The organism is Maribacter caenipelagi, from assembly GCF_004364175.1.
In the GTDB taxonomy this organism is placed as follows: Bacteria; Bacteroidota; Bacteroidia; order Flavobacteriales; family Flavobacteriaceae; genus Maribacter; species Maribacter caenipelagi.
Genome location: NZ_SNZW01000011.1, coordinates 807400 through 865070 on the forward strand (window position 1 = coordinate 807400; position 57671 = coordinate 865070).

At 35.6% G+C, this 57671-nt stretch carries 46 protein-coding genes and 1 tRNA gene (2 of these 47 only partly in view); 41 read left to right on the forward strand and 6 right to left on the reverse strand.

Annotated elements, in window-relative coordinates; genetic code table 11:
* Nucleotides 1–794: the 5' portion of a glycosyltransferase family 117 protein gene (locus DFQ03_RS04305; RefSeq protein ID WP_133671764.1), read on the reverse strand. 2530 nt of this gene lie to the left of the window's left edge; 794 of the gene's 3324 nt are visible here — the first part of the coding sequence; it begins with the start codon at nt 792–794; its stop codon lies beyond the left edge, outside the window.
* 168 nt (nt 795–962) lie between these two features.
* Here DFQ03_RS04305 and DFQ03_RS04310 point away from each other — a divergent pair.
* Together DFQ03_RS04310 and DFQ03_RS04315 are read left to right on the forward strand one after the other, a co-directional pair.
* A tRNA-Gln gene (locus tag DFQ03_RS04310) sits at nt 963–1033 on the forward strand.
* Between the two features lie 253 nt (nt 1034–1286).
* Complete coding sequence (locus DFQ03_RS04315; RefSeq protein WP_133671765.1) at nt 1287–1619, forward strand: hypothetical protein; 333 nt, start codon at nt 1287–1289, stop codon at nt 1617–1619.
* 45 nt (nt 1620–1664) lie between these two features.
* Here DFQ03_RS04315 and DFQ03_RS04320 read toward each other — a convergent pair whose 3' ends face one another.
* Nucleotides 1665–2990: a cation:proton antiporter domain-containing protein gene (locus DFQ03_RS04320; RefSeq protein ID WP_133671766.1), complete on the reverse strand. Its 1326-nt coding sequence runs from the start codon at nt 2988–2990 to the stop codon at nt 1665–1667.
* 221 nt (nt 2991–3211) lie between these two features.
* Here DFQ03_RS04320 and rimP point away from each other — a divergent pair, with 221 nt between their 5' ends.
* The 3 genes from rimP to infB are packed head-to-tail and all read left to right on the forward strand — an operon-like array spanning nt 3212 to nt 7804.
* Complete coding sequence (gene rimP, locus DFQ03_RS04325; protein WP_133671767.1) at nt 3212–3673, forward strand: ribosome assembly cofactor RimP; 462 nt, start codon at nt 3212–3214, stop codon at nt 3671–3673.
* A 12-nt stretch (nt 3674–3685) separates the two neighbouring features.
* Nucleotides 3686–4918 (forward strand): transcription termination factor NusA, encoded by a 1233-nt coding sequence (gene nusA, locus DFQ03_RS04330; RefSeq protein WP_133671768.1) that lies wholly within the window; start codon nt 3686–3688, stop codon nt 4916–4918.
* 42 nt (nt 4919–4960) lie between these two features.
* Nucleotides 4961–7804: a translation initiation factor IF-2 gene (gene infB / locus DFQ03_RS04335; RefSeq protein ID WP_133671769.1), complete on the forward strand. Its 2844-nt coding sequence runs from the start codon at nt 4961–4963 to the stop codon at nt 7802–7804.
* A 57-nt stretch (nt 7805–7861) separates the two neighbouring features.
* Here the strand turns inward: infB and DFQ03_RS04340 are convergent, their stop codons facing one another.
* Complete coding sequence (locus DFQ03_RS04340) at nt 7862–8233, reverse strand: SPOR domain-containing protein (RefSeq protein WP_133671770.1); 372 nt, start codon at nt 8231–8233, stop codon at nt 7862–7864.
* A 231-nt stretch (nt 8234–8464) separates the two neighbouring features.
* On the opposite strand from DFQ03_RS04340, the gene DFQ03_RS04345 reads away from it, so the two are divergent.
* The 9 genes from DFQ03_RS04345 (at nt 8465) to DFQ03_RS04385 (ending at nt 21207) form a co-directional block, all read left to right on the forward strand.
* Nucleotides 8465–9835: a c-type cytochrome gene (locus DFQ03_RS04345; protein ID WP_133671771.1), complete on the forward strand. Its 1371-nt coding sequence runs from the start codon at nt 8465–8467 to the stop codon at nt 9833–9835.
* Nucleotides 9836–9870: 35 nt separating this feature from the next.
* Nucleotides 9871–12993 carry a TAT-variant-translocated molybdopterin oxidoreductase gene (locus DFQ03_RS04350; RefSeq protein ID WP_133671772.1) on the forward strand — a complete coding sequence of 1041 codons (3123 nt, stop codon included), beginning with the start codon at nt 9871–9873 and terminating at the stop codon, nt 12991–12993.
* Nucleotides 12994–13025: 32 nt separating this feature from the next.
* On the forward strand, nt 13026–14771 hold the full coding sequence (nrfD, locus tag DFQ03_RS04355) for an NrfD/PsrC family molybdoenzyme membrane anchor subunit (RefSeq protein ID WP_133671773.1): 1746 nt from the start codon (nt 13026–13028) through the stop codon (nt 14769–14771).
* Nucleotides 14772–14773: 2 nt separating this feature from the next.
* Nucleotides 14774–15304, forward strand: coding sequence for a DUF3341 domain-containing protein (locus DFQ03_RS04360; protein ID WP_133671774.1), 531 nt, complete (start codon nt 14774–14776; stop codon nt 15302–15304).
* 2 nt (nt 15305–15306) lie between these two features.
* Entirely contained in the window at nt 15307–15867 is a 561-nt protein-coding gene (locus DFQ03_RS04365; protein WP_133671775.1) for a c-type cytochrome, read from the forward strand.
* A gap of 15 nt (nt 15868–15882) precedes the next feature.
* Entirely contained in the window at nt 15883–17217 is a 1335-nt protein-coding gene (locus DFQ03_RS04370) for a quinol:cytochrome C oxidoreductase (protein WP_133671776.1), read from the forward strand.
* Nucleotides 17218–17248: 31 nt separating this feature from the next.
* A complete protein-coding gene (locus DFQ03_RS04375) occupies nt 17249–18352 on the forward strand; it encodes a cytochrome c oxidase subunit II (protein ID WP_133671777.1) in 1104 nt (367 codons plus the stop codon).
* A 62-nt stretch (nt 18353–18414) separates the two neighbouring features.
* Nucleotides 18415–20247, forward strand: a complete 1833-nt coding sequence (locus tag DFQ03_RS04380) for a cytochrome c oxidase subunit I (RefSeq protein WP_133671778.1) — start codon at nt 18415–18417, stop codon at nt 20245–20247.
* Nucleotides 20248–20379: 132 nt separating this feature from the next.
* A complete protein-coding gene (locus DFQ03_RS04385) occupies nt 20380–21207 on the forward strand; it encodes a GIN domain-containing protein (RefSeq protein WP_133671779.1) in 828 nt (275 codons plus the stop codon).
* Here the strand turns inward: DFQ03_RS04385 and DFQ03_RS04390 are convergent.
* Entirely contained in the window at nt 21204–23468 is a 2265-nt protein-coding gene (locus DFQ03_RS04390) for an acyl-CoA dehydrogenase family protein (protein WP_133671780.1), read from the reverse strand. The genes DFQ03_RS04385 and DFQ03_RS04390 overlap by 4 nt on opposite strands.
* A 130-nt stretch (nt 23469–23598) precedes the next feature.
* Between DFQ03_RS04390 and ruvB the strand changes: the two genes are divergently transcribed.
* From ruvB to tsaB, 27 genes are all read left to right on the forward strand, one after another.
* Nucleotides 23599–24621: a Holliday junction branch migration DNA helicase RuvB gene (ruvB, locus tag DFQ03_RS04395; protein ID WP_133671781.1), complete on the forward strand. Its 1023-nt coding sequence runs from the start codon at nt 23599–23601 to the stop codon at nt 24619–24621.
* A 2-nt stretch (nt 24622–24623) separates the two neighbouring features.
* On the forward strand, nt 24624–25547 hold the full coding sequence (queG, locus tag DFQ03_RS04400) for a tRNA epoxyqueuosine(34) reductase QueG (protein ID WP_133671979.1): 924 nt from the start codon (nt 24624–24626) through the stop codon (nt 25545–25547).
* A gap of 233 nt (nt 25548–25780) precedes the next feature.
* On the forward strand, nt 25781–27235 hold the full coding sequence (gene gtfA / locus DFQ03_RS04405; RefSeq protein WP_133671782.1) for a sucrose phosphorylase: 1455 nt from the start codon (nt 25781–25783) through the stop codon (nt 27233–27235).
* 121 nt (nt 27236–27356) lie between these two features.
* Nucleotides 27357–28676: an MFS transporter gene (locus DFQ03_RS04410; RefSeq protein ID WP_133671783.1), complete on the forward strand. Its 1320-nt coding sequence runs from the start codon at nt 27357–27359 to the stop codon at nt 28674–28676.
* Between the two features lie 115 nt (nt 28677–28791).
* The gene (locus tag DFQ03_RS04415) at nt 28792–31086 is read left to right on the forward strand and encodes an NADP-dependent malic enzyme (protein WP_133671784.1); all 2295 of its coding nucleotides are present in this window, start codon (nt 28792–28794) and stop codon (nt 31084–31086) included.
* Nucleotides 31087–31159: 73 nt separating this feature from the next.
* Nucleotides 31160–31741, forward strand: coding sequence for a Holliday junction branch migration protein RuvA (ruvA, locus tag DFQ03_RS04420; protein ID WP_133671785.1), 582 nt, complete (start codon nt 31160–31162; stop codon nt 31739–31741).
* Nucleotides 31742–31746: 5 nt separating this feature from the next.
* On the forward strand, nt 31747–38931 hold the full coding sequence (sov, locus tag DFQ03_RS04425) for a T9SS outer membrane translocon Sov/SprA (protein ID WP_394346253.1): 7185 nt from the start codon (nt 31747–31749) through the stop codon (nt 38929–38931).
* Between the two features lie 133 nt (nt 38932–39064).
* A complete protein-coding gene (gene gcvH / locus DFQ03_RS04430) occupies nt 39065–39445 on the forward strand; it encodes a glycine cleavage system protein GcvH (RefSeq protein WP_133671786.1) in 381 nt (126 codons plus the stop codon).
* Nucleotides 39446–39482: 37 nt separating this feature from the next.
* Nucleotides 39483–39830 carry a VanZ family protein gene (locus tag DFQ03_RS04435; RefSeq protein ID WP_208295885.1) on the forward strand — a complete coding sequence of 116 codons (348 nt, stop codon included), beginning with the start codon at nt 39483–39485 and terminating at the stop codon, nt 39828–39830.
* A 62-nt stretch (nt 39831–39892) separates the two neighbouring features.
* Nucleotides 39893–40597, forward strand: coding sequence for an energy transducer TonB (locus DFQ03_RS04440; protein WP_073242381.1), 705 nt, complete (start codon nt 39893–39895; stop codon nt 40595–40597).
* 277 nt (nt 40598–40874) lie between these two features.
* Nucleotides 40875–41777: a heme o synthase gene (cyoE, locus tag DFQ03_RS04445; RefSeq protein WP_133671788.1), complete on the forward strand. Its 903-nt coding sequence runs from the start codon at nt 40875–40877 to the stop codon at nt 41775–41777.
* A gap of 2 nt (nt 41778–41779) precedes the next feature.
* Nucleotides 41780–42361, forward strand: coding sequence for a cytochrome c oxidase subunit 3 (locus DFQ03_RS04450; RefSeq protein ID WP_133671789.1), 582 nt, complete (start codon nt 41780–41782; stop codon nt 42359–42361).
* Between the two features lie 96 nt (nt 42362–42457).
* A complete protein-coding gene (locus DFQ03_RS04455) occupies nt 42458–43432 on the forward strand; it encodes a cytochrome c oxidase subunit 3 (RefSeq protein ID WP_133671790.1) in 975 nt (324 codons plus the stop codon).
* A 53-nt stretch (nt 43433–43485) separates the two neighbouring features.
* Nucleotides 43486–43869 carry a cytochrome C oxidase subunit IV family protein gene (locus DFQ03_RS04460; RefSeq protein WP_133671791.1) on the forward strand — a complete coding sequence of 128 codons (384 nt, stop codon included), beginning with the start codon at nt 43486–43488 and terminating at the stop codon, nt 43867–43869.
* 125 nt (nt 43870–43994) lie between these two features.
* Nucleotides 43995–44624 carry a thioredoxin domain-containing protein gene (locus DFQ03_RS04465; RefSeq protein WP_133671792.1) on the forward strand — a complete coding sequence of 210 codons (630 nt, stop codon included), beginning with the start codon at nt 43995–43997 and terminating at the stop codon, nt 44622–44624.
* A complete protein-coding gene (locus tag DFQ03_RS04470; RefSeq protein WP_133671793.1) occupies nt 44624–45355 on the forward strand; it encodes an SCO family protein in 732 nt (243 codons plus the stop codon). The genes DFQ03_RS04465 and DFQ03_RS04470 overlap by 1 nt, the downstream gene beginning before the upstream one ends.
* Nucleotides 45356–45359: 4 nt before the next feature.
* Entirely contained in the window at nt 45360–45893 is a 534-nt protein-coding gene (locus DFQ03_RS04475; RefSeq protein ID WP_133671794.1) for a DUF420 domain-containing protein, read from the forward strand.
* Nucleotides 45883–46101 (forward strand): hypothetical protein, encoded by a 219-nt coding sequence (locus DFQ03_RS04480; protein ID WP_133671795.1) that lies wholly within the window; start codon nt 45883–45885, stop codon nt 46099–46101. The genes DFQ03_RS04475 and DFQ03_RS04480 overlap by 11 nt, the downstream gene beginning before the upstream one ends.
* A 116-nt stretch (nt 46102–46217) precedes the next feature.
* Nucleotides 46218–47465 (forward strand): ABC transporter permease, encoded by a 1248-nt coding sequence (locus tag DFQ03_RS04485; protein WP_133671796.1) that lies wholly within the window; start codon nt 46218–46220, stop codon nt 47463–47465.
* 38 nt (nt 47466–47503) lie between these two features.
* Nucleotides 47504–48760 carry an ABC transporter permease gene (locus tag DFQ03_RS04490; RefSeq protein WP_133671797.1) on the forward strand — a complete coding sequence of 419 codons (1257 nt, stop codon included), beginning with the start codon at nt 47504–47506 and terminating at the stop codon, nt 48758–48760.
* Between the two features lie 30 nt (nt 48761–48790).
* On the forward strand, nt 48791–49909 hold the full coding sequence (locus DFQ03_RS04495; protein WP_133671798.1) for an efflux RND transporter periplasmic adaptor subunit: 1119 nt from the start codon (nt 48791–48793) through the stop codon (nt 49907–49909).
* Between the two features lie 90 nt (nt 49910–49999).
* On the forward strand, nt 50000–50701 hold the full coding sequence (locus DFQ03_RS04500) for an ABC transporter ATP-binding protein (RefSeq protein ID WP_133671799.1): 702 nt from the start codon (nt 50000–50002) through the stop codon (nt 50699–50701).
* Nucleotides 50694–51923 (forward strand): ABC transporter permease, encoded by a 1230-nt coding sequence (locus DFQ03_RS04505; protein WP_133671800.1) that lies wholly within the window; start codon nt 50694–50696, stop codon nt 51921–51923. Before DFQ03_RS04500 ends, DFQ03_RS04505 begins: the two co-directional genes overlap by 8 nt.
* Before the next feature lies 1 nt (nt 51924).
* Complete coding sequence (locus DFQ03_RS04510) at nt 51925–53187, forward strand: ABC transporter permease (protein WP_133671802.1); 1263 nt, start codon at nt 51925–51927, stop codon at nt 53185–53187.
* 43 nt (nt 53188–53230) lie between these two features.
* On the forward strand, nt 53231–54379 hold the full coding sequence (locus DFQ03_RS04515; protein ID WP_133671804.1) for an efflux RND transporter periplasmic adaptor subunit: 1149 nt from the start codon (nt 53231–53233) through the stop codon (nt 54377–54379).
* Between the two features lie 36 nt (nt 54380–54415).
* On the forward strand, nt 54416–55765 hold the full coding sequence (locus tag DFQ03_RS04520) for a TolC family protein (protein ID WP_133671806.1): 1350 nt from the start codon (nt 54416–54418) through the stop codon (nt 55763–55765).
* An 82-nt stretch (nt 55766–55847) separates the two neighbouring features.
* Nucleotides 55848–56528, forward strand: a complete 681-nt coding sequence (gene tsaB / locus DFQ03_RS04525; RefSeq protein ID WP_133671807.1) for a tRNA (adenosine(37)-N6)-threonylcarbamoyltransferase complex dimerization subunit type 1 TsaB — start codon at nt 55848–55850, stop codon at nt 56526–56528.
* A 57-nt stretch (nt 56529–56585) separates the two neighbouring features.
* On the opposite strand, the gene DFQ03_RS04530 is transcribed toward tsaB, so the two are convergent.
* On the reverse strand, nt 56586–57410 hold the full coding sequence (locus DFQ03_RS04530; RefSeq protein ID WP_133671983.1) for a mechanosensitive ion channel family protein: 825 nt from the start codon (nt 57408–57410) through the stop codon (nt 56586–56588).
* A 79-nt stretch (nt 57411–57489) separates the two neighbouring features.
* On the reverse strand, nt 57490–57671 hold the end of the coding sequence (locus DFQ03_RS04535; RefSeq protein ID WP_243834417.1) for a thioredoxin domain-containing protein. It continues 1870 nt past the right edge of the window; only the last 182 of its 2052 coding nucleotides appear in the window; its start codon lies off the right edge, out of view — the gene reads right to left on this strand; the stop codon is at nt 57490–57492.

A 57671-nucleotide genomic window follows, 5' to 3' on the forward strand; every position in this document is an offset into this window, starting at 1 on the left:
ATAGATCCAGAGTTAAATGGTAACCCGATACTGTTTATGAAGAAGACCTCTCCCCAACCAAAAAGTTGAAGAACATAGGTTAGCGAAAATTTATATACCAACATTAAAATAGCAATAACGATAATGTTAGCCAGTAAAAAATTCTTAACGGTAGTTTCCTTGTAGGTTTTAAAATAATAAAGTAAACCAATTGATGGTATAGCCAAAAAGCCCATAAATTGAATACCGAAAGTAAGACCTACGACGAAGGATATTAATACAATCCATTTGTTTCCACGAGGATCATCTAAATTATCTACCCATTTTAATCCCATCCACAGTAATAACGCCATTATAAAACTTGCCATGGCATACACTTCAGTTTCTACTGCATTAAACCAAAAACTATCTGAAAAAGTAAATGCTAATGAGCCTACTAAGGCACTACCAAAGACTGCAATTGCTTTACTGTTGGTGAACGGACCATCTTTATCTATCAATTTTCTGGTGATATTGGTAATCGTCCAGAACATGAATAAAATGGTAAAGGCACTTGATACACCAGATACCAGATTGACCATCATGGCAACTTGACTTGGTTCTAAAGCGAACATAGCAAAGAATGCACCTATCATCTGTAATAATGGTGCTCCTGGTGGGTGACCCACTTGAAGCTTGGCAGCTGTTGCTATATACTCCCCCGCATCCCAAAAACTATTGGTGGGTTCTACGGTAATGTAGTATGTAATAAGGGCTATGAAAAATACGGACCATCCTAATATGGTGTCCCACTTGTGGTAGTTCTTTGAAAACATGAAGCTTGGGTTAAACCTAAGTGGCGAATTTACTAATTAATATAGAAAGGAATGAACTATTTTTATAAACCTTTAACATGGTTAAAGCAGATTTTTTTCATTTTTACTTTAAAAAATGTTTGGTGATACAAAACTTTATTTTAAATTTGCAGCCTCTTAAAAAGGTATTGGCCCATGGTGTAATGGTAACACTTCGGTTTTTGGTACCGTCATTCAAGGTTCGAGTCCTTGTGGGCCAACTAAGAGAACAAAGATAATCCCGATGTCATTCGATATCGGGATTTTTGTTTTTATGATTGATATCATTTTATTTTTATTTGAATCGAAAGATATTAGCAGTTCATATTGTATTTGAATGTGTAATGTGAAGAAATGGTTAATTGTGTGTAAGTATTTTTGTACATTTAAACCGATAACGTTACAAATTCATCGGAAAAGAAACCATTTCGATCATGTTATTATTTACTTTGGTACCCTAAAGAACTTAACCCTATGAAACTCTCTCCAAAAGTTTTAAAGATATTATTGATTGTTGTTTTGCTTGGATTTGGAATCGGATTCTACATGCAAGATGTAAAACATGAAGAAAGTACAGCCCATGCTTGGAAAGCGAATCGCTATAATTTAGATCGCTTTAATAAGATTATGGAGTACAACAAGAAAATGAACTCATCTAACTGGAGGGTTCTAAAAGATAGTATCGATCAACAGCTGGATACACTTATGATACTTCGTTTTCGTAAAGAAGTAGATAGTTTAGAAAATACTGAACCACAGGCGTACAGCGATCAAGTTGAGGTGCATGCTTCTTTTATGCCTCAATAATTATTTCAATTTTATATTCAAATTAAGATGGGTTTATAATCCGTATTAAATAGTATCCTCAGGGCTTGTTTGCTCGGGGGTGTCATTTTTTAGTTCGATAAGTTCTTCACTTTCCGACTGTCTAATGGCATCTTCAGCTAAATTTCTTTCGGTAATCTCTTCGTCAATTTCATCTAGCATAGTGCCCATTTTTCTTTTATCGCGAATCATTGCCCATGTCATTACTAAACTGGTGGCAATTATTACAAACAATAGAATACCCGATTCGAATCCTTCAATTTGGGCTTCCATTGGTATTGCGTAGAAAAGCAAGACAGTAATTAATCCTCTTGGTGCAATAAATAATTGCGGTAGCATATCTTTTCCTACGAAAATCATCAATATCAAAAAACGAATCGCGTAAATAGAGGCTATTATTAATAAGCTGACGATTGCAACATTAATGCTGAGTAGTGATGATAATACAATGGTAATACCGAATATTACAAAGAAGAATGTTCTAACTACAAAGGCAGTTTCTAGAGTGACGATATGTAGCTCATGATAAATTTGCTGCATTCGTTCTTTTTCAAGAAAAATCTTTGCTTTTCCAGGAAAAAATAGGTTGACATTCTTTACAATTAGTCCAAATACAAGTATGATAATTAAGGACGATAGATGCATTTTCTTTCCTATTGCGTATAGAAGAAGTAGAACCGAGATGAGTAAGAATAATTTTGCCTGACTTTTTATGCGTTGAAAGACTAAAATAATTGCGTAGCTGGCAACCAAAGCAATAACTATAGTTACGACTAAGTTGATGCTAAAACCTACTGCGCCCGTATCTTCTGCTGGGTTTAATTTACCGGTCAAGAAATAGAACATCATAATACCCATGATATCAGAAAACGTACTCTCGTAAATATGAAATTCTTTTTTCTCTTCGCTCAGTCCGCCTACGCTAGGTATAATAATTGCACTAGATAATATGGATAATGGTGTGGCGTAAAGCCATGCAGATTGCATGGTCATATTGGGTATGAACTGATAAAGAATTAAAGCGGCGACATAAGCAGAACCTATTAAACCGATTAGCGCGATAGCCATTGATTTTAGAATTGGCCATAATTTTTCTCTCTTTAGCTCTAGTTCTAAAGCGGCTTCTAAAACAATCATGATAAGACCTACTGTACCTAGAATTTCTAGTGACCCTTTAAAATCTGGCATTTCTGGTATAAAAAACTCAAGTCCTATTTTGATAAGAATACCTAAGACAATGAGCATAAGAACTGCCGGAATATTGGTTTTTTTAGAGATACCGTTAAAAAAGAAAGACAATACTACGATTAAGGATGCGCCTATAATTAGGTTGTAAGATGAGAGAATTTCCATTAGTATTAGTTTGGTTGGTGTTTTGCTAAAAATAAGATAATTTCTAAAAGCACATATTCATTGCTCTTTTTATTATTTATTTTGATTGTTTTCATAGTGAATGAATTAGGTGTAAATAGTCTATTGTCGGAAATTAAATTTATTGTATATTTGCAAAGCTGAAAGGATATAAAAGTATTCATGAGGGGACAATTAGTCCCCTCTTTTATTACTTATTATTTATGCTAAAGGAAAAAGTAAAAGAATTATTGGAACAAGGTCTTCAAGAAGATCCCTCCCTATTTTTAATCGATTTCACTATGGGTGCTGATAATAGCATACATGTGGTAATAGACGGTGACCATGGGGTTACGGTTAGTGATTGTATAAAAATAAGTAGGGCTATTGAACATAATTTAGATCGTGATGAACACGATTTTTCCCTTGAAGTTGCCTCTGCTGGTGCAGCTGCTACGTTGGTTATGCCGCGTCAATATGTAAAGAATGTTGGCAGAAAACTTGAAGTTCATACGAGCGATGATAAGTTTGAAGGAAATTTAACCGCTGTAAATGATGATTCTATTGTTTTAGAGTGGAAAGCTAGAGAGCCTAAGCCAATCGGTAAAGGAAAAGTGACCGTTCAGAAAAAAGAAGAAGTAAATTTTTCAGATATTATTAAAGCAAAAGTTGTATTAAAATTTTAATTGTAATTACCAATGGAAAATATTGCGTTAATTGAATCTTTCTCAGAGTTTAAGGACGATAAGTTCATAGACAGGGTAACATTGATGGCCATTTTGGAAGATGTTTTTAGAAATGCGCTTAAAAAGAAGTTTGGTTCAGATGATAACTTTGATATCATTATCAACCCAGATAAAGGTGATTTAGAGATTTGGAGAAACCGTATCGTTGTAAACGATGGTGAGGTTGAAGAACCTAATGAAGAAATTTCATTAACTGCTGCTCGTAAAATTGAGCCAGATTTTGAGGTTGGTGAAGATGTATCTGAAGAGGTGAAGTTAATTGATTTAGGAAGAAGAGCTATTTTGGCATTACGTCAAAATCTTATTTCTAAAATTCATGAGCATGATAATACAACTATCTATAAGCACTTTAAGGATTTAGAGGGTGAAATATATACGGCAGAGGTTCATCACATTCGTCATAAAGCAATTATTTTGTTAGATGATGAAGGTAATGAGATCATCTTGCCAAAAGATAGACAGATACCTTCTGATTTTTTCCGTAAAGGAGATAATGTAAGAGGTATTATCGAAAGTGTAGAATTAAAAGGTGCTAAACCTACTATAATAATGTCTAGAAGTTCACCTAAATTCTTGGAACAATTGTTCTTTCAAGAAATACCTGAGGTGTTCGACGGATTGATTACTGTTAAGAAAGCGGTTAGAATACCAGGAGAAAAGGCGAAGGTTGCTGTAGACTCTTATGATGATCGTATTGATCCTGTTGGTGCCTGTGTAGGTATGAAAGGATCTAGAATTCATGGTATTGTTCGTGAATTAGGTAATGAAAATATCGATGTTATTAATTGGACGGCTAACCCGCAATTGTTAGTTACCAGAGCATTGAGCCCTGCTAGAGTTTCTTCTGTTAAGTTAAACGATGAGAAAATGACAGCGCAAGTTTATTTGAAGCCTGAAGAGGTTTCAAAGGCTATTGGTAGAGGTGGGCATAATATTAGATTAGCCGGTCAATTAACTGGTTATGAGATAGATGTATTCCGTGAAGGAGTAGAGGAGGATGTTGAATTAACAGAGTTCTCTGATGAAATTGATGCTTGGATTATAGAAGAATTCAAGAAGATTGGTTTTGATACAGCACGTAGCGTCTTAGAACAAGATGTTAACGATTTAGTGAAACGTACAGATTTGGAGGAGGAAACTATTTTAGAAGTTGTGCGTATCCTAAAAGAAGAATTAGAAGATTAGCTATATATTAGCACTTAAATAAAAGAACGGGAATCAGTATTTATGGCAGACAATGCAAAAATAAGGCTTAATAAAGTTCTTCGTGAACTTAATATTTCCTTGGATAGGGCAGTGGACTTTCTTAACGGAAAAGGACATGATGTGGAAGCGAGGCCTACCACAAAAATTTCCGATGATGTTTATCAAGTTTTGCTTGACGAGTTCCAGACGGATAAGAGCAAAAAGGTAGCTTCTAAGGAAGTTGGTGAGGAAAAGCGTAAGGAGAAAGAGGCAATTCGAGTTCGATTAGAAAAAGAACAAGAAGATCGTCGCTTGTCCCGTGAGCGAAGAAACGCTGAATCTGAAGAGAAAGCTTTGGTTGGCAAGGTTGAACTTACCGGACCTAAAATGGTCGGGAAAATAGATCTTAATCCTAAGAAAAAAGTTCAGGAAGAACCTGTTAAGGAAACTCCGAAAGCTGAGGAAAAGGTTGCTCCGAAAGTGGAAGAAAAAGCCGCAACTAAGGTAGAAATTAAAGAAACTAGAAAGGTAGTTTTACAAGGTCCTAAAATAGTATCTCAACCTGTACAAAAACCAGAGGTTAAGAAAGAAGAACCTAAAGTTGAAGCTCCAAAAGTAGAGGCAGTTAAAACTGAAGAGACTAAGAAGCCGGAAGTTGAAAAAGAAGCTACGAAGGTAGAGCCCGCAGCTGAAGCTACTCCAGAACCTGAGGCGCCTAAGACTATTGAGACTCAATATCAGAAATTATCAGGACCGAAAATTGCTGGGGAGAAAATCGACCTTAGTAAATTTGAGAAGCCTAAGAAAAAGAAGGAAGATAAAAAACCTGCAACTGGTGGTGTAGACCGTAAAAAGAGGCGTAGAAGAATTGTTACAAAGAATCCTTCTGGTCCAGGTCAAAGTAGAAATACCGGTAATACAGGAGATAGAAATAAAGGTAGAGGAAGATTTGCACCAGTTGCAAAGGTAGAGCCTACTGAAGAAGATGTTCAAAAGCAAGTACGTGAAACCCTAGAGAAACTTCAAGGTAAATCTAAGAAGGGTAAAGGGGCTAAGTATAGAAGAAGTAAAAGAGATCAGCACCGTGAGCAGACGGAGAAGGATTTAGAACAACAAGAATTAGAGAACAAAGTACTTAAGGTTACGGAGTTCGTTACTGCAACTGAGGTTGCAACTATGATGGGTGTTTCTACGACTGAAATTATTTCTGCTTGTATGTCATTAGGTTTAATGGTAACAATGAATCAGCGTTTAGATGCTGAAACATTATCTATTGTAGCTGATGAATTCGGTTATGAGGTTGATTTCGTTACTGCTGATATTGAAGAGAGTATAGTAGAAGAGGTAGATGCTCCCGAAGATTTAAAGTCAAGAGCGCCTATTGTTACAGTAATGGGTCACGTGGATCATGGTAAAACTTCTTTATTGGATTATATCCGTAAGGAAAATGTTATTGCCGGAGAGAGTGGAGGTATTACGCAACATATTGGTGCATATGGGGTGTCTCTTGAGAATGGAGAGCGAATCGCTTTCTTAGATACACCGGGTCACGAAGCGTTTACCGCGATGCGTGCTAGAGGTGCTCAAGTTACCGATATTGCAATTATTGTAGTTGCGGCAGATGATGACATTATGCCACAAACTAAAGAGGCAATTAGCCATGCACAAGCTGCTGGTGTGCCAATAGTTTTTGCAATAAACAAGGTGGATAAATCTACTGCTAACCCAGATAAGATTAAAGAAGGTTTAGCGCAAATGAACTTATTGGTAGAAGATTGGGGTGGTAAAATACAATCTCATGATATTTCTGCTAAGACTGGTTTAGGTGTTAAGGAGTTATTGGAGAAGGTTTTGCTTGAAGCAGAGTTGTTAGAGTTAAAAGCAAATCCAGATAAGCATGCTACCGGTACTGTGGTTGAAGCTTTCTTAGATAAAGGAAAAGGTTATGTATCTACTGTATTAGTACAGTCGGGTACACTTAAAATAGGTGATTATGTGTTGGCCGGTACCACTAGTGGTAAGATAAAGGCGATGCAGGATGAAAGAGGGAATAATGTTAAAGAAGCAGGGCCGTCTACTCCAATATCTATTTTAGGTCTTGATGGCGCTTCGCAAGCTGGTGATAAGTTCTATGTGTTAGAAGATGAACGTGAGGCAAAACAAATTGCATCAAGAAGATCTCAATTACAACGTGAGCAGTCTGTAAGAACGCAACGTCATATTACACTTGATGAAATTGGACGAAGAATTGCATTAGGCGATTTCAAAGAATTGAATATTATCCTTAAAGGTGATGTTGATGGTTCTGTTGAAGCACTTACCGATTCATTCCAGAAATTATCTACTGATGAAATTCAGGTAAATATTATTCACAAAGCAGTTGGTCCTATTACAGAATCAGATGTATTGTTGGCCTCTGCTTCAGATGCTGTTATAATAGGTTTTAATGTAAGACCAATGGGTAATGCTAAAGCAATTGCTGAGAAAGAAGAAATTGATATTCGTATGTATTCTATAATATATGCAGCTATCAATGATCTTAAAGATGCGATGGAGGGTATGTTGTCTCCTGAAATGAAAGAGGAAATTTCTGGTACTGCCGAAATTAGAGAAACATTCAAGATATCTAAAATTGGTACTATTGCAGGTTGTATGGTTACAACCGGTAAAATCTTTAGAAACTCTAATATTCGATTGATACGTGATGGTGTGGTAATATACACCGGTACATTGTCTTCTTTAAAACGATTTAAAGATGATGTTAGAGAAGTAGCAAAAGGCTATGACTGTGGACTTCAAATTAAGAACTATAATGATATCAATGAAGGTGATATCGTTGAAGCATTCCAAGAGGTTGCAGTGAAGAAGAAATTAAAATCTAAATAGAATTTTAATAGAACAGGCTTTTAGAATCTCGTTATAATAAAGCAAAAAAAAATCGACCTATTTGGTCGATTTTTTTGGTTTTAATAACATGGCATCAGGGTATTTTATTCGTACCTCATTGAATTTTCGCTCAGCATCTAATCTTGATGTAAATCTGCCAACTCTTACTCTATAAGTTGGGGAGTCAAAATCTATTTTTGAAGGTAGATCGGGAAAATCCTCTTCTACATTTGCTTTAATAGCTTGTGCCTTGGCGTAGTTTCCAAAACCTACCTGTATTCTGTAATATTCATTATTGCTTAGAGAAGATTTATAGATTTCTAACAACTGGTCAATCTTTGGGTTTTGTTCAATGTTTACAATTGCATCTTGCGAATAGCTAAAGTGAGCAAAACAAGCAAAAACTACTATGGTACTTAGAATTTTCATAACCTATTTTTAATTTTATTTTCGTTACACGCAAAAGTAATTTATTAAGGATCAAACAAATAAATCGAGATCTATTTAGAATATTTCTAAATTGTAAATTATAGATACATTAACATTTTCCAAATAAAGTCTATGTCGTATTTTTGTCTTCGATTTAGGCATTTGGTGGATTATAATTGGTTTCATCTATGACCAAAATCATGCCAAGATTCCGATAGAAATATTCGATATATGAAAAAGGTTCCAAACCGAAATCAGTTTTCTAAAATTTTAGGTTTATCCCTAATTGCATTTTTGCTTTTTGTAAGTCCGTTAACAGCGCAGGATGAACCTGCTGCCGAAGCTGCAACTACCGAGGTAGCGGCCGGTGCGGGAGACGCTAAAAATGGTAAGGCGCTATTCAATCAGAATTGTGCTGCTTGTCATGCGTTGAATCGTAAGATGACCGGACCTGCATTAGAAAATGTAGAAAGTAGATTAAGTGAAGATGAAGGCTTAGGTAAAGAATGGTTGTACGCTTGGATTAAGAATAGTCCTGGTGTTATTAAATCAGGAGATGCTTATGCTAACAAAATTTATGCGGAGTACAATCAAGCTGCAATGACTGCTTTCCCAACGTTGTCAGATAGTGATATCGACGATATTTTAGCGTATACTGCTGCTGCTCCAGCCGCCGCTCCAGCCCCTGTTGCAGGTGCTGCTCAAGCTAACGCTACAACTACTGGGTCTGCCGGTGTTTCTAATGAAATCATATTAGGTGCTTTAGTGCTTGTGTTTGGTTTGTTGGTAGTTATGTTGTTGTTGGTCAATAAAACATTGCAACGTATAGCTCAGGCAAACGGAATTGTAATTGAAAAAGATAGTGCATCAAAAAGAACTCCAATTTGGAAAGCATTTGCTCAAAATCAATTTTTGGTTTTGGTTACTGCAATTGTCCTATTGTTAGGTAGTGCTTATTTTGCATATGGTTGGATGATGCAAGTAGGTGTAGATCAAGGTTATGCTCCTATTCAGCCAATTCATTATTCGCATAAAATTCATGCTGGTGATAATAAGATAGAGTGTAAGTATTGTCATTCTTCAGCTAGGGTTTCTAAGCATTCTGGTATTCCTTCATTGAATGTGTGCATGAACTGTCATAAATCAGTTTATGAGTACACGGGTAATCCAGAAGGTCCGTCTCAGGAAGATTTGGCAAATGGTTACACAAACGAATTCTACACTGGTGAAATCAAAAAGTTGTATAAAGCTGTTGGTTGGGATGAGGAAACTCAGAATTACACTGGCGATAGTCAGCCTGTAGAATGGGTTAGAATACATAACCTTCCTGATTTTGCTTATTTCAATCATTCTCAGCACGTTTCTGTTGCTGGTGTGGAATGCCAAACTTGCCACGGTCCTGTAGAGGAAATGGAAATTATGTATCAGTATTCTCCATTAACAATGGGGTGGTGTATTGATTGTCATAGAGAAACAAACGTGAAGGTTGAGGGCAATGAGTACTACGAGAAAATTCATGCTGAACTTTCTAAGAAGTACGGTGTAGAGAATTTAACAGCTGCTCAATTGGGTGGACTGGAATGTGGTAAATGTCACTATTAATAATAATTTAAAGAAGCTAATTACAGATAATACGTATGGCATCAAACAAAAAATATTGGAAGAACGAGGCGGAGTTAAATCCTAACGATTCCATTGTTGAGGCGCTAAAGCAGAACGAATTTGTAGAGCAGATTCCTGTGGATGATTTCTTGGGTGACAAGGAAACTTTGTCTTCTACAAATACAAATCGTAGAGATTTCTTGAAGTATGTTGGGTTTAGTACCGCAGCTGCTTCTTTGGCTGCATGTGAAGGTCCGGTTGTAAAATCGATTCCTTATGTGGTATTGCCAGAAAATATAGTTCCAGGGGTTGCAAATTACTATGCAACAACTATTGCTAACGGATTTGATTTTGCAAGCATTTTAATCAAGACGCGTGAAGGTCGTCCTATTAAAGTTGAGAATAATACCTTGGCTAAAATTGGCGGTTCTGCTAATGCAAGAGTTCAGGGTTCAGTTCTTTCTTTGTACGATAGTACTAGATTGCAAGGACCATTGGCTAATGGCGAACCAGTTGAATGGGATGTATTGAATGCGGCGGTAAAGGCTAAAATGGGCGGACTTAAAGGTTCTGCTAAAAAAATAGCTGTGCTTACACAAACATACGCTAGTCCGTCAACGAATCGTTTAATGTCAGATTTAGTTGCAGCTAACGAAAATGTTGTTCATGTAACTTATGATGCAATTTCAGAAGATGCTGCTTTAACTGCCTTTGAAAATAAATATGGTGAGCGTGCTTTAGCAGATTACGATTTCGAAAAAGCTGGTCTTATTGTTTCTTTCGGAGCAGATTTCATTGCTGATTGGCAAGGTGGAGGATATGATGCCGGATATTCTAGAGGTCGTGTACCTAAGAATGGTAAAATGTCAAGACACGTACAGTTAGAGGCAAACATGTCATTAACTGGTGCAAATGCTGATAAGCGTGTGGCAATGAAGCCAAGTGCACAGAAAGTTGTTTTAGCAAAGTTGTATGGAAAACTAAACGGTACATCAGTAGGTGGTAACACTTCTGAGTATGATGTGTTGGTTGGTTCTATAGCTACAGAAATAAAGAAAGCGGGTTCAAGTGCAGTTGTTGTAACTGGTTTAGATGATGTTAATGCTCAAGCTGTTGTTTTAGCAATTAACGAAATGTTAGCTAGTAAGGCATTCGATGTTGCTGCGCCTAAATACGTTAGAAAAGGTAGTGTTAAAGCTGTAAATGCTTTAATTGCCGATATGAAAGCTGGTAGAGTTGGTGCTTTATTAATGGATGGAGTTAATCCTGTGTACACTTTGCCAAATGCTGCCGATTTCAAAGAAGGTTTGTCTAAGGTGGACCTTACGGTTGCTTTTTCAACAAATTGGAACGAAACTACAGAAGCTGTTCAGTATGTAGGGTCTACAAATCACTACTTGGAATCTTGGGGTGATATTGAAATTAAAAAGGGGCATTATAGTTTAATGCAGCCTACGATTAAAGAATTATTTGATACAAAGCAGTTTCAAACTGTAGTTTTAGAATTACTTGGAAGCGAGCAGACGTATTATGATTATATAAAAGAAACTTGGTCTTCTTCTGTTCTTAACGGAGCTAGTTGGAACCAAGCGTTGCAAGATGGTGTTTTTAGTTCGGACACTATGGTGGTTGATTCTGAAGGCGCTACACAAAATGTAGCGGCTATAGCTGAAGATGCTGCCGAAGTTGTAACTAATACTTCTATGGCTTCGGCTATACGTAGTTTAGCAAATACGACTAGTGACGGTATGGAGCTTACTTTGTATTCTAAGGTAGGTATGGGTGATGGTCAGCAAGCAAGTAACCCTTGGTTGCAAGAATTCCCTGATCCAATTACAAGAGTATCTTGGGATAACTATGTTACTATTTCTAAGGCCGATGCTGTTGAGCTAGGTGTAGAAAACGTAAATGTCGCAAATGGCGGTATGGACGGTAACTATGTGAAGCTTACGGTAAATGGAGTAAGTATCGAGCAAGTTCCGGTTGTTGTTCAGCCAGGTCAGGCAAAAGGTACTGTAGGTCTTTCTTTTGGTTATGGTAAGAAAGTAGGATTGAAAGAAGATATGCAAACTGGGGTTAACGCCTTTACTTTGTATGATGGTTTCAATGCCAATCAATCTGTAAGTTTAGAGAAAGTAGCAGGTAACCATGAGTTTGCTTGTATTCAATTACATAAAACCCTTATGGGTAGAGGAGATATCATAAAGGAAACAACTTTAGAGATATTCAATACAAAAAATCATTCTGAGTGGAATGAGGTTCCTGTGGTTTCCTTAGATCACCAAGAGGTTCCTGCAACGTCTGTTGATTTGTGGGACAGTTTTGATCGTACTATAGGGCATCATTTTAATATGTCGATTGATTTAAATGCTTGTACCGGTTGTGGTTCATGTGTTATCGCTTGTCATGCTGAGAATAATGTACCTGTCGTTGGTAAGGCGGAGGTAAGAAAATCAAGAGATATGCACTGGTTGCGTATCGATAGATACTATTCTTCAGAAGAAACTTTTGAAGGTGATAACGCCAAGAAAGATGGTTTTGATGGTTTGTTTGGTGATGCTGGATCATTAGGAGGTTTTGGTGAGTTAGAAGATCCTTCTGCTAATCCTCAAGTTGCTTTTCAGCCTGTAATGTGTCAGCACTGTAATCATGCGCCATGTGAAACTGTTTGCCCTGTTGCGGCAACTTCGCACGGTAGGCAAGGTCAAAATCAAATGGCTTATAACAGATGTGTAGGTACAAGATATTGTGCAAACAACTGTCCTTATAAAGTACGTAGATTTAACTGGTTCTTGTATAACAACAATGACGAGTTCGATTTCCATATGAATAACGATTTGGGTAAAATGGTATTGAATCCAGATGTTAATGTTCGTTCTAGAGGTGTTATTGAAAAATGTTCTATGTGTATTCAAAAAACACAAAAGACTATTTTAGATGCCAAGAGAGATGGACGTGTTATTGAGGATGGAGAATTCCAAACCGCTTGTTCTTCTGCATGTAGTAATGGAGCCATTGTCTTTGGTGATATTAATGATGAAAAGAGTAAAGTGTCAGAATTAAAAGCGAGTGACCGTATGTACCACTTATTGGAGCATGTAGGTACTCAGCCAAATGTTTTCTATCACGTTAAGGTTAGAAACACCAACGAAGCATAATCAATAGTAGAAAGTAATTATAACAAAAGTCTATGGCGTCGCATTACGAAGCACCTATACGTAAACCCTTAGTTATTGGAAACAAAGGCTACCACGATGTAACTGTGGATATTGCCGCTCCAGTAGAAGGCAGAGCTAACAAGCACTGGTGGATAGTTTTTTCCATTGCCTTAGTGGCATTTCTTTGGGGAGTAGGTTGTATTATTTATACGGTCTCTACCGGTATCGGTACTTGGGGTCTTAACAAAACAGTAAACTGGGCTTGGGATATTACCAACTTCGTTTGGTGGGTAGGTATCGGTCACGCCGGTACATTGATTTCGGCAGTATTGTTATTGTTCCGTCAGAAATGGAGAATGGCAATTAACCGTTCAGCAGAAGCAATGACAATTTTCTCTGTAGTTCAGGCAGGTTTGTTTCCGATAATTCACATGGGTCGTCCATGGTTGGCATATTGGGTGTTGCCAATTCCAAATCAATTTGGTTCATTATGGGTAAACTTTAATTCACCACTTCTTTGGGATGTATTTGCGATTTCAACTTATCTATCGGTTTCATTGGTATTCTGGTGGACAGGTCTTCTTCCTGATTTTGCAATGATTCGTGATAGGGCTGTATTGCCTTTCCAAAAGAAAATATATAGCTTATTAAGTTTCGGTTGGACTGGTCGTGCTAAAGATTGGCAACGATTTGAAGAAGTATCTTTGGTGCTTGCAGGTCTTGCAACACCTTTGGTATTATCTGTACACACCATTGTATCTTTCGATTTTGCTACCTCGGTAATCCCAGGTTGGCATACAACTATCTTTCCACCGTACTTTGTTGCCGGGGCAATCTTCTCTGGTTTCGCAATGGTGAACACATTATTGATCATAATGAGAAAGGTATGTCATTTAGAAAACTACATTACTATTCAGCATATTGAGTTAATGAACATTGTAATCATGCTAACAGGTTCTATTGTAGGTTGTGCCTACATTACAGAGTTATTCATGGCATGGTATTCAGGTGTAGAATATGAGCAGTACGCTTTCTTGAACAGAGCTACTGGTCCTTACTGGTGGGCATACTGGTCAATGATGACTTGTAATGTATTCTCACCACAGTTCATGTGGTTCAAAAAATTAAGAACTAGTATCATGTTCTCTTTCTTTATTTCTATCGTTGTAAACATAGGAATGTGGTTTGAAAGATTCGTGATTATCGTAACCTCTTTACATAGAGATTACCTTCCATCTTCTTGGACTATGTTCTCACCAACATTTGTTGATATCGGTATTTTCATTGGTACTATAGGTTTCTTCTTTGTATTGTTCTTGTTATATGCTAGAACATTCCCTGTAATTGCACAGGCAGAGGTAAAATCTATTTTGAAATCTTCAGGGGAGAGGTATAAGACCTTAAGAGATTCTGGCAAGCCACTATATCAAATTACAAAAACCAAAGTAGAGGTTAAAGAGCCTATTACTGATGATGTGTTGATGGGTGATGTAGTGCCAGCTGTTGGAGATAAAGTTGGAGTATCTGATCTGTTAAGTGCAGTTGGTACTTTTGATGCAACTACACAAGAAGCTGATGATTTGAAGAAAGTTAAAGGTATTGGTCCTCAAATGGAAGCTACTTTAAATGAGATAGGAATTTACACATTTGCTCAAGTCGCTAGGATGACTGAGACTGAATACAATTTGTTAGATTCTATTACAGGTTCTTTCCCAGGTAGAGCACAACGTGATGACTGGGCAGGACAAGCAGCAATTTTATTAAATAACAAAAGATAAATATGGCATCTAAAGTTATACACGCTTTTTACGATGATGATGATGTGCTAATGCTTGCCGTTAAAAAGGTTAAAGCAGCAAAGCTTCATATTGAAGAGGTATATTGTCCTTTTCCAGTTCATGGATTAGACAAAGCGATGGGGTTGGCTCCGACAAGATTAGCGATAACTGCTTTTTTATATGGTTGCGTTGGTCTTACAGTTGCAACTCTTATGATGAATTATATCATGATCGAAGATTGGCCTCAAGATATTGGTGGTAAGCCAAGTTTTAGCTATCTAGAGAACTTACCTGCATTCGTTCCAATTATGTTCGAATTAACGGTTTTCTTCGCAGCCCACTTAATGGTTATTACATTCTATCTAAGAAGTAGATTGTGGCCTTTTAAAGAAGCTGAGAATCCTGATGTAAGAACTACGGATGATCATTTTTTAATGGAGATCGAAATCCATGACAACGAGCAAGAATTAAGAGATTTATTAATGGATACTGGTGCAGTTGAAATTAATATATCAGAAAAAAACAGTCATTAAATATGAACAGTTTTAAGAAATTAGCAATACTATTCGGTTTGGCGATCGTAATGACTTCATGTCAGAGTAAAGGTTCTCGTAACTATCAGTACATGCCCAATATGTATGAGTCTGTTGGTTATGAAACTTATGGTGAGGCAGATATTTTGCCAAATAACTCTGAGGCTATGTTGCCACCGGCAAATACTATTAATAGAGGTTGGTTGCCTTACGAAATCGAGAATTCTCCTGAAGGGAAAGAATTATCAAGATTGCAGAATAGCCCATTAGATTCAATGAATGTTGAAACTAACTTGGCTAAAGGTGGTCAACTATACACCATTTACTGTGCAATTTGTCACGGTGATAAAGGTGATGGGAAAGGAACACTTGTAAAAAGGGAAAAGATATTAGGTGTGCCTAGTTATGCTGACCCAGTAAGAAACTTGACAGTAGGATCTACATATTATACAATTCATTACGGATTGAATTCAATGGGCTCTTATGCATCTCAAATGGATACGGAAGAGATGTGGCAAGTATCTGAATATGTAATGAAACTGAAACAAGATTTAACCAAATAATAGGTAAACAATACTATGTATACGTTTTCAAATAGACTTAAAATAGCTTCCTTCGTTCTAATGATAGTAGGTGCATTGGGAATTCTTGGAGGATTTGTTATGGCTCCTGGAACTATAGCAGAGGCGAAAGAAATGGTTGCAAGTCATGACGGAGGTCATGGTGATGCCCATGAGGCTGAAGCAGAACATGCGACGAAAGAAAATGATCATGCTGCGGCTGAAGCTCATGGCGAAGAACACGATTCTTCTCATGACCAGCATTTATTAGATCAATTAAAGAATAGACCTTGGGCGGCATTATACGTTGCGGCATTCTTCTTTTTTATGATATCATTAGGGGTATTGGCATTTTATGCTATTCAACGTGCTGCTCAAGCAGGTTGGTCTCCGTTGTTATTTAGAGTGATGGAAGGTATTACTTCTTACTTGGTTCCTGGAGGAATCATTGTATTTGTCATATTGTTACTTTCCGTATTGCACATGAATCACTTATTCATTTGGATGGATGAGACAGTAGTAGCTCACGATGAATTACTTCAAGGTAAATCTGGATATTTAAATCCTACTTTCTTTTTGATTAGAGCAGCTATCTTTTTAGCGGGTTGGATTGGATATAGAGAGTACTCTAGAAAATTATCTATTGCTCAAGATGCTTCAGATGATGATTCAAACTTTAAATTGAACTTTAGAATATCTGCTGGTTTCTTAGTGTTTTATCTTATTTCTGAGTCTATTATGTCTTGGGATTGGATTATGAGCGTTGAACCACACTGGTTTAGTACATTGTTCGGATGGTATATTTTTGCTAGTATGTTCGTTTCTGGTATTACTGTAATTGCAATGGTAACTATATACTTGAAATCTAAAGGTCATTTACCAGATGTAAACGACAGTCATATACATGATTTAGCGAAATTTATGTTCGGTATCAGTATCTTCTGGACATATCTTTGGTTCTCTCAATTCATGTTAATTTGGTATTCTAACATACCTGAGGAAGTAACATATTACGTAACTAGAATTGCAGATTATAGATTGCCTTTCTTTGGTATGGTAGCCATGAACTTCTTATTTCCAGTTCTATTATTAATGAATAGTGATTATAAAAGAATTAATTGGTTCGTAATTTTAACAGGTATTGTAATCCTTGCGGGTCATTATATGGATATCTTTAATGCAATTATGCCATCTACGGTAGGTGATAACTGGTATATAGGTATTCCTGAAATAGGTTCTATATTGTTTTTTGCAGGTCTATTTATATTCTGGATTTTTAGAGCGATTTCGACACAACCGCTACAACCAAAGAGAAATCCTTTTATTGAAGAAAGTAGACACTTTCATTACTAGTAATTAAGTAAGTATAACATTTATATATACAATGACGACATTATTAACTTTAGCTGTACTTGTACTTGTAGCCATTGCCATTTGGCAACTGACTAAAATATTCGAATTGTCACAGCTTAAAACTGAGCAACACCAAATAGCAAACGATAGCGATAATAAGAATAACGGTTATATGTTATTCGCATTTTTGGTATTCATATACGGAATTACAATTTTCAGTTTCTGGAAATACGGTAAATTTTTACTGCCAGAAGCGGGGTCTGCTCATGGTGAGGAATATGATAGCCTGATGTTAGTATCGATGGTTATTATATTTATTGTACAAACCATTACACAGGCATTATTGCATTACTTTGGTTATAAGTATGCTGGTAAAAAAGGTCAAAAAGCTTTGTTTTATGCTGATAATGATCGTTTAGAGTTTATCTGGACAATTATTCCTGTAATTGTATTAGCTGGTCTAATTCTTTGGGGATTATACACATGGACAACTATTATGGATGTAAATGATGAGGATGACCCTATTATTGTAGAGCTTTATGCGCAACAATTTAACTGGACTGCTAGATACGGTGGTGGCGATAATGTTTTAGGTGGAGCCAATGTAAGAATGATCGATATCGACAAAGCAAATGTGTTAGGTTTGGATGAAGCTGATACTTACGCACACGATGACGTTATTGTTAAGGAACTGCATTTACCAGTTGGTAGAAAAGTGAATTTTAAAATGCGTTCTCAAGACGTATTGCACTCAGCATATATGCCACACTTTAGAGCACAAATGAACTGTGTACCAGGTATGATTACTGAGTTTTCATTTACTCCTATCTACACTACTGAAGAAATGAGAATGAATCAAGATGTAATTGATAAGGTTAAGAGAACGAACAAAATTCGAGCAGAGAAAGCTGTTAGTACTGGAGAGGCAATTGATCCTTGGGAATTTGATTATATCTTACTTTGTAATAAAATTTGTGGAAAATCTCACTACAACATGCAAATGAAGATCATAGTAGAAACTGAGGAAGAGTATAATGAATGGATGAAAGGTCAGTCAACTTTTGCTGAAACGGTAATGAAAGACGATACTAGTCCTGCATTTAATACTGTAAGTTCAGTTTCGATAGGAGAGTAATATTTTTATTCTCGGGTTAACAAAGCTATAATTAGAAAATTAATAAAAATAAGATTACGATTATGTCAGCAACAGCACATGCACATGTAGATGATCACGCACACGACGATCATGGACATCATCATCATAAAGAAACTTTTGTAACAAAGTATATCTTTAGCCAAGACCATAAAATGATTGGAAAGCAATACCTTATTTTGGGTGTTTTCGTCATGGGTTTCATTGGTATTGCGATGTCTTTATTATTTAGAATGCAATTGGCTTGGCCAGGAGAGTCTTTTGCAATTTTTGAAACTCTTTTAGGTAAGTGGGCTCCAGGTGGGGTAATGGATGCTGATGTGTATTTGGCATTGGTTACCATGCATGGTACTATCATGGTATTCTTTGTACTTACTGCCGGTTTAAGTGGTACCTTCAGTAACTTATTGATTCCATTACAAATTGGTGCACGAGATATGGCATCTGGTTTTTTGAACATGGTTTCTTTTTGGTTGTTTGCATTAGCTTCTTTAATAATGATTATATCATTATTTGTTGAAGCAGGACCTGCAGCTGCCGGTTGGACTATTTATCCTCCATTAAGTGCGTTGCCAATGGCACAGCCCGGTTCTGGTATGGGTATGACATTATGGTTAAGCTCAATGGCAATATTCATAGCATCTTCTCTTTTAGGGTCTTTGAACTATATCGTTACTGTTATCAATTTAAGAACTAAAGGAATGTCAATGACAAGATTGCCTTTGACTATCTGGGCTTTCTTTGTGACAGCGATTATTGGTGTTATTTCATTCCCGGTATTATTATCTGCGGCATTATTATTAATAATGGATAGAAGTTTCGGTACTTCTTTCTTCTTGTCAGATATTTTTATTCAAGGTGAGGTTTTACATTACCAAGGTGGTTCTCCAGTTTTATACGAACACTTATTTTGGTTCTTAGGTCACCCTGAGGTTTATATTGTATTATTACCTGCATTAGGTATTACTTCTGAAGTAATGTCAACAAATGCTCGTAAACCAATTTTTGGTTATCGTGCGATGATTGCTTCTATTTTGGCAATTGCATTCTTATCAACGATTGTATGGGGTCACCATATGTTTATCTCTGGCATGAATCCTTTCTTAGGTTCTGTATTTACATTTACAACATTGTTGATTGCGATACCATCTGCGGTAAAGGCCTTCAACTATATAACTACATTATGGAAAGGTAACCTGCAATTGAATCCGGCTATGCTGTTTTCAATTGGTTTGGTGTCTACTTTCATTAGTGGTGGTTTAACAGGTATTATATTAGGTGATAGTACATTAGATATTAACGTGCATGATACATATTTTGTAATTGCTCACTTTCACTTAGTAATGGGTATTTCTGCATTATATGGTTTATTTGCAGGTGTATATCATTGGTTCCCTAAAATGTTCGAGGGTAAACTAATGAATAAGAATTTAGGTTATGTTCATTTTTGGGTAACTGCAGTTTGTGCTTATGGGGTATTCTTTCCAATGCACTTTGTAGGTATGGCAGGTGTACCAAGAAGATACTATGAGAACACTGCTTTCCCTATGTTCGACGAGTTAGCAGATATTCAGGTGCTTATGACCGTATTTGCAATTATTGCAGCGGCAGCACAATTGGTATTCGTTGCCAACTTTGTTTATAGCATATTTTACGGTAAAGTTGGACCAAAGAATCCTTGGAAATCTAATACCTTGGAATGGACTGCTGAACAAAAGCATATTCATGGTAACTGGGATGGTCCTATTCCTGAAGTTCACAGATGGGCTTATGATTATAGTAAGGTTGATGCTAATGGTGAGTATATACTACCAGGTCAAGATTTTGTTCCACAGCATATTCCATTACAGGAAGATGAAGAGGAAATGAATCATTAGAAAATATTAAAATGTATAAAAGCCCAACTAGCAATAGTTGGGCTTTTTCTATGTAAACAGCTTAAGATATTGCTAAGTTGTTCTAATTTTACATAAAATTGGATATCTTCAATTTTTAAATAGACGTATATTATGAAAAAGTTCGCCCTTATTATTATCGTATTGCTTATTTCAGTTAACGGTTATTCACAGCGTAAGCCAAAGATTAAAGGGAATAAAAATGTTGTTGAAGTACGTGAAGATTTAGAACCTTTTACGGCTATAGAATTGGCTGATGATTTGGATATTGTTATTCAGAAAGCTACGTCTGAAGGCTATGCTTTAGAGTTGGATGATAATTTACTGGATGTTCTTAAGTTCAAAGTCGACGATGAGACATTAAAAATATCTTCATTCTATAACATCACATCAAAGAAAAAGCTTGAAATCACCATTTTCTTTCAAGAGCTTAGTAGTATCAAAATGATGAACGGTAAAATTAGTATGAAAGATGTTATCTCAACGGATCGTTTAAGAGTTCAAACTTTTGGCACCTCTAGATTGGAACTTAATGCCACTGCAGACATTATGGATATTACTATGGAAGAAATAAGTTCTGGTGATTTTAATTTAGCCAGTGACTCTTTGAATATTACATTGAAGGATAGAATTGATGTAAAATTGTACACTACAGGGGCGAGCAATAATGTTTATATGTATAAAAATGCCTCTGCTAAAGTTGAAGGTACTGCCGATTTCTTAATGGCAAAACTGTATGGTAATAGTTCTCTTAAAGCATCAGATTTACAAGCTAATGATGTTTTATTAGTTACCGAAGATTCGCCAGATATAGAAGTCAGAGCATTAAATACTTTACAACTAAGTTCAAAGGGTGGTACCAGAACCAAACTATATGGCGAACCACAAATTACCATTTTAGACTTTCTAGATACCTCGCGATTAGAAAAGGAGCGAAACTAATTCGCTATAGGTGCCGTCATTAAATGTTCTGGTATGCCAAAACCATCTACAAGACTATTTAAATGTGGTCTTAGTTCGGTACATAAACGTTCTACACGTTGGCGTATAGCTTTTGACTTAGTTCCGCTAATGTAGCCTTGTTCCAAATACCAAGAAGCATCTTTTCTTATTTCATAAAGTGCATATAAAGTACCTATTTTTTCGAATAGGGCTTTATACTCTGGGTCAGTGATGGTGCTATTGTGCTCTATAAATGATTTATAGGCCAGTTCGGTACTATATGCCTTGCCAAGTGTCATTAAATGTGTTTGAACCTTTAGGAAAGCTTGATATGACGGAATACCTTTTTTAATGTACCCTCTAATGCGCATAGCAATGGTATAGGTCAATCTTCTAGTTCTGTGCTCAAAGGCATGAATATGAAATTTCGGATTGTATAAATGGTCTTTGTCTGTCTTGTTCGTGTATAGCGGATTTATAGTAGAAAGCTTATCGCTTAGTTGAGAGCTCAATAGTTTTAATACTGTTGAAAAGCCTGCACTATTGAATTCAGCCTTAAAATCTGAAAGAACACCTTTGGCAGCAAGCTGTAGGAGTACATTGTTGTCGCCTTCAAAAGTGGTGAATATATCTACATCTCCCTTTAAATCTGCAATTCTGTTTTCTAACAAATAGCCTTTACCGCCACAGGCTTCACGGCATTCTTGAATAGCATCGTTGGCATACCATGTAATAATAGATTTCAGCCCGGCAACCTGCGTTTCAACTTGTCTTTTGTCTGGTTGAGATTCATCGCAGTAAAGCTTCATCATTTTATCTAATGTAATGTGATAGACATATGCACTTGCCACAAGCGGAGTTAAACGTAATTGATGAGATGGATAATCCATCAATAAATCTTCTTGTATTTTAACGCTGTCGTTGAACTGCCTTCTTTTTAAAGAGTGCTTAATAGCTACGGTTAATGCATATTTAGCACCACCTAAACCTGCTCTGGCTACACAGATTCTACCACCTACTAAAGTGCCTAGCATGGTAAAGAATCTTTTATTCGGATTTTTAATTTCTGAATAATAGTCTCCATTGCCTAAAATAGTACCATACTTATTTAATAAATTCTCTTTTGGTACTTCAACTTGATTAAACCATATTTTACCGTTATCAACACCATTTAGTCCGAGTTTATAGCCATTGTCTTCAACGGTAATGCCTGGTAATAATTCATGTTTTTCATTTCTAAGTGGAACTAGAATCGCATGGACTCCTTCATTTTTTCCATTGATAATAAGTTGGGCAAATACAGATGCCATTTTTGAATGTATAGCATTGCCGATATATTCTTTGTTGTCATTTTTTCCAGGGGTATGAATGACAATAGTTTCAGTTTTCTTATTGTATGTAGCCGTAGTTTTTATACCGCGAACATTAGATCCGTGCCCGGTTTCTGTCATGGCAAAGCATCCTAGTAATTCCGCTTTACCTGTGGCGTTTAAATATTTATCATGGTGTTTCTTGGTTCCCAATTTTTGAATGCTTCCTCCGAACAATCCAAATTGTACGCCAAATTTTATAGCTAAGCTTCCGTCTGCCCACATCATATTTTCGAAAATGGTGGCATAGCCCTCCATGTCATTGGTGCCACCATATTCTTTTGGGTATGCCATTGCGCCGTATCCGCTATCCGCTAGAAATTCTACTTGTTTTAAAACATGATTTCGAAATTCTTCTTTGTTACGTCTTACTTCCCATGAAAATATAGGGTCGTTCAATATAGCTCGAAAAGAATCTATAGTTTCGGCATGTTTTCCTTTTAAAATGGAATCTATAGTTTTTGGTGAATACTGTAAAGATTTTTTTTCTAAATCAATATGTACCTCGAATAGATGGTTGTAGTGATTGGGTTGAATACCCAAGTTTATTTCAATCTTTTTAATTTGATTATTGAATGATATTTCGCCGTGGTAATACGAAGCTACTTTTTGGCTAAATGCCGTTAACGGAAAAGTTTCATGCTCCACCAACTTTACACTGCTATTGATAATTAATTGTTTCCAGGTTTTAAACAGCTCGTTCTTAGGTGGGTTTTTAACATCCATCCATGCTTTAAGTTGTTTTTTGTCTTCATTTGATAATGTGTTATCTTCAGAAATGGCATTCTCAACAACATTTATTTCTGAAGCCGACAACAGGTCATCTGACCAGATAATATAAAAGACCGGAATATATTGTAAAACTTGTGCAGTGTAATTTTCTTTTGTCATGCTATGAAATTACAATTTTTAGTTAGATTTCTTATATGTATTTAACGCTTCATTTATCAATGCTTTTAAAATTAATTAGCTACTAGTATACGAGTAAAGTTATCTAGTGTTTGTCTATCTTTGTTAGTGTATGAACGAGTATTTAGACCCATCTGCAGATGGTTTCTCTAACGAGGAGCTAGACATTGAAAGAGCATTAAGACCCATAAATTTTGACGATTTTACGGGGCAAGAACAGGTGCTTGAAAACCTTAAGGTATTTGTTGAAGCTGCAAATAGAAGAGGCGAGGCTTTAGATCATACCTTATTTCATGGTCCCCCAGGTTTAGGTAAAACTACCTTGGCAAATATTCTTGCTAATGAGTTAGGAGTGGGGATCAAGATTACATCAGGACCAGTTTTGGATAAGCCTGGCGATTTAGCCGGACTACTTACCAACTTAGATGAGCGAGATGTATTGTTTATTGATGAGATACACAGACTAAGCCCTATTGTAGAAGAGTATTTATATTCGGCAATGGAAGATTATAAGATTGATATCATGCTAGAATCTGGACCAAACGCAAGGTCTGTTCAAATAAATTTGAATCCGTTTACCTTAATTGGTGCAACCACACGATCAGGGTTGTTGACCGCACCAATGCGTGCGCGTTTTGGTATTCAAAGCAGGCTACAATATTATTCTACAGAACTGCTTTCAACCATTGTAGAACGTAGTGCCGAAATTTTACGTGTACCTATTTCTCAAGATGCCGCTATAGAAATTGCCGGTAGAAGTAGGGGAACACCGAGAATTTGTAATGCATTATTAAGACGTGTGCGCGATTTTGCCGAGATAAAAGGTAATGGTTCTATAGATATGGAAATTTCAAAGTTCAGCTTAAAGGCATTGAATGTAGATGCCCATGGTCTTGATGAAATGGATAATAAAATTCTGACCACCATAATTGATAAATTCAAAGGTGGACCAGTAGGTATTACCACTTTGGCAACGGCAGTATCTGAAAGTGCAGAAACTATTGAAGAGGTGTACGAGCCATTTTTAATTCAACAAGGGTTTATCATGAGAACTCCGCGTGGTCGTGAAGTAACCGAATTAGCTTACAAACACCTTGGAAGGATAAAAGGAGGAATTCAACCTGGCTTGTTTTGAGTATAGACATAAAATCTAAATGGACAAATAGTATAAAAACCGAAGCCAAACGCCTCGGTTTTTTATCATGTGGTATATCCAAGTCAGATTTTTTAGAGGAAGAGGCGCCTAGGTTAGAAAAGTGGCTCAATAAAAATATGAATGGCGAAATGAGCTATATGGCGAATCATTTCGATAAAAGATTAGACCCGAGATTATTGGTCGAAAGTTCTAAATCGGTTATTTCACTTTTATTGAATTACTACCCAGAAGAAACGCAGATAGAAGATTCTTATAAAATTTCGAAATATGCCTATGGTCAAGACTATCATCATATTATCAAAACAAAACTAAGACAGTTACAAGAATTTATCACCGAGGAAATAGGAGACGTTAATGGTCGTGCTTTTGTAGATTCCGCTCCGGTTTTAGATAAAGCTTGGGCAGCAAAAAGTGGCTTAGGGTGGATAGGTAAGAATAGCAATCTACTCACGCAACAAGTGGGGTCTTTTTACTTTATAGCAGAGCTAATAGTAGATATTGAATTAGAATATGATCATGCCGTAACCGATCATTGTGGTACCTGTACTGCTTGTATAGATGCCTGCCCAACTCAGGCAATTGTAGATCCTTATGTAGTTGATGGTAGTAAATGTATTTCTTATTTTACGATTGAATTAAAAAATGAACTCCCTAACGAAATGAAGGACTCATTTGATGATTGGATGTTCGGCTGCGATGTTTGTCAAGATGTCTGCCCTTGGAATCGGTTTTCAAAACCTCATAATGAACCACTGTTCAACCCTAACCCGGATCTGCTCAGCATGACCAAAAAAGATTGGGAAGAAATAACAGTTGATGTCTTTCAAAAAGTGTTTAAAAAATCTGCGGTGAAGCGAACAAAGTTCGAAGGGCTTACAAGAAATATTGATTTTCTTAAAGTATAGTTTCAGTTTTTAAAGAAATTTAAATGATTTTTTAGTTAAATTACTTCTGACTGAAATATATTATATCTACTCTAACGTTTGAGTTTTTGCCTCTCTGATTTTATCTTTAATCCCCTTCGCCTTTTAGTGTTTTAAGCACTATATTGGATTCTTGTTTTGATAAAATGATCCCATAAAAATCTTAAATTTTAAACGGTCATTTTAAACTTGTTAACTAAAAGGAAGAGTTTCAAATGGAGAATAAGGTTCAATTAATTACCTATGTTGATAGATTAGGTGGTAATAATATCAAAGGTTTAAACCTATTATTGAAAAATCAGTTTAAAGATTTGTTCGGTGGCGTTCATATGCTTCCTTTTTATTATCCAATTGATGGAGAAGACGCAGGGTTTGATCCAATTGATCACAAGAAAATAGATGAAAGGTTAGGTAGCTGGGATGATGTTAAGGCGTTAAGTTCTTCTGTAGATGTTATGGCAGATTTAATTGTAAATCATATGTCGGTAAAATCGCCTGAATTTCAAGATTTCGTACAAAATGGAGATGATTCTGAATACGCAGAATTATTTTTGACTTTTAATAAAGTTTTTCCAACGGGAGCGACAGAAAAAGATTTAATTGAAATTTATAGACCACGACCTGGATACCCGTTTACAAGAGTGAAATTTAATAATGGTGAAGAGCGACTTATTTGGACAACTTTTACCACCAATCAAATAGATATAGACGTTTATTCCCAAAAAGGAAGTGCCTATTTAGATAATATTCTTATTGAGTTTCAAAAGGCTGGCGTAAATATGATTCGCTTAGATGCCGCCGGCTATGCTATTAAAAAGGCGGGTACTAGTAGTTTTATGATTGAAGAAACCTTTGCTTTTATTGATGAGCTTACCCAAAAAGCAAAGAAAATGGGCATTTCGGTACTAGTTGAGATTCATTCATTCTATAAAACGCAAATAGAAATTGCCAAGAAAGTTGATTTTGTATATGATTTTGCCTTACCCGTATTAGTTCTCGATACTCTTTTTAATGCTAGTGCAGAGAATTTAAAAAATTGGCTAAAAGTAAGTCCTAGAAATGCAATTACTGTCTTAGATACACATGATGGTATTGGTATCGTTGATGTTGCCTCTGAAAATGGTGAAAAAGGATTAATAGATGATTCGACTTTAGATGCTATTGTAGAACGTATGCATGAGAATAGCGGCAATACAAGTAGAAAAGCGACCGGTGCGGCAGCGTCTAACCTAGATTTATATCAAGTAAACTCAACTTATTTTGAAGCTCTAGGTAGAGATGAAAGGGCGTATTTAGCGGCAAGAGCAATACAGTTTTTTGTTCCAGGTATTCCTCAAGTTTACTACGTAGGTCTTTTTGCCGGTGAAAATGATATGGATTTATTGGCAAAAACGAATGTAGGTAGAGATATCAATAGACATTATTATTCTCAAAAAGAGATTAATGATTATGTTCAAACTCCATTTTTTGCAAAGTTCAAAAAATTACTCGTTTTTAGAAATACACATAGCTCTTTTGGTGGTGAATTTATTTTAAAAGAATCATCGAACAGTGGATTAAATATTCGATGGGAGAACAATATTCATTGGTCAGAATTCTATTTAGACTTAAAATCTGTAGACTTAAAAATTACTTATTCTAACCTCGATACCGTTGACTCGTTGTTTTGAGTTTGTATTAGGTAGTTTGCTATAACGTTATAGTTTCTTATAATTGCAAATTCTCACTGACTTATAATGCTCTAAATTATTTTATATGCTATATTGTTCTGGTAGTAAATATTAAGATATTATGAAAATTGGTAAACCAAGTTTAAGTTTTTGGCAAATATTCAATATGAATGTTGGTTTTTTAGGAATTCAGTACAGTTTTGGATTGCAACAAACAGCCATAAATCCTATCTTTTTATACCTTGGTGCACCTGAAGATATGTTACCTATTTTGAATATTGCCGGACCAGTTACTGGTCTGGTTATTCAGCCAATAATCGGAGCGATGTCAGATAAAACTTGGTCAGAACGTTGGGGACGTCGTAAACCTTACTTTTTAATTGGGGCAATTTTAGGTAGTTTATGTTTGTTCGCTTTTCCAACTAGTCCTGTGCTTTGGTTTGCAGTAGGTTTATTGTGGATTTTAGATGTTGGTAATAATATGGCTATGGAGCCATATCGCGCATTCGTAGGCGATAAATTACCCGAAAAACAATTAAGTCTAGGTTACCAGATGCAAAGTTTATTTGTCGGCGCAGGTATTCTATTGGCAAATGGCTCAATCGTATTATTTCAGTATTTATTTGGAGGTGATTCTGTTGAAGCGGCAGGAACTATACCTACGTGGTTATATTATTCTTTTTATATCGGTGCTATTTTGTCTATTACGACAATATTATGGTCTGTTTTAAAAACACCTGAGATTCCGCCAACTGATGATGAATTAGCTGAAATAAATGAGGCAAAGGGAAAATCTATTGCTGAAAGAATCGCATTACCTTTTCAAGAAATTTCCGAGTCAATCAAAAAAATGCCAAAATTCATGTGGAAGCTTGGCGCTGTCTATCTATTTCAATGGTACGCCCTATTTATATATTGGCAATATACAACCCCATTGTTTAAGTTAACCATGGGCTATTCTACTGGTGAAGCAGCATCACAATCGGCACAAATGAGTTTAACCTATAATATTGTTACCATGTTGGTTGCATTGGCATTGGTTCCCTTAACCTTGAAATACGGTGGTAAGAAAGTGTATGCTTTGAGTTTAGTAGGTACAGCAATAGCCTTGTTCTCTATTCCGTTTATACAAGACCCAATGTTAGTATTGGTTCCGATGGTACTTTTCGGTATTGGCTGGGCGGCAATGATGGGTATACCTTATACAATGGTTTCAAAAGTAGTACCGCAAGAACGACGGGGTGTATATATGGGTATCTTAAATATGATGATTGTTATTCCTATGGGAATTGAGACGGTGACATTCGGACCGATCTATAAGTATTTGTTAGGTGGTAATGCTATTAATGCAATGCTGTTTGCGGGAGCTTTCTTTTTACTTGCTGCTTTTTTTGCAATGCGATTGAATGTTGAAAATAAAAAAGAAGCTATAGAATTGTAATTATCTGAAGATTTAGAATGCCTTGAGAAATAGGTTATTTTGTTTAGATAAAACTAGTTTCTTTTCATGCTTCTTTAAAGATTACCTTTAAATTTGTTTTTTTAAATAGAAGAGTATGAGCAATGAAAAGCTAAGAAGAGAAGCACTTATTTATCATGCAAAACCACAGCCTGGTAAGATAAAAATAGTACCTACCAAACCATATAGTACACAACGTGATCTTGCTTTGGCCTACTCGCCCGGTGTGGCAGAGCCATGTTTGGAAATTGCTAAGGATAAAGAAAACGTATATAAATACACCTCTAAAGGTAATTTGGTTGCCATTATTTCTAATGGTACCGCTGTTTTAGGATTAGGTAATATAGGTCCTGAGGCATCTAAACCTGTAATGGAAGGAAAAGGTCTTCTCTTTAAGATTTTCGCCGATATCGATGGTATTGATATTGAAGTGGACACCGAAGATGTAGATAGGTTTATTGAAACCGTAAAGATGATTGCCCCAACTTTTGGAGGAATTAATCTTGAGGATATTAAAGCCCCCGAAGCATTTGAGATAGAACGTAGATTGAAAGAGGAATTAGATATTCCTGTAATGCACGATGATCAACATGGTACCGCGATAATTTCTGCCGCAGCTTTATTAAATGCATTAGAGATTTCTAATAAGAAAATGGAAGATGTGCGCATTGTAATTAGTGGTGCGGGTGCTGCTGCTGTTTCGTGTACTAAATTGTATAAGGCATTTGGTGCCAAGGCAGAGAATATAGTAATGCTTGATAGTAAAGGTGTTATTAGAAAAGATGCCGATAATTTATCAGCTGCCAAAAAGGAATTTGCCACCGATAGAAAAATAGACACACTTGAAGAAGCTATGGTTGATGCCGATGTATTCGTTGGTCTTTCTATAGCAAACGTTGTTACACCGGCGATGTTAACTTCAATGGCCGATAACCCTATAGTTTTTGCAATGGCAAATCCTGATCCTGAGATTGCTTATGATTTGGCAGTTGCTACCAGAAAAGATATTATAATGGCAACGGGTCGTTCGGATCATCCTAATCAGGTGAATAATGTTCTTGGTTTTCCATTTATATTTAGAGGGGCTCTAGATGTTAGGGCTACTGCGATAAACGAGGCTATGAAAATGGCAGCGGTTAAAGCTTTGGCAGATTTAACAAGGCAACCGGTTCCTGAACAAGTAAATATTGCATACGGCGAAACAAGATTAACTTTTGGTAAGGAATATATAATACCTAAGCCATTTGATCAAAGATTAATATATGAAATACCACCAGCTGTAGCCAAGGCTGCGATGGAGAGTGGTGTTGCCAAAGCTCCAATAGAAGATTGGGATAAATATAGAGAAGAGCTAATGCTTCGTTCTGGTAACGATAATAAAGTCGTTCGCTTACTATATGGTAGAGCTCGTAGTAATCCTAAGAAAATAGTATTTGCCGAAGCTGATCATTTAGATGTTTTAAAAGCGGCACAAATAGTTCATGAAGAAGGTATAGCAATTCCTATTCTTTTAGGAAGAAAAGATATTATTCTAGAATTAAAGAAGGAGTTGGAGTTCGATGCAGATTTAGTGATTATAGATCCAATGTCAGAAGAGTTCGACGAGCGCCATGTTCGTTACGCTACTAAATATTGGGAAAGTCGTAAGCGTAGCGGAGTTACTTTTTACAGTGCGAAAATAAAAATGCGCGAGCGTAATTATTTTGGTTCGATGATGGTTCTTGAAGGTGATGCAGACGGAATGATTTCTGGTTATTCAAGAGCTTACCCTACTGTAGTAAAACCAATTTTAGAGGTTATCGGTAGAGCAAGCGGAGTTAAAAAAGTCGCAACGGTGAATATCATGATTACTGATCGTGGGCCATTATTTTTAGCGGATACTTCTATTAATATTGAACCAAATGCTGAGGAGCTTGCAGATATTGCACAAATGACGGCTAATGTTGCTTCTAATTTTGGATTTGACCCTGTATTAGCAATGTTAAGCTATGCAAATTTTGGTTCTTCAACGCATCCGAATGCTAGAAAGGTTAGAGAAGCAGTTCGTATTCTTCATGAAACTGCGCCTGATTTGGTAGTTGACGGTGAAATACAAACCGATTTTGCTTTGAACAGAGAACTTCATGAAAGTAAGTTCCCATTTTCTAAACTTGCAGGTAGAAAAGTAAATACTTTAATTTTTCCGAATTTAGAATCTGCGAATATTACGTATAAACTTTTAAAGGAGTTGAACAGTGCAGATTCTATCGGTCCGATTATGGTTGGTTTAAGAAAAGCTGTGCATATTATGCAATTAGGTGCTAGTGTCGACGAAATAGTAAACATGGCGGCAGTTGCTGTAATTGATGCTCAAGAGCGTGAAAAACGTAAGAAAGCTAAAGGTTCAAAATAATATTCAATTAAATAATAACTCAAACAGGGAAATTGGTAGACATACTTTTTTCCCTTTTTAATTTTAATAAATCATGATACATCACTTAAAAGGAAAACTAGTAGAGAAGAACCCAACTCATGTTATTATCGAATGTGGTGGTGTTGGCTATTTTGTAAATATTTCTTTGAATACTTTTTCTAAGCTGCCAGAGCAAGAAAATGTCTCTGTTTTTACGCACCTTCAGGTTAAAGAAGATTCCCATACGCTGTTCGGGTTTGTTGAAAAATCTGAGCGTGAAATATTTCGCTTATTATTGTCTGTTTCAGGTATTGGATCAAGTATAGCCAGAACCATGCTTTCTTCTATGTCTCCTTCGCAGATTAGAGATGCTATTGCTAACGGAGATGTTGCATCAATACAAGCCGTAAAAGGTATAGGGGCGAAAACTGCACAGCGTGTAATTTTGGATCTTAGAGATAAGGTCTTAAAAGTTTACGATATAGACGAACTTTCACTAAGTACAAACAATACAAATAAAGATGAAGCGTTATCTGCTTTAGAAGTTCTAGGCTTCGCACGTAAACAATCAGAGAGGGTTGTCGATAAAGTGCTTAACCAAGATGCTTCGCTAAGTGTCGAGAATATAATTAAACTCGCGCTCAAAAATTTGTAATAAGTTTGAAAAACGGGGTAACTAAATTTCTTAAAATTTCTTTTAAGTACATCTTTGTATTCTTTATGTTTTTGGGTTCCATAACAACTGTTGTGGCTCAAGAAACAGAAGAACAGGAAATTGATTCGGTAAAAACAGGATTTGATCTTGGTAGAATTCTAATTGAGAATCCTAAAAGTATTGTATCGAAGTACATATATGATCCCGAACTTGATCGTTATATTTATAATGAGAGTGTGGGCGATTTTAATATCGGTTACCCAATAATTCTAACACCAGATCAATATTTTAAATTAATCAGAGAAGAAGGAATTAAATCATATTTCAAAGAAAAATCTGATGCATATTCAGGTAAAAAAGAAGGTAGTGAAGAGGCTCGTAAAAACTTACTACCTAATTTCTATGTGAATAATGATTTCTTTTCTACCATTTTTGGTGGTAATACCATCGAGATAATTCCACAAGGATCTGTTGCGATGGATTTAGGTGTTATCTGGCAGAAAAATGATAATCCTTCTTTATCACCAAGAAACAGAACGAATCTTTCTTTCGATTTTGATCAACGTATTAGTCTTAGTATGTTAGGTCAAATAGGTGAGCGGCTACAAGTAACTGCAAACTATGATACCGAAGCCACTTTCGATTTTCAGAATATTGTAAAATTAGATTATACACCGACTGAAGATGATATTATTCAATCTATTGAGGTGGGTAATGTAAATATGCCTCTAAATAGTTCGCTTATTTCTGGCGCACAGAGTTTATTTGGTGTAAAAACGAAATTGCAGTTTGGTAAAACTTCTGTAACGGCTGTTTTTTCTGAGCAACGCTCGCAAAATAATACCGTAGTAGCGCAAGGTGGCGGTACTTTAAATGACTTTACATTAACGGCATTAGACTACGATGAAAATAGACACTTCTTCTTGGCGCAGTATTTTAGAGATAATTACGATGAAGCACTTTCTTCTTATCCATATATAAAAAGTCAGGTACAGATTACCCGTATAGAAGTTTGGATAACGAATAGAACACAACAAACATTAAATGTTCGTAATGTTGTGGCAATTCAAGATTTAGGTGAATCAGATATTACGAAGACTAGAGTTGGTCAAAATAACGGTAGTGGTGGCGGATTCTTTAATAGTCCTGCCGATTTAAGACCTAGAAACAATGCCAATGATTATGATCCGGCTTTAATACTTACCAATAACGGTGCATTAAATGATAATATTAGAGAAATCGCAACAGTAGAAAGCGGTTTCAATGCTGGTAGTTTTTCTGGAGGATATAATCCTAATCAAGGTTTTGATTATGCATATTTAGAAAATGCTAGAAAGTTAGAACAAGGTAGAGATTTTGATTTTAATACACAGTTAGGTTATATTTCATTAAACCAACGTTTAAGTAATGACGAAGTATTGGGTGTTGCTTATCAATATACATTTCAAGGTCAGGTGTACCAAGTTGGTGAATTTGCTAACGGAGGTATAGAAGCTACAACAGTTACGCAGACTGCAAACACAGTTATCGAGAATAACACCTTAATTCTTAAACTTCTTAAAAGTAATATTACCAATATCACTGATCCTATTTGGGATTTGATGATGAAGAACATTTATGCAACTGGTGCCTATAGTTTGAGTGAAGAAGATTTTAAGATGAATATTTTGTATTCTGATCCTACCTCAAGAAACTATATAACTCCTATTGAAGAAGGTCCCGGTTCTGGTTGGCCTGAAGGTTTAGAAGAAACGATTCTTTTAAATGTCTTTAACCTAGATAGATTAAATGTCTATAATGATATTCAACCCGGTGGTGATGGTTTCTTCGATTTTATAAGCGGACAAACTATAGATGTACAGAATGGTCGCATCATATTTACCAAAGTAGAACCATTTGGCGAGTATTTATATGAAAAGTTACAGAATGGTAACAGTGGTCAGTACGATGTTACTTCTGGCTATAATGCCAATCAAGAGCAGTATGTTTTTAGAGATATGTACTCTTTGACAAAAACAGCGGCACTACAAGATCCTGAAAAAAATAAATTCTTATTAAAAGGTTCGTACAAATCAGAAGGTAGTAATGGTATTTCTATTGGAGCATTTAACGTGCCCCAAGGTTCTGTTACGGTTACTGCAAATGGTAGAACTTTACAAGAGGGTATCGATTATACGGTAAACTATCAATCGGGTACGGTGCAAATTTTAGATCCTAGTTTAGAAGCTTCTAATGTACCTATCAATATATCGGTAGAGAATAATGCGGTATTCGGACAACAAACACGTCGTTTTACAGGTGTAAATGTTGAACATCAATTTAATGAAAAATTTGTTTTAGGTGGTACGTTGTTAAACTTGAACGAAAGACCATTAACTCAGAAATCAACGTACGGGGTAGAATCTGTAAACAATACAATATTCGGATTAAATACTAACTTCTCTACAGAAGTTCCTTTCTTGACCCGTATGGTAAATAAGTTGCCTAACATCGATACTGATGTGCCTTCTAATATATCCATTAGGGCAGAAATGGCGGCTTTGATACCGAGTTCGCCAAAGAATGCTGATTTTGAGGGTGAGACAACAACCTACTTAGATGATTTTGAAGGGGCGCAAGCATTAATAGATATTAGGGCTTCTCTTGGGTGGTCTCTTGCAAGTATGCCTTTAGAATTTGGTAATGGCGACCAACCATTTGGTAGTTCTCCCGAAGATTTAAATAACTTATTAAACGGTTATGGTCGAGCTAAGTTATCTTGGTATACTATTGATCCAATATTCTTTACCACACAAAGACCTGCAGAAATTAGTGATGATGATATTTCTACTAACGCAACTCGTAGGGTGTATATCGATGAAGTTTTTCCTGAGACAGATGTAGCTCAAGGTCAAACTCAAGTTCAATCTACTTTAGATATGGTGTATTATCCAGCTACTAAAGGTCCGTATAACAACAATCCAGATTTTGAAACTGAAGCTCCAACTGAAAAGTGGGGTGGTATGATGCGTTCATTAAGTAGTACAGATTTTGAGCAGAGTAATGTTGAATTCGTTCAGTTTTGGGTAATGGATCCTTATGTTGATGGTATTGCAAATGGAGCTGGTGAATTGGTGCTTAACCTTGGTAATATTTCTGAAGATATTTTACGCGATGGTAAAAAACAATACGAAAACGGATTACCAGGTGTAAATAGCAATGATTTTGTTTCGCCAACTACGTGGGGTGAAGTTCCTGCAACGCAATCATTAGTGTATGCTTTTGATGCCGATGAAAATAATAGAGGTTTACAAGATATTGGTTTTGATGGTTTAGATGATGTTCGTGAAGCTGATGTGTATAACAATAATAGTGGCGATGATCCTGCTTTAGATAACTATGGTTATTACTTAAATAGAGAAGGTAGTATTCTAGAGAGATATTTAGATTTTAATAACCCTCAAGGTAACTCACCGGTTACGGTAACCAATACGGATAGGGGTTCTACAACATTACCAGATGTAGAAGATGTTGATAGGGATTTAACCATGAATACGGTTAATAGTTATTATGAGTACCGTATTGCTATTAAGCCAAATACTACTATTAATGACGAGTATGTAACCGATATTATTGAAGGTACAGCAAGCGGAGATGTAAGAATACCTAATGGTGATGATGTAAACTACCGTTGGATTCAGTATAAAATTCCATTAAGTGATTTTAGTGATGCAGTTGGTGGTATTACAGATTTTAGGTCTATTAGTTTTATGCGTATGTATATGACAGGTTTTAATAGCCCCACTATATTACGTTTTGCTACTTTAGATTTAGTTAGGGGAGACTGGCGTACGTATACAAGTACTTTACAAGATAAAAATATAGATAGCGATCCGTCTGATGATGGTACTACGTTAGATGTAAATACGGTAAATATTGAAGAGAATAGTAGCAGAACGCCGATACCTTACGTATTGCCCCCAGGTGTTATTAGAGAGCAATTAAATAATAACAATACCATTATTCGACAGAATGAGCAATCTCTTTCGTTAACAGTGTCTAATCTAGAGTCTGAAGATTCGCGTGGAGTATTTAAAAATTTGAATGTTGATATTCGTCAATATGAGAAACTAAAAATGTTCATACATGCTGAAAAAATTATAGATAGTGATTATGCAGATACCTCTACACCATTAGTTGGGTTCTTGCGTATGGGTACAGATTTTACCCAAAACTATTATCAGATAGAATTACCGTTAGAATTTACGCCTTTTTCTGCTGTTGCAGATGATGAGGTTTGGCCAGAGAATAATGAACTGAATATTTTGCTTAGTGATTTAACGAAAGTAAAATCACAATGGATTGCCGATGGTGATCTAAGTGATGTTCGCTTCTTTGAAATTGAAAATGATGAAGTTATTCCTGTTGGTGAGTTTGATGTTCGTACGCCTGGTAGAGTTCGTATTGGTATTAAAGGTAATCCGTCTTTAGGTAGTATTCGTACTATGATGGTGGGTGTAAAAAATCAAGATATTTTACCGGCAAGAGGTGAGGTGTGGTTCAATGAACTTCGTCTTGCAGGATTGGATAATAATGGTGGTTGGGCTGCAATTGCGGCTGTTGATGGTAATATTGCAGATTTTGCCAATTTTAGTGCTACAGGTAGTAAAAGTACTTCTGGTTTTGGTTCTATAGATCAAATGCCAAATGAACGTGCCCGTGAAGATGCTGTTTCGTATGATGTTGTTACCAATGTTAATGTGGGGCAGTTGCTTCCTAAGAAATGGGGAATTCAGTTGCCGTTCAATTATGGTATATCGGAACAAATGATTACTCCGGAGTTTGATCCTGTGTATGATGATTTAAAATTAGAGGACAGAATTGCGGCAGAAGCTACCCAAGAGGGTAAAGATGATGTTTTGGAGCAGGCCGAAGATTATACTAAACGAACTAGCATCAACTTAATTGGGGTTCGTAAAGATCGAGGTAAAGAAGCTGATGCTAATTTCTACGATGTCGAAAACTTTACATTTAATTATAGCTACAACGAAACTGATCATAGAGATTTTGAAATTGCCGAGTTAAAGGAACAAAATGTGAATACCGGATTTGTTTATAATCACAGTTTTGAACCGGTTGAAGTTGCTCCGTTTGCTAAAAAAGATTCTCTTTTTACAGGTAAGTACTGGCAATGGTTAAAAGACTTGAACTTGAATTTATTGCCATCTAATATTGGTGTAACTTCTAATATAAACAGACAGTTTAATGCACAGCGTTTTAGAGATGTGTATACAGATGGTGAAGATAGAATTGAATTGCCAGAGTTGCAACAACGTAATTATTTATTCAATTGGCAATATGCGATCAACTACAATTTGACGAAATCGTTGAGATTGAATCTTACTGGTTCGAATAATAACATTGTTAGAAATTATTTAAACGAAGATGAGCCTTTAGAATCTGTAGATAGAATAAGAAATGAACTAGGTATGTGGGACGGCTTCTTTGATGTTGGTGAGCCAAATAGGCATTCTCAAGAAATGCAGTTGAATTATGAGGTGCCTTTTTCTAAGATACCTGCGTTAGACTTTATTAGTACACAATACTCGTATACCAGTAATTTTGATTGGCAAAGAGGTGGTGATGCATTGTTTGAAGTTGCCGGTGAATATATTAATACCGTACAGAACGCAAATACGCATACGATAACATCGTCTTTGACCATGCAAAAGTTCTATGATTTAATCGGACTTAAAAAGCGCGATGCTCCTAAGGCTTCTACTTCAGGACCAATACGTAGAGATAAATCGGGTGCATTATCAGAAGACCAAGAAAAAATCAAAGGTAAGACCAGCGATTTATTCAATACCGTAGTCGATATCGTTACTATGGTGAAACGAGTGAACTTGAACTATAGTGAGAATAATGGTACGGTGCTTCCTGGGTACACGCAATCTGTCGGATTCATTGGTACTACGAAACCTACGGTTGGTTTCTTGTTCGGTAGTCAGGCAGATGTTCGTTACGAAGCAGCAAGAAACGGTTGGCTTACTGGTTTTCAAGAATTTAACGAGCAGTTCATCCAAAGAACAAATAAACAGTTGAATATTACCGCAACTGCCCAACCAACAAAAGATATTACTATTGATTTAGTTGCAGACAGGCAATATTCTGACAGTTATCAAGAGAATTTTAATGTAGTTGATCAAGAGTATAACCTTCAGTTGGGGAACAACTATGGTAGTTTTAGTATTTCTACTATGATGATCGGTACTGCTTTTGGTAAGAGCGATGAATTTGATTCAAGTACTTTTCAAGAGTTTAAGGATAATCGAATTACGATAGCAAATAGGTTGATTTCTGATCGATCACAACCTGTAGGTGATTTAGATGAAGATGGTTTTCCACAATTATATGGTAAAACACAACAAGAGGTGTTGTTACCTGCTTTCTTTGCTGCATATACAGGGCAAGATGCTGAACGTGTAAATTTAGATACGTTTAGAGATATTCCAATACCAAACTGGAGTATTAAGTATACCGGTCTAATGAAGAGTAAGTGGTTTAAAAAGAAATTCAAACGTTTTTCCTTAAGTCATGGGTATCGTGCATCATATAGTATAAACTCGTACCAAACAAACTTAGAAAAGGTACAGTTAATTAGCGATGGCCAAGATGCTATAAATGCAGAGAACCTTGATATACTGCCAGATTTAATTTTAAACAATGTGGTGCTTACAGATCAGTTCAATCCCTTGGTTCGTGTAGATTTCGAAATGAAAAATTCTGTTAGTGTATTGGCAGAAGTTAGAACAGATAGAGCGTTATCATTAAGTTTCGATAATGATTTAATGACTGAAATCAATGGTAAAGAATATACGGTTGGTTTAGGGTACCGTTTTAAAGATGTAAAATTTGTAACTAATATAGGTGGTAACAAAACAAGGTTAAAGGGTGATTTAAACTTAAAAGCCGATGTAACCTTGCGAGATAATATTACTATTATCAGAAATTTAGACATTAATAACAATCAAATTACTTCTGGTCAGAATCTAATGTCGTTAAAGTTTACGGCTGATTACGCCTTAAGTAAAAACTTAAATGCATTGTTCTTTTATGATCATTCGTTCTCTCAATTTGCAGTCTCGACCGCTTTTCCACAAACAACTATTAATACCGGATTTACAATTCGTTACAATTTCGGAAACTAATAGGGCTGTTTAATAGGGGATAGGCTTAATAATTAGCTTCGCTTTTGATCAGATCATAACATTTGTAATTATTTTGATAACCTAAGTTGAAAACTTTACATTTGCCGAAGTAAAAAATTAATAAACGATTATAATGAATATACCAGCTGAATTAAAATATACAAAAGATCACGAGTGGGTTAAAATAGAAGGTGATGTTGCCACTGTAGGTATTACAGATTTTGCACAAGGTGAATTAGGTGATATTGTTTATGTAGAAGTAGATACGCTAGATGAAACGTTGGATCGAGAAGCTATTTTTGGTACAGTAGAAGCAGTGAAAACTGTTTCAGATTTATTCTCTCCTTTGTCTGGTGAAATTGTTGAATTCAACGAAGCACTAGAAGACGAGCCAGAAAAAGTAAATTCTGATCCTTATGGTGAAGGTTGGATGGTGAAAATTAAATTTAGCGATGCTAGCGAATTAGAAGATTTGTTAAGCGATGCTGCATATAAAGAGATTATAGGTGGTTAAAAACACTATTTATAAAGTACTTTTCATAAGCTGGATGATGTTTGTAACATTTTCCAGCTTATTTTCTTTTTCAGGAATTGGTACCTCAAGGTTCAATATTCCGCATATGGATAAGGCCGTTCATTTTACGTTCTATGGTGTAATGGTAGTGCTGGGTTATTTGGCGATACCTAAAAGTAGAGAACAGGGTATCGGCAACTCTAAGTTATTGTGGTACATTGTTTTATTCGCTGTGCTATACGGCATAATTATTGAAGTATTACAACATGTAGCTACCGCTGATAGACACGGGGATCTACTAGATGCCCTTGCAAATTCTACTGGAGCGATTGTAGGAATGTTGGCTGTAAGATTTTTATTTTTCCGGGTACCTTCGTTAAAATGAAAATTTTAGTTGCATTTTTATGGATTAATTAGTTAAATTAGCAATCACTAAATTGAATATATATGGAACCTAAAAAGAATCCAAAGGCGGATTTAACAAAGAACAGCAGTCTTTATTTCGTTATCGGTTTGTTCGTAGTAATGCTATTTACTTTTGTAGCATTTGAATGGAAAACGTATGATGAAGTAAATGATTATGATATTTCTATGAATGTGGATGATCTTTTAGATGAAGAGGTTCCAATGACAGAACAGATTAAAACTCCACCGCCTCCACCGCCGCCAGCTGCACCTGAAATTATTGAGGTTGTAGAAGATGAGGAAGAGGTTGAAGAAACTGTAATTGAGTCTACTGAAACTAGTCAAGAAGAAGAAATCGTTGAGGTTGACGATGTAGTTGTTGATGAAATCGAAGAAGATGTAGATGTACCTTTTGCTGTTATTGAAGATGTACCTGTTTTTCCAGGTTGTGAGAACGAGAGCGATAAAAGAGCTTGTTTTAACAAAATGATTCAAAAGCACATTGGTAAAAACTTCCGTTACCCAGAAATTGCCCAAGAAATGGGTGTTCAGGGTAGAGTAAGTGTAATGTTCGTAATTCAGAAAGATGGTAGTATCGGTAACGTTAGAATGCGTGGGCCAGATAAAAACTTAGAAAAAGAAGCTGCGAGAATTATCAGTAAATTACCGAAAATGACTCCTGGTAAGCAAAGAGGTAGAGCGGTACGTGTTCCTTTTAGTATTCCAATTAACTTTAAATTACAATAGTATTTATTTACTGTTTTAAACGATATAAAAATCCCGAGCAATTCGCTCGGGATTTTTTTTGCTTTAAACTTTTTCTATGCCTTTCTGCTAACATAATGCAAGAGTCGAAGATAGATGTTGAATGGTAAAAGCTATAAGGTGTATCGCTCTTTTATAAACCTTTCGATAGTTGTTTTTGAAGTTTAGATTTTAACGGAGTCAATAATACTAGAAATAAAGCTTTTAGGTTGCAGAAATATGACTTGGGGGTTATCTTTGCAGATCTATTTAAAAGAGTATGAAAACGGCTGTTGGTTCGGAAAAGGGAGGTGCATTCGCATTGATTTTTGCTGATTTTAAGGAGATTACCAAAGCAAGATTAGCTATTAGTGTCGTTTTTTCTTCCATAGCTGGTTATTTTTTAGGTGCTTACGAAATTCAATGGTTTCAAGTTTTGCTATTAGCATTTGGCGGGTACTGTATGGTAGGTGCGAGTAATGCATACAATCAGGTTATTGAAAAAGATTTAGACGCACTTATGAAGCGTACTAAGAATAGACCTATACCAGCGGGTCGTATGACGGTAAATACAGCAATGATCGTTGCAGTTGTTTTAACATTGTTCGGTATTTTGTCTTTATATCTTTTAAACCCTAAAACAGCCATGTTTGGGGCTATTTCTATATTTCTATACACTAGTGTATATACTCCCTTAAAAACAATAACGCCGCTTGCGGTATTTGTTGGGGCAATACCAGGAGCAATACCGTTTATGTTGGGTTGGGTAGCTGCCACTGATGATTTTGGTATAGAGCCTGGTACTTTATTTATGATTCAGTTTTTCTGGCAATTCCCTCATTTCTGGGCATTGGGTTGGATGTTGGATGATGACTATAAAGCTGGTGGATTTAAAATGTTACCGACAGGGAAGAAAGATGCAGCAACTATTCTGCAAATAATAATGTATACTATTTGGATGATGGCAGTTTCAATAATTCCGGTTTTTGGTTTAACAGGAAGATTACAATTATCAGTTGTTGCGGCAGTAATTATCTTTTTGATGGGTGCAGGTATGCTTGCTTTCGCTTTTCAGCTATATAGAAAAAGAGATAATGTTTCTGCAAGAAAATTAATGTTGGCAAGTGTCAGTTACATAACGCTGATGCAAATAGTTTACGTAATAGATAAATTTTTAGCTTAATTATGGATTTAACACAAGGTACGGAGCAGGAGAAAAAAGCTAGAGCAAAAAAGATGATGCTTTGGTTTGGTATTATCAGCTTACTAATGGGTTTTGCAGGTTGGACAAGTGCTTATATTGTAAGTAGCTCAAGAGAAGATTGGACAAGTGATATTGATTTGCCAAATGCTTTTCTGTATAGCACTATCATTATCATTATAAGTAGTATTAGTTATATGTTGGCTAAAAACGCAATTAAAAGTGGAGAAAATGCAACTGGTACTAAATGGCTATTGCTTACGTTAGGTTTAGGAGTGCTTTTTATTTTTCTGCAGTTCTCAGGTTTTTCGCAAATGGTTGCCGAAGGGTACTATTTTACAGGACCGACAAGTAGTATAAAAGTGTCTTATATTTTTCTGATTGCAATGGTGCATGTGGTACACGTTGTGGCGGGTATGATTTCTTTGTTGGTAGTACTATACAATCAAAACAGAGGAAAATATAGTAAAGAGAACTATTTAGGTGTTACCTTAGGGGCAACATTTTGGCATTTTTTAGATTTATTATGGGTCTATTTGGTGTTATTTATGTTCTTTGTGAAATAAAAAGTGAATCAAAGTTAGTTTTGGGTCAAATTGCGTTTTTAAATAGTTCAAAAAAATGTAAATTTGCTAAAGTTTTATTAAAACGATAATTAGTATATGAATTCTACGGTGACTACGGGAACGGAAACAAGCATATGGGATGGCGGCAATCAGCCTTTAGGAGCAAGCTACGGCAAATTAATGATGTGGTTTTTCCTTGTATCGGATGCGTTAACTTTCTCTGGATTTTTAGCAGCATACGGCTTTTCAAGATTTAAATTTATTGAAACATGGCCAATAGCGGACGAAGTGTTTACACACGTTCCTTTCTTTCATGGTAATTACCCCATGATCTATGTTGCACTTATGACCTTTATATTGATTATGTCATCTGTAACTATGGTTTTAGCAGTTGATGCTGGACATAAAATGAAAAAGAATGCAGTTACCTGGTATATGTTCGCTACAGTTATCGGCGGTATAATATTCGTTGGTTCTCAAGCTTGGGAGTGGGGTACTTTTATAAAAGGTGACCATGGAGCATTAGAAACTAAAGGTGGTAGAATATTACAATTCGTAAAAGCTGATACCGGTGAAAGAGCTTCTTTAGCTGATTTCGCTGCTTCTATACCAGATGATAGAATTATACACGAGAGAAAGAATGGTCTTTGGTTTTACCAAGAACCAACTTTAACTAGTGTTTCTCTAGAAGAGGTTGTTGAAGGTTTTAAAGCTGATTCTAATATTTTAATTAGAACAGAAGTAATCAACGAAGAAGGTGAGAAAACACTTTTAGATAGAAAAGCCTCATTGGCAAAATTGGCAGAAGCAACTCAAGTTGTAGAAGGTGCTAACTTGATTCATAATGAATATGGAAGTAGACTTTTTGCTGATTTCTTCTTCTTTATCACAGGTTTTCACGGTTTCCACGTATTCTCGGGTGTAGTAATTAATATTATCATTTTCTTTAATGTTGTTATAGGTACTTATGAGAGAAGAGGGCATTACGAAATGGTAGAGAAAGTTGGTTTGTATTGGCACTTTGTAGATTTAGTTTGGGTATTTGTATTTACCTTCTTCTACTTAGTATAATCCTTTTAAGAACAAACAGCATTACTGAAAATAGAATTTTAGATTAAAGCAAAATGGCAGACGGACATAAATTAGAAATTTTTAGAGGACTTGTAAAGTTCAAATCTAACACACAGAAAATCTGGGGAGTATTAGCTTTTTTAACTCTAATAACTGCGGTTGAAGTAGTATTGGGTATTATTAAGCCAGTTTCGTTAACTGATACTTATGTATTGGGTATGAAACTAATCAACTGGATCTTCATTATATTGACCTTAGTAAAAGCGTATTATATTGCTTGGGACTTTATGCACTTACGTGATGAAAAGTCTTCATTAAGAAGAGCTATAGTATGGACACCAATATTCTTGGTCATCTATTTAGTATTTATTCTTCTTGTAGAAGCCGATTATATTTACAACGTATATAAAGATGGATTTGTAAGTTGGAACTTCTAAGTTATAATTAACAGAATTAAGAGACGGTTTTATAACCGTCTTTTTTATTTTTGTATAGTTTGTATTTTAATGATTATCTCTATTGTAACTTGTTAAATGGTTTCAATAACTAGGCTTCCTGATTTATGAAAAAGACCTTTGTTCTTGTTGTCTTATTTGTGCTGCCGATTGTAGCATATTTATTCTTTGCTTCTGGAGTAACTAATTTTGGTAAGCTATCTCAGCTCACTAAAAATGTTCAAGAATTAAACTTTTCTGACCAAACGAAGTTTAAAGACAAAATTACCATTTTAGGCTTTTTAGGTTCTGATGTTGAAGGTAGAAAAGGTAATGCGTTCAATTTAAATCAGAAGATTTATAAACGCTTCTTTGAGTTTAAAGACTTCCAGTTTGTAATGGTCGTAGCTAACGATAAAAAAAATCAAGTTAATGCACTTAAAACAGAGCTAGCTACCTTAGCCAATAATGAAAAGTGGAATTTTGTATCTGCTGATGATACCCAAATTACCAATCTTTTTAAAAGCCTTAAAACCGATATCGTATTAGATGCCAATAACAGTACGCCTTATGTTTTTATTATAGATAAAGACTTAACGTTAAGAGGTAGGTCAGATGATGAGGATGATGGTACTAAATACGGTTTTAATTCCAACTCGGTTTCAGATTTAAATAATAAAATGGTAGACGATGTTAAAATCATTTTAGCGGAATATAGGCTTGCCTTAAAAAAGAATAATGCTGATCTAACTAAGTAATGAATAAGAAGTATACATACGTTTGGGTTTCATTAATTGTTCTGATTTTTGGCATTATTGTAGTGCCAAAAATAGTTGATCGATTGTCTTCTGGGTCGGTGGTTGAGAACGATCGGTTGAATGTTTCTGGAAAGAATAGTAGTGATAAGCTTGGCTATATATTGTTAGATGGTAAGCGTAGAAAAGTACCTGCTTTTGAGTTTATAAACCAAGATAGTGTTGTTGTTTCTAATAAAGATTATTTAGGTAAGGTCTATGTTGTAGATTTCTTTTTTACAAGATGCCCGAGTATCTGTCCAGTAATGACAACAAACTTAGTAAATGTACAAAAGCATTTTACAGATGCCGAGGACTTTGCGATAGCATCTTTTAGTATTACGCCAGAGTTTGATACACCACAGGTTTTAAGAGCTTATGAGGAGAAGTATGGTATTAATGATGCGAACTGGAATTTATTTACCGGTGATCATGATGCGGTATATGAATTGGCAAATGCAGGATTTAATATATTCGCTGCTGAAATGCCCGATGTTCCAGGCGGATTTGAGCATTCAGGTTTATTTGCCTTAGTAGATAAAGATGGTTATTTACGATCAAGAATAGATGACTTTGGTAACCCGATAGTTTATTATCGTGGTGCCATTCTAGAGGAAAAAGGAGTTAATGATCACGGTGAAACTGAAGAAATAGGTATTTTGAAAGTTGATATTCAAAAATTGTTAGAAGAATAAGGATATGCAAGGGAGTGTTAAGGACGAGAAAAAGTTTAATAAATTAATAGCAATTGTTTCTATTATTATACCAATTGTTGTGGCCATTCTATTTGGTGTTAAAATACCTAATGTTGAGCCGCTATCTTTTTTACCACCAATCTATGCCACAATAAATGGTTTGACTGCAGTACTACTATTGGCTGCTGTATGGGCCATTAAAAATTGCAAAGAAAAACTACATCAGAATTTAATGACGACCAATATTGCACTGTCTTTATTTTTCTTGGTAATGTATATAGCATATCATATGACATCAGATTCTACTAGTTTCGGTGGTGAAGGTGCTATTAAATATGTGTATTATTTTATATTGATTACACATATCATTCTGTCCATAGCTTTAATTCCTCTAGTATTAAGAACATATGCAAAGGCATATTTAAAGAAGTTCGATGAGCATAGGGCATTGGCTAAATATACATTTCCTATTTGGTTATATGTTGCCGTTACCGGTGTAGTAGTTTACTTAATGATATCTCCATATTATGCGTACTAAACAAATATTCTTATTAGTAATAGTAATGCTTCTGTTGCCTCCTATAGATGCAGAAGCGCAATGCGCAATGTGTAGAGCAGTTTTAGAAAGTGAATCTTCTGGAAAAGCTGCTGAAGGTATAAATAATGGCATCGTTTATTTGATGGCAATACCTTATGTTTTAGTAGCTGGTCTCTTTTATTTCATCTATAGAAAGATGAGGGCCTAAGCCTTTTCCTTATTTTTTTTACACAAAAAGTGTAACATTCTTCCAATTGGTTAGTCTTATGATTGTGTGATATTTGTATCACGCTCATCAATCAATCAAATTAATCAATCAATGTTATGTTCGACTTAGAACGTTGGCAAGAAATTTTCGATACTATTCGCAAGAATAAGTTACGTACATTTCTAACTGGACTTTCCGTTGCTTCAGGTATTTTCATTCTAGTTATTTTATTGGGTTTTGGTCAAGGCATGCAAAATGGTATCGCCAAAGAATTTGAGCAAGACGCGGCTACTAGCGTTTGGGTCTGGCCAGGTGTTACGACCATTGGCTATAAGGGAATGAATCCTGGTCGACCTATCCAATTTAGAAATGAGAATTATGACATGGCCGGTGTTTTGTTTGAAAATCAAATAGAGAATAAATCACCTAGGCTTTTTATAAGAGGTGTATTTATAAACTACGGTAGTGAGTCTTTGGCTTATAACGTTCAGGGCGTTTCTCATCAATTTCAGTTTATCGAAAATGAGTTTATGACCCTAGGGAGATTCCTTAGTCAACAAGATGTGGATTCTAAGGCTAAAGTGGCAATAATCAGTAACAAGATTAATCGAGAGGTGTTTCACGCACTAGAAAGTCCCATAGGGGAATATTTAGACCTGTCTGGCATCCCTTTCAAAATTGTTGGTGTCTATGGTGATATTGGTGGCGAACGTGAAGAAGATCGTATTTATATTCCTGTAAGTACTGCGCAACAGGTTTTCAATGGCGCTGATCATTTAAATAATCTTTCCTATACATTACCTCCTGTAGAAGATTTCGAAACTGCCGTTGCACAATCTATCAAATTTAAGAATGATTTAAAATCGTATCTGCAAAAAGCACATACGGTGGCGCCAGAAGATACTAGTGCCATACAAGTATATAATCCCATGGAAGAAGCTAAACGCTTTTATGCTCTAATGGGAGGTATCAAATTTTTCTTTTGGTTCGTAGGGGTTTGTACCATTATTGCAGGTATTGTAGGTGTTAGTAATATTATGTTGATCGTGGTTAAAGAACGTACGAGAGAGATAGGTATACGAAAAGCTCTTGGAGCAAAGCCATGGTCTATTGTGGGTATGATTCTTCATGAAGCAATTTTTATAACGGCAATTGCAGGTTTTACAGGGCTCATATTAAGCATGGGGATACTCGAAATTGTGGGTCCGCATGTAGAGGTAGATTATGTATTAAATCCCTCTGTGAATTTCAATGTCGCCTTAACCACTGTATTTGTATTGATTTTTGCCGGTGCCGTAGCCGGATTTTTTCCTGCATGGCGAGCGGCTAAAATTCATGTGATAGAAGCATTAAGAGACGAGTAATTAAAAAACAAAAAAGTATAATTAATTAAGATGTAACCATGTTTAATAGAGACCGGTGGAAAGAAATCTTAGAGGTATTATCTAGCAATGTGTTTAGAACATTGGCAACCTCTTTTGGGGTGGGCTGGGGTATATTCATTCTGATAATACTACTTGCTGCGGGAAAAGGATTGGAAAATGGTATTCGAGCAGATTTCGGAGACATCGCTACCAACACGATGTTCATGTGGTCACGTAATACGACCATTTCATATAAAGGCTTGCCAAAAGGAAGGCGTTTTAGTTTTAAGCTAGAAGATGTACAGGCTATAAAAGATAATATTCCCAATTTAAGATTCATTTCGCCTCGAAATCAATTAGGCGGATTTGGAGGAAGTAATAATGTAGTACGAGGTTTAAAAACGGGTGCTTTTAATGTTTACGGAGATTATCCTGAAATAATTCGGCAAGAACCCATGACTATTACCTCTGGTAGGTTTGTAAATCATAATGACATTCAAGATAAACGAAAAGTAGCGGTCATTGGTGTTGGTGTAAGAAATGAACTTTATGACCTAGGTGAGACAGTATTGGGGACGTATATAAAAATTCAAGGAGTCAATTTCATGGTAGTAGGTACCTATCAAAAGAAAGACGATGGTGGTGGTGAAGAAGGTCAAAAGGAAATATATGTTCCGTTTACAGCATTCTCACAAGCCTTTAATATGGGTAATGATGTCGGGTGGATGGCAATTACTGCGTTAGATGGTAGCTCCATTTCTAACCTTAAAGAGAAAATAGTAAATGTTGTAAAGGAGAAAAGAAAAATTCACCCCGATGATAAACGTGCAGTTGGGTATTTTGATCTGTATGAGCAATATAATCGTGTAGAAAGTTTGTTCGGCGCATTACGTTGGGTAGCCTATTTTGTAGGTGTGTTGGTATTATTATCGGGAATTATTGGGGTAAGTAATATTATGCTCATTGTAATTAAAGAAAGAACAAAAGAAATTGGAATTCGACGGGCTTTGGGCGAACCGCCTTGGTCCATTAAAAAACAAATTTTAATGGAGTCCATTTTCCTAACTATCATATCGGGTATGATAGGCATTGTTTTCGGGGCGGCATTTATTTATGGTGTCAATGCGGTGCTCGACTCCGTAGGTCCAGTGGACATGTTTGTTAACCCTAGTGTAAGTTTGGGTGTGGTAGTCAGTGCGCTGGTCATTTTAATATTTTCCGGATTGTTAGCGGGATTCATACCTGCACAAAGTGCTATCAAGATAAGACCAATAGAGGCATTAAGAACAGAATAAATTCATCATAAAAATATAAGCGATCAAAAAATGAAAAAGTCAACAACAATTATCATCCTCCTAATTATCGTACTAGCCTTTGGCGGTTCAATGTTCTATTTGTATTCCAAAAATGCCGAAGATCCTGTAGTATATCAAACAGAAGAACCTTCTAAGCAGACCATTATTAAAAAAACCATGGCTACGGGCAGTATACTTCCGTTAGAAGAAGTGCTTATAAAGCCGAATATCTCTGGAGTAATAGAGAAGATTTTTGTGGAGGGCGGCGACTATGTAAAGTCTGGAGATTTGTTATGTACTATTAAAGTAGTACCAAACTTAAGTGCATTAAATGATGCACGAAATAATATTGATGAAGCTAAAATAAATTTAGATGACCAATTGAGAAACCTTGATCGTCAAAAAGGATTGTTTTCTAAAGGGGTAATTTCAAAAGTAGATTTAGAACGGGCGCAGGTAACTTATGATCAATCTAAGCAGTCTTACGCTGCTGCCAATAAAAGATATGATATTGTGAAAACAGGTACTACTTCTGGTTTTGGTAATGCCGCAAACACACAGATAAGGGCTACCGTTAGTGGTATGGTGTTAGAAGTGCCTGTAGAAGTAGGTAATCAGGTCATTGAAAGTAATAACTTTAATGAAGGTACGACCATTGCAGCTATTGCCGATGTTGATAAAATGATATTTGAAGGTAAGGTCGATGAATCTGAAGTAGGTAAAATTAAAGAGAATCTTCCGTTAGAAATTACTGTAGGTGCCATAGAGAATAAAATATTCGACGCTGTTTTAGACTATATAGCTCCAAAAGGAAATGAAGAAAACGGTGCTATTCAATTTGAAATAAAAGGTACGCTTAAAAAACAAGACTCCGTATTCATTAGAGCAGGTTTAAGTGCAAATGCATCTATAATTTTAGCTCGAGCAGATAGTGTTTTGGCTGTAAAAGAAGCTTTGGTACAATTCGACGATGAAACCAAAAAACCTTTCGTAGAAATCGCTACCGGTGATCAGCAATTTGAAAGACGAGATATTGAACTGGGTATCAGCGATGGTATTCACGTGCAAATAAATTCGGGTATTAAAGGAGGTGATAAAATTAAAGTTTGGAACGAGATAGTGCCCGATGCCCTTGCCGAAAACGAATAAAGTAAAAAAATAATTAAATTGATGTAACAATTTATGCTATGCATAGTCTAATGCATAGACAATGTAAAATTGTTCAAAACAACAACCAACATGATTCAAATTAAAGATCTTCATAAGTCCTATAAAATGGGCAAGAATTCTCTTCACGTTCTTAAAGGAATAAATTTTAATGTTGAAGAAGGGGAGTTAGTAGCTATCATGGGCTCTTCTGGTTCGGGTAAATCTACCTTACTGAATATTCTGGGTATGTTAGATGAATTAGATGAAGGTACTTACACTCTAGATGGTGTAGCTATCAAAAATTTAAATGAAACCAAGGCCGCCCAATATCGTAATAAGTTTTTAGGATTTATTTTTCAATCATTTAATTTAATTAATTATAAAAGTGCCGCAGAGAATGTAGCGCTTCCACTTTACTATCAAAAAGTAGCAAGAAAAGAACGTCAAGAAAAGGCGCTTAAATATTTGACTCAGGTAGGACTTAAAGAATGGGCAAATCATTTGCCCAGTGAACTTTCTGGTGGTCAAAAACAGAGAGTTGCCATTGCAAGAGCTATGGCAGCAGAACCAAAAGTGTTATTGGCTGATGAACCAACAGGGGCATTAGATAGTACAACGTCTTACGAGGTAATGGATCTTATTCAAAAGATAAATGATCAAGGTAATACGATATTAATCGTAACTCATGAACCAGATATCGCCGATATGTGCAAGCGTATAGTGCATTTAAAGGATGGAGTGATTATAGAAGACAAGAAAATTGAACAAGTAAGAGCTTCAAAATATGTTTAGTAGAGATAATTGGAGAGAAATTTTTCAGACTATTCAAAAGAATAAGTTAAGAACATTCTTGTCTGGTTTTACCGTAGCTCTGGGAATTTTAATTTTTGTAGTCTTATTTGGTTTTGGAAATGGTCTTATTAATACGTTTCAATTATTTTTTGAAGATGATGCACAAAATATAATTACCTTTTTTCCAGGTCAAACTACTAAACCTTATAAAGGGTATAAATCTGGTCGACAGATAGAATTTGATAGATCTGATTTAGCTGATATTGAAAAAAACTTTCCAATGTTTTTGGAATATGTAACGCCAAGAATAGGGCGAACTTACCTTACCAAATTTAAAAATGAATCTAACAATTATTCCACTCGTGGGGTTGCACCTTCTCATCAGTTTGCTGAAAAAACCATAATCATGAAAGGTAGGTATCTAGATAAATTAGATATTTTAAAGAAAACTAAAACTGCCGTTATAGGCAGGCTAGTTGAAAGAGATTTATTTGGTCAAAAAGATGCAATTGGTAATTATATCGATGTTGGAGGTAGTGTATTTAAAATTGTCGGGGTTTATCAAGATGACGGTGGTGATGATGAGGAACGAAGAATTTATGTACCCTATACCACACTACAACTGATTGAGAAAAATAATGATAAAGTAGATCAAATAATTGTAGCTTTTAAACCAGAATTGGGCTATTCGGGTGCAATGGCCTTAGAAAAAAGTCTTTCTACATTCTTTAAGGAAAAAAAATATATAAACCCGAATGATCAAAATGGTATTTTTATACGAAACGTAGCAGAAGGCTTAAAGCAGACGCAGCAATTAGCAAGGGTTTTGCAATTGATAGTATCATTTGTTGCCTTTGGGACAATAATAGCGGGAATCATTGGTATTAGCAATATTATGGTTTTCGTAGTAAAAGAGCGAACCAAAGAATTAGGAATTAGAAAAGCACTTGGTGCTACCCCTAAATCTGTAATAGGTACAATACTTTTAGAATCTATATTTATAACCACCATCTCTGGTGTTTTAGGCATGTTGATCGGGATAGCTATTTTGAGCTCGCTTGATAAAACTTTAGAGGACTTTTTTATTACTGACCCATTTATAGATTTATCGGTGGCTATTTTCGCAACCGTTGTACTAATAATTTTTGGTGGTGTAGCAGGTTATATTCCTGCAAAGAGAGCAGCACGTATTAAACCTATTGTAGCACTAAGAGACGAATAATATGGGATTTTTATTTGATAGAAATACATGGCAAGAGATTTTTGGTTCTATTAGTAAGAATAGAACTAGAACAATCATAACTATTATTGGTGTTCTTTGGGGAATATTCATATACATAGCGCTATCTGGTGCTGCCAAAGGTTTAGATAATGGGTTTGATAAAGTTTTTAAAACTGTAGCTATTAATAGTATGTTTGTTTGGGCTCAAAGTACGAGTATGCCTTATGATGGTTTTAAAACGGGTAGACTTCTTCAGCTAAAATTAGAAGATGTACAAACTATACAAAATAGAATTCCTGAAGTTCAATATATAGCACCAAGAATTACACAGGGTAATTTTGGCTCAGAACCTGTATATACTGTTCGAGGGCAAAAATATGGTAGTTATGTTTTGAACGGCGATTATCCGATATACACCAAAATATCTACCAAAAAAATATATGATGGTGGTAGGTTTATTAACCAAGAAGATATTGACCAGGCAAGAAAAGTAATTGTAATCGGTGAGCGTGTCGAGCAAGAACTTTATACTAAAGATGAGGACCCTGTGGGTACCTGGATCAGAGTGGGTAGCGTATACTTTCAGGTTATAGGGGTGCATAAACTTGCACAAGGGGTAAGCTTTGATTCTGATACTGCCATGTTTATTCCATTTACAACATATCAGAAATTATATAATTCTGGTGATAACATCGGGTATATGTGTATTGCTGCATATGATAATGTAGATGTAGTGCAGGTTGAAAAAGATATTAAGACATTACTTAAAAATATACATAGAGTAGATCCTAAAGATGAGCGAGCATTCGGTTCATTTAATTTGGGTGAAGCATTTTCTAAAACCATGGGCTTTGCGGACGGACTAACATTTATGTCACTTGTAGTGGGTATTGCTACAATTTTGGCGGGAGTTATCGGTATTGGTAACATCTTACTCATTTCGGTAAAAGAACGTACCAAAGAATTAGGTGTTAGACGAGCTCTTGGGGCAACACCGGCTGAAGTTAGAAACCAGATTGTAATGGAGTCAGTATTTTTAACGCTTATTGCAGGTATTCTTGGTATTATATTAGGCGCAGGAGTTTTAGCACTCATAAATTCATTCACTAAAGACATTGACTTTCCATACACCAACCCAACGGTTCCAATACCTTATGTCATAGGGGCATTAGTTATTATGGTGGTTTTGGGTACTTTAATTGGATTGATTCCTGCGCAAAGAGCAGTTAGTATACGGCCTATTGAAGCTTTAAGAGAAGAATAATTAAGAAGAATAACCAAATATTAAACGATAAACAACTATTAAAATGAACAAATTTGTAAAATATGCATTAATAGGTCTAGTAGTTCTTGGAGCTTTGTGGGCGGCAGTATTTTTTATCAAAAGCAACAGTAAGTCATCAATAACATACGAAACTTCTAGTCCATTCATTTCTAGTATTGAGAAGAAAACAGTTGCAACCGGTAAATTGATACCAGAAGATGAAATTGAGATCAAACCGCAAATTTCAGGAATTATCGATAAAATTTACCTTGAAGAAGGTGTTGAAGTAAAAGCAGGAGATTTAATTGCAGTTATAAAAGTTGTTCCTAATGAGCAAACATTAAATCAGGCAAAAGGTAGGGTGAATAGTGCCAATATATCACTTAGTAATGTTAAAATAGAATACGATAGAAATAAAACTCTTTTTGATAAAGGCGTTATTTCTAGTCAAAATTTTAATGATCTAAAATTACGCTTTGATCAGGCTCAGCAAGAATTGCAAAATGCACAAGCAGATTATCAAATTGTTAGAGTTGGTTCGGCAGGTGGGTCTACTAGCGCAAATACCAATATTAGGGCAACGGTTGATGGAACTATTCTTGAAATTCCTGTAGAAGTTGGTGATCAGGTTATTCAAAGTAACACCTTTAATGATGGTACTACCATTGCTACTATTGCAGATTTGAGTAAAATGATATTTGAAGGTAAAGTAGATGAGGGCGAAGTAGGAAAATTAAAAGTAGGCGCACCTTTGAAAATTAATTTAGGCGCCATTGAAGGTAAAGAATTAAATGCTAAATTAAGATTTATAGCCCCTAAAGGTGTTGAAGAAACTGGTGCTGTTCAATTTAAAATTGAAGGTGATGTTGAAAATACAGAAGATATTTTTATTCGTGCAGGTTATAGTGCCAATGCTTCTTTAGTTTTAGAAAAGAAAGATAGTGTTCTTGTTATTTCAGAAGCCTTATTACAATTCGATAGGCAAACAGATAAACCTTATGTTGAAGTAGCGGTTGGGTCTATCGACGATCAAAAATTTGAACGTAAGGATATTGAAATAGGAATCTCTGACGGAATTAATGTGGAAATTATTTCTGGATTAACAGAAGAAGATAAGGTTAAACAATGGAATAAAACAGAGCCTGTTAAAAAAGGAGAAGAGGACAATGAGGAAGAAGAATCAGAAGAGTAAAAAGTCAATCAAAATACAAATCAAAACAATCAAAAAATGAAATTTAAAATAACCGTCTTTGCGTTTTTGTTCGGCATGGCAATTACCATGGCACAGCAAAAAAAATGGACTCTAGAGGAATGTATTGTGCATGCTGAAGAGAATAATTTAAGTATTGCACTATCTGAACTGGATTTTGAAGAAGCTAAAATTGGTGAGTCAGATGCATTTGGTAATTTTTTACCAAATGCGAGTGGTACAATTACTACTTCTGCAAATACAGGTTTATCATTTGATCCTACTACGCAAGAACCAGTAACTACTACAATTTTAACTGCAAATGGTGGTTTAAGCTCTAATGTTAATTTGTTTAATGGATTAAGAAATATTAATAATCTTAGAAGGGCAAAGATGAATTCGTTAGCAAGTCAATATCGCTTAGATGATTTAAAAGATGATATTCGTTTAAACGTAGCTTTTGCCTATTTGAATATTATTTCTGCTAAAGAAACATTGGTTACACAAAAAGCACAATATGCGGTAACTGAACAAGATATCAAGAGAACTGCTGAGCTAGTAGATGCCGGTGTTTTACCGAGGGGAGATTTATTAGAAATTGAAGCTACGGCTGCAGGTCAAGAACAGCAAATTGTATTAACTGAAAATCAAGTAATTATTTCTAAAATAAGTTTAGCTCAATTACTTCAAATAACTGATTACGGTAATTTTGATGTCGCTGAAATTGATATAGATGTGCCAAAATCAGAAATTTTAATTCAAACACCAAAGGAGATTTTTGCCAAGGCATTATCTTTTAGAAATGATATTAAATTTTCTGAAAGTAATGTTGCCCTAGCGGAACAGGATTTGAAAATTTCAAAAGGTGCTTTATTACCTACACTAGTGGGGTTTTTTAATTATAATACCAGGTATTCTGATCAAGAGCGTTTCAATAATATTACCGGCGTTTTGGAACGAGAGAGTTTTTCAAATCAGTTATGGCAAAATGACGGTATTTCATATGGTGTTCAATTGAATGTGCCCATTTTTAATCGCTTTGTAAATAAAAACAATATTGAACGTTCTGAGATTAATATTTTAAGATCAGAATTGCAACTAGAGCAGACTAAGTTGCAGTTAGAAACTGATATTAATCAATCTTATGTTGATGTAAAAAGTTTCGCTAAAGCTTATGAAGCTGCCGAGAAAAATTTAGAAGCAACAAGGTTAGCTTATGATTATTCAAAAGAAAGATATGAAGTAGGATTAATGAATGCTTTTGAATTTAGCCAAACTCAGTCAAGAGTAGATAATGCAGAAGCTGACGTAATTCGTACTAAGTATGATTATATCTTTAGAATAAAGGTATTGGAATTCTATTTTGGTATTCCTCTTTCTTTAAACTAGGTAAAACGGTAAATTATAAAGGCCTGTAACATTTTTATGTGTACAGGCTTTTTCATTTTATAGTATGTAATACCTTTGCAATATGGGTGTACTATTAAATCTAGAAACTTCATCAACAAATTGTTCGGTTTGTGTGGCTAAGGACGGCGAAATTCTTGCAATGAGAGAATTGAATTCTGCAAACTATTCTCATGCAGAGAAATTGCATATTTTCATTGAAGAGGTACTGCAGGAGGCTTCTTTGAAAATGGAAGATTTAGAAGCTGTAGCGGTCAGTAAAGGTCCGGGTTCTTATACGGGACTTAGAATTGGTGTTTCGGCGGCAAAAGGCTTATGTTATGCATTAGGCATCCCGCTGATTTCGATTTCTACATTGAAGAGTATGGCATCTCAAGTAAAAATTAAGAACAATGAGTTATTGGTGTCTGTTTTAGATGCTAGACGTATGGAGGTATATTCTTCTATTTTCGACTCGGAACTCAATGAAATAAGAGAAACGAAAGCTGAAGTAATAGATGAAAATTCCTTTCAGGAATATATCAATGAAAAACACGTTCATTTTTTAGGTAGTGGAGCAGAGAAGATCAAAGAATTATTTCCATTAGAAACTATTAGCTACCATTGCGAAGTTGTACCATCAGCCAAAGAAATGGCAGCTATTTCATCTGATAAATATTATATCGCTGACTTTGAAGATGTGGCTTATTTTGAGCCGTATTATCTAAAGGATTTTGTGATGCAGACTAAGAAAGCGAAAGCATAAAAGTTTCGTAAAATAAAAATGCCCTTGATTATCAAGGGCATTTTTGTTTTCTGTAAATTAACTTTTCATCTGTGTAATTACTCTTTGTGGGAATGGTATTTCAATACCTGCAGCATCAAAACGATATTTTATCTCTTCTAAAACAAAGAAATGTGCAGCCCAAAAATCATCATTATCCGCCCAGAATCGTAAAGTTAAGTTTACTGAACTATCTCCTAATTCGCCTACATAAACTTCGGGAGCAGGTGTCTTTAAAATAGTTTCACGTTCGTTACAGATTGCTAAAAGAATTTCTTTTGCTTCTTTTATATTAGATGTATAACCTATACCTACATCAATTTTGTCTCTTCTAGTGTCTTGCGCGTTATAGTTTGTAATGGTGTTATTAGATAGTTGCCCATTTGGAATTATCGCAATTTGGTTACCGAAAGTGCTTACTTTAGTAGTGAAAATTGAAATCTCTTTTACCGTACCATCTACACCCTGAGCAGAGATAAAATCTCCTATTCTAAAGGGTTTGAATAATAAAATTAGAACACCACCTGCAAAATTTGCCAAAGAACCTTGTAAAGCCAAACCGATAGCCAAACCTGCAGATGCTAAAATTGCAACCAAAGAACTTGTTTGTACTCCTAATTGGGTAATCACCAATATGAAAAGTATTATTTTTAAAGCAATGCTTATAAAGCTTTGTAAAAATGTTTCTAACGCTAAATCGTAATCTTTTTTAGCGAAGAACCTTCGTATCATTTTATTAATTATACGTATCAGGTAGGTACCTGCAACTAATAGAAATATTGCCCATAATATACTTGGTAATACAGCCCATAACCAAGCTATTGCATTATCTGCATGTTCTTGCAGATTCATTATTTTGTCCATCATAAATTTTGTTTTTTAAAGAGCCAACTTAACCAATTATGTATAATCCATAGATAATAAGAGACTGAACAATTAATCCTTAAACATTAGATGAAACAAGACTTAAAGCTTTACTAGGTTCTTCAACGGGCATTTGACAGCTACCGTGGTTGCAAACATAGATGAGCGTCTTGTTCATTACATACCTGTTCATTAATAAAGGTAAATTACTGGTTTTAGCATTTGAAGCAGCAAATATAGCGTTTGGCAAATAGTTCTTCA

Excerpts from the sequence above, each read along its gene's own strand:
- DFQ03_RS04315 (WP_133671765.1), top strand. The coding sequence starts at position 1,287 with ATGAAACTCTCTCCAAAAGTTTTAAAGATATTATTGATTGTTGTTTTG.
- DFQ03_RS04320 (WP_133671766.1), bottom strand. The coding sequence starts at position 2,990 with ATGGAAATTCTCTCATCTTACAACCTAATTATAGGCGCATCCTTAATC.
- rimP (WP_133671767.1), top strand. The coding sequence starts at position 3,212 with ATGCTAAAGGAAAAAGTAAAAGAATTATTGGAACAAGGTCTTCAAGAA.
- nusA (WP_133671768.1), top strand. The coding sequence starts at position 3,686 with ATGGAAAATATTGCGTTAATTGAATCTTTCTCAGAGTTTAAGGACGAT.
- infB (WP_133671769.1), top strand. The coding sequence starts at position 4,961 with ATGGCAGACAATGCAAAAATAAGGCTTAATAAAGTTCTTCGTGAACTT.
- DFQ03_RS04340 (WP_133671770.1), bottom strand. The coding sequence starts at position 8,233 with ATGAAAATTCTAAGTACCATAGTAGTTTTTGCTTGTTTTGCTCACTTT.
- DFQ03_RS04345 (WP_133671771.1), top strand. The coding sequence starts at position 8,465 with ATGAAAAAGGTTCCAAACCGAAATCAGTTTTCTAAAATTTTAGGTTTA.
- DFQ03_RS04350 (WP_133671772.1), top strand. The coding sequence starts at position 9,871 with ATGGCATCAAACAAAAAATATTGGAAGAACGAGGCGGAGTTAAATCCT.
- nrfD (WP_133671773.1), top strand. The coding sequence starts at position 13,026 with ATGGCGTCGCATTACGAAGCACCTATACGTAAACCCTTAGTTATTGGA.
- DFQ03_RS04360 (WP_133671774.1), top strand. The coding sequence starts at position 14,774 with ATGGCATCTAAAGTTATACACGCTTTTTACGATGATGATGATGTGCTA.
- DFQ03_RS04365 (WP_133671775.1), top strand. The coding sequence starts at position 15,307 with ATGAACAGTTTTAAGAAATTAGCAATACTATTCGGTTTGGCGATCGTA.
- DFQ03_RS04370 (WP_133671776.1), top strand. The coding sequence starts at position 15,883 with ATGTATACGTTTTCAAATAGACTTAAAATAGCTTCCTTCGTTCTAATG.
- DFQ03_RS04375 (WP_133671777.1), top strand. The coding sequence starts at position 17,249 with ATGACGACATTATTAACTTTAGCTGTACTTGTACTTGTAGCCATTGCC.
- DFQ03_RS04380 (WP_133671778.1), top strand. The coding sequence starts at position 18,415 with ATGTCAGCAACAGCACATGCACATGTAGATGATCACGCACACGACGAT.
- DFQ03_RS04385 (WP_133671779.1), top strand. The coding sequence starts at position 20,380 with ATGAAAAAGTTCGCCCTTATTATTATCGTATTGCTTATTTCAGTTAAC.
- DFQ03_RS04390 (WP_133671780.1), bottom strand. The coding sequence starts at position 23,468 with ATGACAAAAGAAAATTACACTGCACAAGTTTTACAATATATTCCGGTC.
- ruvB (WP_133671781.1), top strand. The coding sequence starts at position 23,599 with ATGAACGAGTATTTAGACCCATCTGCAGATGGTTTCTCTAACGAGGAG.
- gtfA (WP_133671782.1), top strand. The coding sequence starts at position 25,781 with ATGGAGAATAAGGTTCAATTAATTACCTATGTTGATAGATTAGGTGGT.
- DFQ03_RS04410 (WP_133671783.1), top strand. The coding sequence starts at position 27,357 with ATGAAAATTGGTAAACCAAGTTTAAGTTTTTGGCAAATATTCAATATG.
- DFQ03_RS04415 (WP_133671784.1), top strand. The coding sequence starts at position 28,792 with ATGAGCAATGAAAAGCTAAGAAGAGAAGCACTTATTTATCATGCAAAA.
- ruvA (WP_133671785.1), top strand. The coding sequence starts at position 31,160 with ATGATACATCACTTAAAAGGAAAACTAGTAGAGAAGAACCCAACTCAT.
- gcvH (WP_133671786.1), top strand. The coding sequence starts at position 39,065 with ATGAATATACCAGCTGAATTAAAATATACAAAAGATCACGAGTGGGTT.
- DFQ03_RS04435 (WP_208295885.1), top strand. The coding sequence starts at position 39,483 with ATGTTTGTAACATTTTCCAGCTTATTTTCTTTTTCAGGAATTGGTACC.
- DFQ03_RS04440 (WP_073242381.1), top strand. The coding sequence starts at position 39,893 with ATGGAACCTAAAAAGAATCCAAAGGCGGATTTAACAAAGAACAGCAGT.
- cyoE (WP_133671788.1), top strand. The coding sequence starts at position 40,875 with ATGAAAACGGCTGTTGGTTCGGAAAAGGGAGGTGCATTCGCATTGATT.
- DFQ03_RS04450 (WP_133671789.1), top strand. The coding sequence starts at position 41,780 with ATGGATTTAACACAAGGTACGGAGCAGGAGAAAAAAGCTAGAGCAAAA.
- DFQ03_RS04455 (WP_133671790.1), top strand. The coding sequence starts at position 42,458 with ATGAATTCTACGGTGACTACGGGAACGGAAACAAGCATATGGGATGGC.
- DFQ03_RS04460 (WP_133671791.1), top strand. The coding sequence starts at position 43,486 with ATGGCAGACGGACATAAATTAGAAATTTTTAGAGGACTTGTAAAGTTC.
- DFQ03_RS04465 (WP_133671792.1), top strand. The coding sequence starts at position 43,995 with ATGAAAAAGACCTTTGTTCTTGTTGTCTTATTTGTGCTGCCGATTGTA.
- DFQ03_RS04470 (WP_133671793.1), top strand. The coding sequence starts at position 44,624 with ATGAATAAGAAGTATACATACGTTTGGGTTTCATTAATTGTTCTGATT.
- DFQ03_RS04475 (WP_133671794.1), top strand. The coding sequence starts at position 45,360 with ATGCAAGGGAGTGTTAAGGACGAGAAAAAGTTTAATAAATTAATAGCA.
- DFQ03_RS04480 (WP_133671795.1), top strand. The coding sequence starts at position 45,883 with ATGCGTACTAAACAAATATTCTTATTAGTAATAGTAATGCTTCTGTTG.
- DFQ03_RS04485 (WP_133671796.1), top strand. The coding sequence starts at position 46,218 with ATGTTCGACTTAGAACGTTGGCAAGAAATTTTCGATACTATTCGCAAG.
- DFQ03_RS04490 (WP_133671797.1), top strand. The coding sequence starts at position 47,504 with ATGTTTAATAGAGACCGGTGGAAAGAAATCTTAGAGGTATTATCTAGC.
- DFQ03_RS04495 (WP_133671798.1), top strand. The coding sequence starts at position 48,791 with ATGAAAAAGTCAACAACAATTATCATCCTCCTAATTATCGTACTAGCC.
- DFQ03_RS04500 (WP_133671799.1), top strand. The coding sequence starts at position 50,000 with ATGATTCAAATTAAAGATCTTCATAAGTCCTATAAAATGGGCAAGAAT.
- DFQ03_RS04505 (WP_133671800.1), top strand. The coding sequence starts at position 50,694 with ATGTTTAGTAGAGATAATTGGAGAGAAATTTTTCAGACTATTCAAAAG.
- DFQ03_RS04510 (WP_133671802.1), top strand. The coding sequence starts at position 51,925 with ATGGGATTTTTATTTGATAGAAATACATGGCAAGAGATTTTTGGTTCT.
- DFQ03_RS04515 (WP_133671804.1), top strand. The coding sequence starts at position 53,231 with ATGAACAAATTTGTAAAATATGCATTAATAGGTCTAGTAGTTCTTGGA.
- DFQ03_RS04520 (WP_133671806.1), top strand. The coding sequence starts at position 54,416 with ATGAAATTTAAAATAACCGTCTTTGCGTTTTTGTTCGGCATGGCAATT.
- tsaB (WP_133671807.1), top strand. The coding sequence starts at position 55,848 with ATGGGTGTACTATTAAATCTAGAAACTTCATCAACAAATTGTTCGGTT.
- DFQ03_RS04530 (WP_133671983.1), bottom strand. The coding sequence starts at position 57,410 with ATGGACAAAATAATGAATCTGCAAGAACATGCAGATAATGCAATAGCT.